The sequence below is a fragment of the Sphingobacterium sp. UBA7625 genome, from assembly GCF_002484085.1.
Classification (GTDB): Bacteria; Bacteroidota; Bacteroidia; order Sphingobacteriales; family Sphingobacteriaceae; genus Sphingobacterium; species Sphingobacterium athyrii.
This window is the reverse complement of sequence record NZ_DLJD01000055.1, coordinates 1-57,671: the sequence shown is the minus strand read 5'-3', so window position 1 is coordinate 57,671 and position 57,671 is coordinate 1. Positions and strand designations below refer to the sequence as shown.

Here is a 57,671-nt window from a genome sequence, read left to right as displayed (position 1 = left end):
AGGATGCCTCCGGGTCGATCCAGTCGTAAAGTCCGCTGAAGGTCAGTATGTTCTGGCCGCTATAATAGATGCGTGCCCGGCTAACACCCAGTTTTTTTGCCAGGTTCGTAAAATTATATCCCACCTGGAGATTCTTTAACCGTATGTAGGATCCATCTTTCACCCAGAAGGAAGACGGGCTGTCTATGCCACTGTTCTGTGTCTGAGAATATAAAATTCGTGGAAGCGAAGCTCTGGGATTATCAGGCGTCCAGGAGTCTAATAACGCTGAAGTAGGTTTTCCTGCACCATCACTTACTCCGCCTAGTTTTCCTTCCAGATAAGTTTTTACGCTGGCAGCTCCCTGGAAGAAAAGGGTCAGGTCGAAATTTTTATACGATCCGCCCAAGGTTAGCCCAAAAGTGGTTTTCGGATAGAAGTTGCCCAGATACTGCTTATCATCGCTGTCGATCACATTGTTGCCATCCAGATCCTTGTATTTCAGGTCTCCGGGGGCGGTACGGTCGCTTTGTACAGCATGGTTTTTGACCTCTTCTTGTGACTGGAAAATCCCCTCGGCTATAAAGCCATAAAGCGAATTGATGGGGTAGCCTACATCCCGGAAGGTCGTATTTGCTAGCTGTCTGCCTGTCCCATGGAGATCGGTAACCTTGTTGTCAATAAAGGAAATATTAAACGATCCGTTGTATGAAAAATCGTCTTTCCGATCTTTATAGGAAAGCACAAATTCCCAGCCCTTGTTTTCTACAGCTCCTGCATTCTGGATGGGGGGGGTAAGCCCGTAGACGGCGCTCACCGGCACGTCAAGTAACATATCATTGGTTTTTCGGTTAAACCAATCGATGGTCAGGTCTAATTTGTTCTGTAGAAACGATGCATCGATCCCGGCTCCGTAGGTAGTGGTACTTTCCCATTGTATATCTTTGTTGGCTCCTTTGGTAGGTGCCACACCCGCTGCGATGGTAGAGGAGGTCCCCCCAAAAGTATAATTCTGCTCAGCACTGATTGTGGTAATATAAGGGTAGTAGCTCAGTACCTCCTGATTGCCCAGTTTACCCCAGGATCCGCGGACCTTGAGCGCTGGTATGATTTCTTTTAAAGGTTTAAAAAATTCTTCTTTACTCAGGTTCCAACCAGCGGAGAATGAAGGGAAGGCACCCCATCGATTGTCGGGAGCAAAGCGGGAAGTCGCATCGTAACGGAGGTTGGCCTCAAAGAGGTATTTTCCATCATAATCATAGTTCAACCGGCCGAAGTATGATCGTAGTCCCATTTCATAACCGTAGCCGGTAGCTACCTGCCCATCTGTTGATCCCAGGTTTATTTCACTCAGCTCATTATTGAGAAATCCCTGCCTATAAGCACTATTTTCAGTATATTGGGTAAGCTCCTGAAAATAACCGCCAAGTAGCTTGAAATTATGGTTGCCAAAGCTCCTGGTGTAGTCCAACAGCCCCTGTATGGTGGTTCGACGGAAGGTCGTATTTTTATCAGTGAGTTTGTTTGGTCCCTGATATCGGAGCTTGTCTCCTGCTGCATCGTAATACTGAATGTCAGCTATAAAGAACTTATTTTGTGCTATAGAAGATACAAAGCCCAGCGTAGGTTTAAAATGGAGTCCTTTTATGATTTCCCAATCGGCGCCGACATTTCCTACAAAATCATAATAATTTTCACGGTTGAAAGAGGGGGATTCGAGCCAGGCAAGCGGATTTCCATCCGCAATGCTTCCATAGTGGCCATTTTCATATTTATATGGAATCATTGGGACAATTCGGTTGATTTGACGTACCACCTGAGTGAATCCCGATACCCCTGGCATGCTTGATTGCGGTTCCTGTAGTGGCGAGTAAGTATAAGCAAAATTACTATGTACTTTCAACTGGTCGTTGACTTTCGATTCTAGATTAAAACGTGAAGTATAGCGCCTTGCATTTGTTTTTTTTATAAGACCATTTTGATCAAAATAGCCCAGCGAAAGCATATATCGAGATTTGTCGTTTCCACCGTTTATGCCCAGGTAATGATTTTGTTGTACCCCATTTCCCTTATACGCAAGATCCAGCCAGTCCGTATTGGGATAATTATAGGGGTCAGATCCATTTTTGAATTTTTCAATTTCTTCTTCCGTATAACGAGGTTGTTTTCCTTCATTGCGGAGCGCTTGATTGTAGAGTCCTGCGGCTTGCCAAGATGGCAGGTAGTCAAAAATGCCAGTTGCACTTTGTTTGCCGACATAGGTGTTATATGTAAGGATAGTTTTTCCCTCTTTACCTTTTTTCGTCGTGATTAAGATTACTCCGTTGGCTGCACGGGAACCATAGATAGCAGCAGAGGCTGCATCTTTCAATACAGATATACTTTCGATATCATCAGGGTTAACATTGTTCATGGTAGAGATCATTCCATCGACTACGACCATTGCGCCAGCATTGTTCAGTGTTCCAATACCACGCACTCGAATTGTGGCTGCATCACGTCCCGGTTGACCAGAATTTGCGGCGGTAACAGTGACTCCAGCCATTGTTCCTTGCAGTGCATTGCCCACGCTTGTAACAGGGCGGTCGGTCAGCTGTGAAGCACGAACAGTCGAGACTGCCCCAGTTAGATTTTCTTTGCGCTGCTGGCCAAATCCGACGATAACCACTTCCTGAAGATTCGCCTCGTCCGATTGCATGGTGACATTGATCGCATGTTTTCCACTGGTTGCTATCTCCTGAGGTTTATAGCCTATATAACGAAAGACAAGAATACCATCGTTGGGTATTTTCAGTTGAAATTTTCCATTTGCATCGGTCGTTGTTCCAATTCCAGTATTCCCTTTTAACACGATACTGACCCCAGCCAATACTTTTGAAGAATCACGGACAGTTCCTGAGATTATAAGTTCCTGTATTTTATAGGCTGGAACAATACTTTCTTTCATTTGGACGATGATGGTTTTATTCTTTATTGTATAAGTAATGGGCTGATCAGCAAAACACAGGTCAAGAGCTTTTATCAGTGTTACATTACTTACAGTTAGGTCTACTGGTTTACTTTTCTCCAATACATCGTTTTTGTAGACAAAATCATAGCCAGTCTGCTGTTTGATAGTGCTGAATATAGTCAGTAGTGTGGCATTTTTCTTATTAAGGGTTACTTGTTGACCATTTACGGCCAATGAAGACTGTAAGAAGGCAATTGTTAACAGGATACTGGTTAGGCATAACTTTATAAAGCCTTTTTTTAAGATAGACCCATATGTCTCGCTTATTAGCTCATAAAAGTCTTCGACATTGGGATGGGGAGAACAGTCTCCCTTGGAATTTTTTAACATCTTTTTATATTTAGGGTTAAATCAATTGAAATTAATTTGGCTACATCCAGTTTGTATAAAGCAATAGGGCAATTCCAATTTACAATGTGGATGATTCATAGGTTGTTTTTTGTCTAGCGTGTAACCATAATCCTCCTTCCTTTTAGGTTGAAGTGAATTCCGGTTAACTTGAGTACTTCCAATACCTCCTTGATATCTTTTGAGCGGGAGATCGACCCTCCAAACTTTATTTTGCCAATATTGTCTTCGTAGCTAACCTCCACATCATACCAGCGTGATATCTGCCGCATAATTTCTTCCAAAGGCGTTTCATCAAATGTGAAATCACCCTGTTTCCAGGCAATAGCTTGCGAGACATCGATCTGTTGAATACTTAAATTTTTACCATTGAGTACGCTCTGTTGTCCCGGCTTTAATATTTTTGGAGAAGCCTGTTCGCTCGAAGATACTTGTACACTACCCTCTATCAGTGTTGTTTTTACGTTTTTTTCATCTGGGTATGCTTTAATATTAAAGGTTGTTCCTAGTACGACCAATTGCTGTCTGTCCGTTTCAACGATAAAGGGAACTCTTTCTGTTTTTGTACCTTTAATTACTTTTTTAGCCACTTCAAAGTATGCTTCTCCCTCAAGTTTGACCCATCTTTCGCTACCAGAAAAGTTTGTCGGAAAGGTTAGCGAAGAAGATGCGTTGAGCGATATCTTAGTTCCGTCAGAAAGCAACAGACGAAATTGTCCGCCCCTGGGAACGGTGATCGTATTGGTTCCCAGCCCTTGCTTTGGCCCTTTCAAGTTGCTATAGTCCAATACTCCCATTTCTGATATTTGAACTGCCCCCGCGGTCGCATGCGCTATATTTTCTGAGGTGGTGCTATCAAGATATATGGTCCGACCATCGGCAAGCCGAAGTTTAGCCTTGTCTGATCCCGGTCTAATAACCAAATTCTGCGGTTCTTTTTCGTTTGTTCTGGTTTGATAGAATACCAATGAGCAGACCCCCAAAATAACAACAGCCACAGCGACCGTAGCCATCAATGGTCTGAGAAGAAACAGAAATGGTTTATGTGTTTTTTGATCTTCGGCAGTTCTTGTATCGATCTTTTTCCATAACATATACGCTCGTATTTTTTTATTACCATGTAGGGATTCATCCCAATCTTCTGTCTGGGGTTCGATATGCTCGTAAAATGAAAAGAGTTGTTCATCTTCTTGCTTGCTCGTTTTGTTTTTAAGGTATTTTTTAATGATGCTCTGTATGGTCTTGCTCTTTTTCATATCTGTATTATATTGTATGTGCAAAAAAAAAGCACCAACCCCTAAGAGCTGATGCTTTTTTTGTTTGTAGTGAATTATCTGAAAAAACCGAGCGTTGCCAACAATAGCATTGGCAATGTCCAGGGAGATAGGTATTTTCTCATTTTTTTGATGGCGATCGTTATTTGGTTTTCAACGGTTTTTATAGAAATGTTGAGCCGCAGTGCTATTTCTTTGTTACTCAGATGTTCCTGTCGGCTTAAGTGAAATATTTCACCACATTTTTCAGGTAGTCTCTCGATGCCACTTTTTAGCGCCTCTTCGATTTCTTTATTATCTCTTTGTGAATTGAAAAAATCGGCCGGTAGGGTACTTAGTTCCATGACAAAACTGTTTCTGCACTTTTTATCGTTAATGCAGCGGAAAACCTGAAAACGTACAGCTGTAAATAAATATGCTTCTAAATTTTGGATCGCTAGGGACGACCGTCGCATCCAAAGTTGGCAGAATATCTCCTGGACGATATCTTCACACACTTGTTTGTCCCGAATTATATTGTACGCAGCGAGATACAATCTATCCCAAAAGCGGTTGTACAGCTTTTCAAAAGCTATCTTTGACCCGCCACAAAGCGCTCCGATAAGTATGGTGTTTTCATGTTGTTGAATATCCTTCTTTTCTAAATCTGATAAATAAACATTATGAATAATTTCCATAGCATTTGAATGATTATTAGTTTTTCTGTACAGTTATTAAGGCGCTGGTTGATAACTGGAAGGCGATCTGAGGTGAGCATTTTGCTGATTGGCCAATTTAACTGGCTGTCGCGCTCATATGTTGTGCCCAGATCAGATAGGTTTTTGTATTAGCAGAGCCAATTAGTGGGATTAGCAGTCTTAATTGATTTTATAATATTGTCAAACACTGGTTTGTATTGATAAGTGAAAATCTTTAGGAAGACGTCACTAAGGGCATTTAAAAGTCAATAGATAATAAAAAGCAACCTATTAAATAGGTCGCTTTTTACCGTTATCTGTAAGGAACGCCTCCCCGCTAGATAACTTTATTAACCATTAAAAAGAACGCGCAAATTAATTTCTTACACAACGGACGTTTTTCAGCTGAGTTTCTACTAAATCCACGCCAATTACTGACACATTGAGTAAGCTAGCTGTAAGGTCGTCATTGTGAATATTGAAAGCACCTCTATCGGCATGATAATACCATGCACCGAAGCCAAATAAGCCGCCAAGGTTTACTCCCGATGTACCTGTCCATAATTCGGCACGGTTACCATAATTGGCCAGGTTGATCTGTAATATACCATTGACAAAAGCGAATGAGTCACTGCCACCGTTAAAGTTAAAATGAAGCTTGTTGCTTGGATAAGGAGCGGCCGTACCACTTGCATCATACTCAAAATAACCACGGTTATTGACTGACCCGTAAGTCGTTTGCTTACCGCCAATTCCTAATAGTCCAGTGAGCTTTCTGAAATCGCTTTCACTCGCCTGGCGCCATACGCCAGTAGGATACACCTGAGCACAAGGATCACTATTTACGCCAAATTGATCCGGAACAAGGCCTTTAAAAGAGAAGTATGTATTTCTGGCATTGGAGTGCGCATACGTATGGTGAAAACGATAAGGGTTGTGTCCGGCTTGGTAATAAATGTTTTGTCTCGCCCATCTGGTCCCTTCCACTGTCAATGGAGATTCTATCAAGTTGACCAGCAAACGGTGACTGTTTCCTAATACTGGAGTGATGTTGAATGAAAAGTTGACAGGAGTCGCTGAAAATTGACGGGTGGAGTTGTCATCAATCTTTAAAGCTAGATTGGAGACATTCACTTTGATCCCGCCTGTTACTGCCGCTGGATCCGCTGTGTACGTATAGGCGATTTTAGCATCTTGATAGAGAGCATTAATGTCCTTAAAGTCGACAAATGGGATTTCGTGGTCGGCGGCGACAAGATCACTTAAGGTGCCGCTGGCGATATCAATCGATGCTGTTTTGATTCCGGCTACTGCGACCTTTGCTCCGGTCATATTTGCAAACATCCCTTGTGTATTTAATTCTATACCAAGTCGTGCAAATTTGTGGTTAAACATGATATTGATTGGCACATTTACACTTGTACCACCAGTTGGAACCGATACCTCACCCGATGTATATAAGATATCTTTTCCGCCGGGAAGGCTGATTTTAGTATTGGTAGGAGTAATCTCAGGGACATCATCGGTTGTATTGTACGAAAGTGCCACCCATTTATACGTTGTTCCTTGCGTCACATCAATAGTTCCCTGAGTTCCGGCAATAAACTGCTCCGAAGAAATCAATTGAGTTCCATCTTGTGAAAACAAGTATAGACGGTATTTTACCCCATTTTCTATAGCAGCAGCTCTTGTTGAGCTACCGCTAGTTGAAGCTGCTTTAGTTAAAGATTGTGCTGCCTTAAATGGTATGTTATTATCTGTCTGTAGGACAGCATCAAATTCTGGAAATTCCAATACTTTGGTATTCCCTGAGTTTGACGCAGCCACTTTTGCTTGCGAACCCTTTGTCGATATAGATTGACTCTCATCAATACCCGACACGTTCAACATTAATTTTGTCCCCTCGACTTTAGCTGTTTCTTCGACTTGTTCCTTGTCTTTCGAACAACTTGAAAAGGTACCACTTCCTACTAGCAAGAATGCAATGGAAGCAATGGTCCAATTTAATTGCTTTTTATATAATACTCTCATAAAAATCTTAATTTTGTAGTTTTTTAATAGCTTAATTTTATAAATCTCCATTACCACTACCATCCGAACCATCGCCCCAATCGCCTACACCAGGGTTAGGGGTACCTGTTCCTCCAGAACCAGCAGCAATCCCTTGCTCCAGTTCGATTGTAAGCACGCTGATAGTAGGTGCTTCATAAGTTCTCTTTTCTGTTTTCATTTTGAATTATTTAAGTTTTAAATCATTGTTAATGATTAGTCGTTGGATTCAAATACATGGCCGAGCTTTTCCGGGAGCAGGGCAAGTCCTTGGAAATCCGATACAAACATGAATATTTTATGAGATAGAAATGAAAAATCAGCCCCCCCAAGGACTACTCTTGTTTTGATAAGTTTCTGTTTTTGAGCGCTTTAATTTTAATTCAAGGTGTTGGGTCGCGCTTGGGGAGCCTGCTGTTTATTATTTATTATCGAAAATATTTTAATATTTTATGATGATAAATAATTCTGAACAGATCTGGAGTTGATTTTTTAGGGGGATTTCTTAACCTTCCGTTGGAGGATTGTCGTCTACACGGTTGCGGAGCCAAAGGATAAGGTCTTCCTCTGGCGCAAGTCCCAGCTTTTTTCGCAGGTTATAACGATTATTTTCAATTGTTTTGGTTGCTTTGAAAGTATAATCTGCAATTTCTTTTGTTGAAAACCCCAGATAGATATAAGCACATAGGATTAATTCAGAGGATTTGAAATTTGCATCGATGCACAGCATTCTTTTTAAGAATTTCGGATGGACCTCTTGAAAGCGTGCCCAAAATGTGGGTGAATTTTTCTTTGCTAATTCAATAATCTCCGAAAATGATTCATTCACCTTAAGTTCCAGGGTCTCTATAAGCTGTTTCTTTTGTGCTATCTCGATTTTCTGTGCGGATAAGAGCTTTTTCTTTTTTTGCTTGTACTCCCTATATTTCCATAGAAAAAGCATTAAAGTGACCAACAGAGCTATACAGAGAACTATCTTTAATTGATTATCTCTATTTTTTATTGTTCTTTCTTCTTTTTCGATATTGTCTAATATAGCCTGCACCCTTTTTCTATTGTTATTCTCGTCAATCAATCTTTCAGAAGCAGATAACCTAAGGTATTTTTCTCCCTCTTCGTACCGATTGATTTTATTGTAACTCTTCGATATTTTTAGGTACAAGTCTGCAGAGGTAGACTTGTTCCATATCCTTTTCTGCTTGTCAGCGATAGCGAGTAAATAAAATTCAATGGCTTTTTCTGTTTTCCCCATCTGCATATAGTAATCTGCATATAATTCAAGAAAGAGGGCGAGCGGCCTATCGTCTACTATTGCCTGTTGATGGGCCAGCTGAATAAAAGGAAGAGCTTCCTTGGGTTTTAACTGTTCAATGTAGGTCATCGCCTTGTAATAGAATAGATTTGCTTTTACTTTGTAGATCTTTTTAAGGCTATGATAAACCGTGTCTGGAATCGTTTTTGCATGTTTCAGTGCTCTATCAAGGTACTGGTGGGCAGGGAGATAGTCGTTGATTATTGTGTACGAAAGCCCTAGAGAAGCAAGACTGAGCGCTGCGATCATTACGGATTCCGGATCTTTTCTTGACATTGTTAGATCTATCACTTCCTGATGCTGTTTCGCCTGCTGTTTATAGAGATGAAGTCGTGAGTAATGATAGCCTTTTAGGGACAGGAAGCGGGCTTTTAATAGATTATTACCCCTTGTAGCATCTTCTTTTAGCCCTTTTTCAATGAATGGAAATGATTTTTCATATTCTTCCAATATGTTTAGGCTATGGGCGATATAATAATAAGTTTCAGCCTTCCTTTTTGAATCATTTGTCTTTTCAGCAATTAAACTGGCAGTTTTGGCATATTCCAAGGATTTGAGACCATCGCTGTCCAGCAAGTTGTCTGCCTGCTGTAACAGGTCATCAATTTTGGAGTTTTCTTCTTGACCGCGACTACAAGAAACGATAAGTAGTGCACAAATAAATAATGATAAAAATTGAAGATCGTTACTTAAAAATCTGTTTAACATAGTTATAGATAGATATTCTTAAATATTAGTATTTATTTCAAAGATATTTTCAGCTATTTGATAGCCTTTTTATCGCCTATATACATTCGAATAAAGAATAAAGTGCAATGCCGTTCAATATCTATAAAGATATAAAAGACAAGAGCCGAATGGTTGACCTTGTACTTTATGGGCAATACTTTAGCTATTTTATTGTATTAAAATATCAATAGTAGTTATGTTTTTTGTAAATTGGTGCCATAATAAGGGGCCTTGAGCCTGGTTTTCCTTTAGATCATTATACAGTCCTTTTTCCAAAAATCAGATGAAAGAAAGTCAACATGAACTAGTCAAAAGGGGTACAGAAATTACAGAGCGGTATTTTGAGTTTTTGAACCAACATATTGATGATGTTGTGTCGGGTAGAGTCATAGAGTTTATGGAAATTAACGAGATCGCATCCGCACTTTTCCTTTCCCATACCCATTTAACCGATACACTACAAAAAGAAACAGGAAACCATCCTTGTCATTTTTATGATCTAAAAATTATAGAAACGGCAAAGGAATTACTTTCATCTTCCACCAGACCCATAGCTGAGATTGCACGCTTGCTGACTTACGACCCCTCCAATTTCTCCAAGTTCTTTAAAAAGTTTGTCGGGAAAACGCCCGGACAATATCGTACAGATCTAAAAAACGAAAAAATTTAAAACCTCAGTATAAAACAAATGACTTCTTGTTATTACAGCTCTCCCCTCCAGCGATAAACTAAATAGCTGAATACTGCTAGTTCACATTTTTGGATTTGTTTCTTACGTGCTTTCGTAACCAGGCTATAATAGTTCGTCTGTCGGGAATGTTATATTTTTCCATGGCTTCTTCGAGGAATAGTTCTCCCTTTACGATAGAAAGAACGATCAGTTCCTTATTCTCTTTAGAATAGCGGTTAGCAGGATTCTTTTTCATAATTTTTATAACAATACTGATTAAAATAGTTAAGCTGCCTTATTAAATAACATGACAGTTGGCTCTGTGAAAATTCTGAGAAGTATCACAAAAGTACTACAAAATTGAAAAGTTTTTTTTGGGGGGTGAAAAAACTCACCCCCCAAGAACTACCCTAGGAAGTTTAATCTTCTAGTATTTAGTTATTTTAGGCTATTAATATGGAAATAGTCGAATTTTTGGCTACATCATATTTAACAGAACTTGAACCCTCTACTCAAAGCGATATATATGAAATTACAACGCACATTGGTGAACAGTGATTCTGAAATAGGCTCATGAACAGCAATTTGCCTTATAAACAGGATTGACAAATAAATTTATTTGTCCGGATATTAAATAAAACGGGTTACGAATGCTACTATAAATTGGAACTGTGCTGTAGGATTGTTTTAGTGCAAACACCCCAGCATTTAGTTGATTATCTAAATGTTGGGATTTAACATTGGTAAACGTATCTTTGTTTAAGTGTTAATCCTATTCCTTTTTTTGATGACTTTGATTGATGTTATTAATTTGTGTGAAAATGAATGAAGATACCATTACAATAATCGGTTGGCTGGGGTTTATTTTCTGCTCCCTGGCATTTTTGCTGCTCAATTTGAAAGCGCTGAAGTTCGATAGTTTACCCTACCAGATATTAAATGTGTTAGGTGGGACCGGATTGGTCATCAGTGCATTTTATTTTGCTGATACTCCCAATCTAGCCGCCAATTTGGTGTGGGTACTGATCGCTCTGTTCGGCGTGATCCGGTATTCCAGACAACTATCCAAAAGAAATTCAAGTCATACTACGAAGACCTAACAGGTGAAATGCTTGCGTTTTGTAGCTCGTGATCTTTTTATTGAATGCTTTGTTGTCTGTCGACATACTCAGATAAAAATAGGCTCCATCGATCAAAGCGAAGATAAGATCTGCCGCCCTTTGCGGATCATCCACCTCAACAAGATTCAAAACTTTGCATCGCTCTATGAGTTCAGCGAGTGATAACCTTAGTTTATCGGTCAGGTTGCTGTACATAACTTTCACTTTTTTGTCACGGAAAGCCAGTGCATAACAGCTATAAAATAGTCCGTCATCAAAAAGATTATTCCATTTTCTTGAAAATAAGTCCTCTAAAACCGCTGTCAGCGCTTTCTGCGGAGGGACGTTAATGTCATTGCCTACCTTGTAAATTAACAGGTATTTGTCAAGGAGATAATCTATAAGTGCATAAGTTAACTCTTCCTTGGTCTGAAAATAGTGGATTATCAAACTTGGATTGATATCCATGACCTTGGCAATCTTTGCAATGGATGTATTTTCCAGGCCTTCTTTCTTTGCCACTTTATAAAAGATCTTTATAATTTCTAACTGACGGGTTTCTTTAAGGCTTTTTCTTCCCATAATAATGTTTAATATGAAACGAAAATATAAAAAATCATATTAGAAATCTTTTTTTTTATTGAATGTATATATATTCAATAAATCAATCCAACTCCGATATACATTTTCGTATAAGAAACTTGGTGAACTTTATTTGATTTTTTCTCTTTAGGATAGGGTTTTACCTAGCTTATTCAAGTTATTGATTTCTTGTTTTGTGATTTGCCTGTCTGCAAATATGGCTCATAATCTGACTTTTCGAATTGTAAATTCTTAACCGTGCACTGCGTTTAATGAATTCATAACACTCCATTTAAATTAAGTTCATGAGGGGATCCTAATATTGTAAATTGAATAAACGTTCAAACAATATATTCTGAAAAATCCAAAATGAAATTATGAAAAGAATACAACAAAGTAAAATTCGATGCTGGCTTATCAGAGTTTGCATGGGTATGGCATTCACCTTGATACAGGTAGTGTGTCTCAACGCCATGGCGCAAAATCGCTTAGTGGGGAAGGTAACAGACCCGTCAGGTCAGGTATTAGCTGGAGCAACAGTCGCTGTGCAAGGGGGATCGTCAGCGGCGGCGACGGACGCTGACGGGCGGTATACACTGGAAGGTCTGAACGCCGGTATGACATTGGTGTTTAGTATGGTAGGCTATAAGGAGAAAGAGGTAGGGTACACCGGTCAACGGCAATTGGATATAGTTTTGGAATTCGACTCAGGGAACCTGGAAGAAGTCGTTGTTGTTGGTTATGGCACTCAAAAGAAAGTGAATCTGTCGGGGGCCGTAGACCAGGTCAGTTCCAAAGTATTGTCGGGGAGGCCGATTTCCAATGTTGCACAAGGCCTGCAGGGATTGGTCCCAAATCTGAATATAAGATTCAATTCGGGTGCACCGGGTGCTGCGGCAGATATTAATATCCGGGGTATTACTTCCATCAACGGCGGAGCTCCATTGATTTTGATCGACGGAGTACAAACCAGCTCAGCAGAGCTGAACCTGATCGCACCCCAGGATATAGAGAATATTTCCGTTATCAAAGATGCTTCTGCAGCAGCTATATATGGTGCCAGGGCAGCATTTGGTGTTATTCTGATAACTACTAAGAACGGTTCGGTTTCGGGGGCCTCAGTTAGTTATTCAAATAATTTTACCTGGAATACGCCGACCGTAATGGCCGATAAGATAACAGATCCGTATATTTTTTCAAGGTTGTTGCAGACCTCCACTGACAACACACCATGGAAAAACGTGAAATACAGTGACCAGTTCTACCAGTATGCAAGGGAACGTTCCGATGATCCCTCAATTGCTGGTGTAAGGATCAATCCTACAGCTCCCGGAGAATGGGAATATATGGGTAACAGGGACTGGACCCGTTATTTTCTTGACGACTTCAATTTTACGACAAACCATGATCTTGCGATCAGTGGGGTTAGTGAAAACAATAAGGCTCGCTATTACCTATCTGGCGGTTACAACCGTCAGAACAGCCCGCTGACATTAGCCGAGGATTTCTATGACAGGTACAGCCTACGGTCAAAGATAGATTACGACCTGACCAATTGGTTGAAGGTTGGGAACAATACATCGATGTCAAATGCACAGCGCAAATATCCAACACGACTGAACGTTTTTGATATCTATAACTATTTTCCTACGGACTACAATATCAACCCGGATGGCACCTGGGCAAATACAAGCGTGGGCAAAGCAGCAGCCGGCATCGTGGATGGTGGTAAAACGACCAACAAACAGGAGATTTTCCAGACCCAGTTCACTGCGGAGCTTTCTTTCTGGCAAAAGCTTCTCCGGATTAACGCGGACTATACATATCGACGTACGAGTGAGAATTACAATTCATACCGGACAAAGTACCTTATCGGATATGGTCCGAATGACATTCGCGAAGAGGGCGACAACGCTGCAACACGTGGCAGTGTATTCGACCATTACAAGGTTTTCAATATCTACGGTACATTAAATAAAGATATTGGGAAACATTCTTTATCCGCCATCGTCGGTTTTAACCAGGAAAGCTTCCGTAAGGAAGACTTTGAAGTCAGCAGGACCGGACTCATATCCAGTTCGTTCCCAACCATAAAATTAGCTACCGGTAATGCCACAGGCGATGAGAACATCGAGACATATGCCCTCCGCGGAGCATTCTATCGTCTCAATTATATTTACGATAACCGATACATCATGGAATTCAATGGCCGATACGACGGTTCCTCCCGGTTCCCAAAAGATAAACGCTTCGGCTTTTTTCCTTCCGGGTCGGTAGCGTGGCGGATGGATCAGGAACGTTTCATGGAGCCGATCAGAAGTACTGTGAGCAACTTGAAGTTACGAGCTTCTTACGGCTCATTGGGAAATCAGAATGTATCCAATTACGGCTACATTCCGTTTATGACGACGTCCTTGTCAGATTATCTAATCGGTGGAGCACGACCTTCCCATATCTCACCACCGTCATTGGTCTCTACAAACTATTCATGGGAAGTGGTGAACACGCTGAATTTTGGCGTAGACATCGGATTCCTTCAGGATAAATTTACGGCCGTGTTTGATATCTACACAAGAAATACAAAAGATATGTTGACCCTTGGTAAACAACTCCCGGCAATAATCGGAGCTAAGGAACCCAATGAGAATGCTGCGGATCTGAAAACAAAAGGATGGGAACTTTCCCTCGGCTACCGTGACAAATATATTGTGGGAGGTAGTCCGTTCAACTTGGAAACACGCTTTATCCTTTCTGATTCGCGCAGCGAGATCACAAGGTTTGACAACCCAAATAACAGCATCCTTCAATATTACAAGGGAATGCAGTTAGGCGAGATATGGGGCTTGCAGAGTGATGGGCTGTTTAAATCCACAGAGGAGATCGCTCAATTGGATCAGAAATCCATTATTCCCTGGGGTGCTTTGGAAATAGTTCCAGGCTGGCCAAAATACAGAGATCTGGACGGTAACCACACTATTGAGAAAGGCTATACCTTGGGTGACACAAAAGATCTTTCCATCATCGGAAACTCATCCCCCCGCTACCAGTTCGGGCTGGATGTCAACATGGGGTGGAAAAATATTGATTTCAGAATGTTTTGGCAGGGTATTGCTAAGCGCGATTATTATCCCGTTGATTACCTGTATTGGGGGAATTTCCAACAGCCCTATGGTAATATGTATGCACATTTGCTCGATTTCTACAGAGGAAGAGATGAAACCCCAGAAGAGCGGGCACGCCATTCGCAAGCCTATCTGGATGCGGGGCTGGCAGACAAAAATCTGGACGCACGTTTTCCCCACCTGCAGGGATGGCTCGCAGATGCCAACTTAGGTACCAGGATAGATAACGCCATGGGAACTGCAATTCCGCAGACAGCACATCTGCTAAATGCATCCTACCTGCGTCTTAAAAACTTGACTGTGGGCTATACCTTTCCCAGCGATTGGACAAAAAAAGCCGGAATAGCAAAACTGAGAGTATTTGCAACAGGGGAGAACGTACTTGAGTTCTCTGAATTGAAAAAGTTTTTCGATCCCGAAACAACAAATGCCAATATCAATGCTGATCCAACCAAGGCGGTAGGACGTACGGGTAATGGGATGACATATCCGTTCCAACGGAGCTATTCTTTCGGTATAAACCTAATATTTTAATTTCATCAATTGCAAGATCATGAAAAGAAAAAGATTTGCCAACTATTTTATCATAATGGCCATAATAGTACTTTCCTCGGCATGTAACGATGCTTTTTTGGAAAAGTTTCCTGAGACCGACATTGGCGCTGGAAGTTTTTTTAACAATGAAGGTGATTTGAACATGGCCATCTATAAGTTGTATGACTTCCCTTCAACAGGCATTTATACCGCAGATGCAGCAACTGACAATGCTTGGACTACAGGAAATACCGAATTAAAAACGATGATGATTTCCAGTCCGACTTCCGCAACGCTGACAAGTGGCTGGACCTGGGAACAGGTCCGGAACTGCAACTTCTTTCTGCAGCACTTCCGTCAGGCCAAGCTTTCAGAAGACCGACTGAAACATTTCGAAGGCCTGGGACGGTTTTTTAGGGCAAGGGCTTATGTGGTCAAAGTGAAACGCTACTCAGATGTACCATGGGTAGACCGGGTGGTGACACCAGAGGATAAAGATATTCTTTTTGCGCGTCGTGATACACGTGATATGGTGGTGGGCAAGATACTCGAAGATTATGAATTTGCCATCAACAATATCGACGAATCAGCTGCTGAAGGATCGGTGACCCGTTGGCTCGCAAAGGCTGATTTCGCCCGTTTCCTACTCTACGAAGGAACGTTCCGCAAATACCATCCTGAACTTAACCTCGCTGGTAGTGCGAAGGACCTACTCGCAAGAGCGGCTAAGCTAGCCCTGGATATCATAGAAAAGGGACCTTTCACCATACATAATACCGGCAAGCCCATGGAAGACTATGGTAGTCTTTTCGCTAATCCGAACCTCGGGGTGAACAAAGAGGTTATCTTTGCAAGATATTACCAAGCAAACCTTTTGAACGGCGATTCGGGAGAAGGTGTCTTTGGTAATTATGAGTATAATCCGGTAAAGGATATGTTGCAGAGTTATCTCATGAAAGATGGGACGTATTATAGTAATCAACAGAATTACCAGACATTCGAATTTTTAAAAGAGTTTGAGAATAGGGATCCAAGACTTTATCAGACTTATGCCTATCCGGGGTGGGTGTTGGTACGTAGCGGTACGTATTCCCGGGGAGCAGGTATCTATGTACAGCAGTTGGCCAATAACTTTTCTGGTTACCACCAGATCAAAGGATTTTATAACAGTACCAACCAGGATGAAAGAAATAACATGGATGTCCCACTCTACCGTCTGGCAGAGATTTTGCTGATTTATGCCGAAGCACGGGCAGAATTTGGACAATTGACACAATCTGACCTTGATATTTCGATCAATAAACTACGCAAGCGAGCCGGTTTACCCGATCTAACCCTGAACCCGCCAGTTGACCGGATACAGGCAGCCAAGTTTCCGAACATTACATCACCGCAACGTGCGGAAATCCTTGAAATACGTCGTGAGCGAAGAGTGGAACTAGCATTCGAGGGATTCCGGCATGATGACCTCATGCGCTGGGAGGTTGGTAAATTGGTAGAAAAAGAGCCGCAGGGAATCTATTTTTCGAGATTGGGCAAACATGATCTCAATGGTGACGGTGTTCCGGACATCATACTGCTGCCGGCATCTGAATCCATTCCCTCAAAACAAGAAAAAAACAGCCTTGGGATCCCGTTCATCTATTACCGTGTGGGAACCTTTGGCCAAGATGTGTCGTTATTTCTCAGTAGCGCAACCTCAGGGAATATTCAGGTTGTGCAGGATGCCGGGACATTTACAGTGCCGAAATACTACTACCGGCCAATCCCTCGGACACAGACGGGCGATGACCTGAATCCGAATCTTAAACAGATATTTGGCTGGGAATAATATAGAGGAAACAAATATTTTAACGCTATGAAATACATAAAATTTTTAATTATTTTGATTGCCTGTCTCAGCGCTGGATTCCAACTGACAGCGCAGGAAAAATTCTCTTTTGCATTCCTTACGGATATGCATGTAAACGGTAATCCGAAGAGCCGAAGCCTGGAAGGACTGAAACAGGCGATAAGGTCTGCGGAAGCCTCAGGTGCAGAATTCATTATTTCCGGAGGGGATAACGTGGACGTCGATGGAATGAAGGCTGAACGTAGGACTGATGCAATCAAACTATACAAGGATTATAAGAGCACCCTAGATGCTTCTTCCTTGAAATGGTATCTTACGATCGGCAATCACGACAGGTTCTGGTATGAAGGGAAGCCCTCAACCAACTACGGGACGGGGTTGTTCAGTTCGTATTTCGGTGAAACTTATTACTCATTTCAGCACAAGGGCTGGTTGTTCATCGTTCTCAATTCTGTACAGGTATGCGACGGGAAATACTGCATAGATGAGAAACAGAAACAGTGGCTGGCTGGCTTGCTTGCAAACACAGCTGCAGATCAGCCTATCGTGATCTCTACGCACGTTCCTTTCCTATCCCTGTATTATCCCGTGCTGGAAGGACGTTATACGGACGCAGATACCTTCAGCAATCAGAAGGAAATTTTTGATATGTTTTCCAAACACAACCTCAAACTTGTGCTGCAAGGCCATCAGCACCTCTATGAAGAAATCAAAGTAAAAGGTGTGCAGTTTATTACTGCGGGGGCAGTCAGCGCAAATTGGTGGGGCGGTGAATTCCACGGAACACAGGAAGGGTATCTAAAAGTCGACATAGACGGCAAAGATTTCAAATGGACCTACAAAGACTATGGCTGGGAAGTAAAAAAATAATGATGATTCATTCAATGATAAAAAGTCTTTTCATGATCTTGCTGCTCCTGTCATTCTATGGGGCAGCAGGTCAACAATTGAAGGTAATGACCTTCAATATCTGGCACGGCGGAAGGGAAACGGGTGAAGAGGCCGGCCCCCTGCGGGTTGTGGATGTCATCCGGGATTCGGGCGCTGATATTGTGGCCATGCAGGAAACCTATGGGTCTGGCGAGCGGATTGCCAAAGAACTGGGCTATCATCTATACCTCCGTAGCACGAATCTATCTATCTTGAGCCGGTATCCCATCGTGGATACTTTAGACGCATATGAACCGTTTAACAGTGGTGCCGTGACCATCAATGTTCAAGGCCAGCCTGTTGTTGTCGCCTGCAACTGGCTCAACTTTCCCTTCGATTATTGGGAAATGCTGGAAAAAAAGCAGGTAATTGATTCTGCCAAATGGATCCACGCGTTCGAAGGTGAGAAAAATACGGATATCCTGCGCGGAATACTTCATAAACTAAGCTCGTCCATCTCAAATTCGGAGGATGTGCCCGTTATTGTATGTGGTGATTTCAATAGTGGTTCACATTTGGACTGGATACAGGAGACCCGGCATTTAAATAGCGGTTACGTAATACCTTTTCCGGCAACTTTGTTGATGGAAAAAAATGGTTTTGTTGATGCCTTCCGCCAGATTCATCCAGACCCAGTAACACATAGGGGGATAACTTGGACACCTGTTAATCCCGCAGCACATCAGGATCGCATTGACTATATTTTTTATAAAGGATGCTCTTTACGTCCTATTGACGCTGAGGTCATCAATACTCACTCAGAGGTGTATCCTTCGGATCACGGTGCAGTTACCGTAACTTTCAGGATGCAGACTAGTTCGGATGATACGAGACGACCGTAGCCTCAAGAGACCTTCCTGTGACACCTCCTTTTATCAAGAAATTGTGAGGTGCCACAGGATCGTAATCGATGTTGCATTTGGGCGTTAAAATTGAGAACGGGCAATATGACGTAGCTTTGGATTTACTGTCTAAGCTTTGCAATCATTTTAATGTGACTTTGGAACAGTCGAATCTTCTCAAGTGTTACTTCGTGTTAATGAATTTACTTAGAATTATCTCGAGGTTTCTTTAATTAGCTTCTCTTCTAATTCTTTTATATACTTAATTTGATATTCTATAATTAGATCGTTTTTTTCGATAAGTATTGCCGCATTATCAAGTTTTTGCTGTAACTCAAAAATTTCCTCTTTTCTGTATGACGCTAAAGGTTCTTTATCATAATAATATTGCATGAGATTATTATCTGTAAATTCAGAAAGTTTAAATAATTTGTTTATCAAAATGTCATCTTTTATAAGAAATTTTTCAAAAGCGGATTCGGATAGCCCGATAGATTCCCCGGCATTTTTATTTGAAATGCCCTTAAATCTTAATACTTTTTGAATACACTTTCCAATTGTCTCTTCCATAGCTACAAAAGAGCTGAGTAAATTGAAAAAAATCCCCCCCCCCAAGAACTACCCTAGGAAGGCTGATCTTCGAATATTTGGTTATTTTAGATTATTAATTAAGAAATAGCCGAATTTATAGCTACATCATATTTGACAGAATTTGAACCCTCTATGCAAAAGCGATGAATAAAGATAACGGCATTGAGCAACCTCTAAAAGATCAACAGTTATTATCTACCATCGCAATGATGAGATATATGAAAGAAGGCGAAAATAAAATTTATTAAGCCGCGGATCGTTTTGTGGATCCAGATGAAAATATTTTATTGAAAAGTCATTAAATATTGGTTAACATCTGTTGTTTAAGTGATTTAAATCTTTGTAATAGAGTTGATTATATTGTTATTGTTTTAACCTGGTTTATTTAGCTTTATGAAGCCCACATGATTTTTTAGTACACAGATGCATGTATGGCAGATGGCGGGTTATTTATGGTGTGCCAGACCCCTTGCATGAGACAGGTATTGAAGCGCGCAGGCTTGCGCATAGATCCCGAAGATGAAATTTTGCAGCCCCTAGCTGTATGTAATTAACAGAATTCAAAAATGTTGACGTTTAAAAAACCGGCACAAATTATATATAGATGAAATCCAGTTTCTTATTGAACCTTTTGCTACTAGTTTTGACAAGCACCTGCCTGGCGCAGACAGAGGAAAAATATGCCAACTATGTCCCGCCCTCACCCAATGTTGCCACCATACAACAGTATGGCGATTATCCGGTGAGCGGAGCTACGGGCTTACCTACGATCAATGTCCCTTTATTCACAGTCGATTTAAACAGGTATTCACTGCCCATTACGCTCAATTATCATGCGTCGGGCAGGAAAACTGCCCTTAATTTTTCAAGCCTCGGCCTTGGATGGAGCCTGGATGTGACCCCTGTGATATCACGGACTGTCCGGGGCCGCGTTGATATGCTCCCGTTCCAGAAAGCGCCATATGCCATCGCCGATATTTCGAGTCTGTCCAGCGACTATGATAAGGTACTGTCAATGACCAGTGAATACTTCTATGCAACCCCACAGACTCCGGATAGCCAATATGATATCTTTACCTACACATTAAATGGCAAGTCGGGCAAGTTTATTATCAAAGAGGGAGTGCCCGTGATGCTCACAGGTGAACCGATCAGGGTACGGCCCATTTCTGAGAGCTATTTTGAAATGACGGATGATGACGGGGTCGTCTATTTATTTGGCAGTCAGCAGGGCGATACCTATGGCGGGGTAGAATTTTACGACCACAAAGGGGGAAGTTACAATGATTCCTGGTTTATCAATACCATTACCACCCCATATAATGAACAGATAAAATTCAGATATGGCGGAGTATACAGTAGTTCTGTCTCTAATTCCAGGGTGTGGGGAAACATTAACGTTTTTGACCAGTATGAAGCGCATGATGCAATTTACAATATCCATGATATGACACTTACGGAACGGATCAGTTCATTTCAGGAATATGCTATGAGTTATGTCACGGAAATCGAATTTCCGTCCGGAAAGATCGCGTTTGCATATGACACGAACTACAGAACGACCAGCGCTAGCCTAACGGATCACAGCGGGAATACGGTCAAGAAATATGTATTCGGATACACCCAGATACCGGGTGAAAATTTACCGAATAATAATTCCATGCTTCTTTCAGCATTAAGCCTGACCGGTCCGCAGGGGACAATAAGGCAAAAATATTCATTTGATTATGACCTGTCTGCAGGCTTTCAGATCACCTGGGATTTTCCCAAGCAACGTGACTGGTGGGGATATTATAATGGAAATAGCGGTGCCAACGGAAGCAATATCCCGGAATTTCTGGTGCCAATGATTGCATCGGGCGGTGGAATGGAGACCATTGGGGATCCGGGGGCCCTTGCTGCATCCTTTGCCCATAAATCGTACGGTATGCTCCGCAAGATCACGTTTCCCACCGGAGGAACCACCCAATTTGTCTATGAGCCCAACAGATACCTGGACCTGCGCGGTATTTTACGAGAGGGGCCCGGTATACGGGTACAGCAGGTGCTTTCAGCAGATGGCAGCGGAAACCTCAAAAGAAAACTGTATAAGTATGGGGGAAATGAAAGCGGGGCCGGAGAGCTTCTGTACCAGCCGCGCAAATATGATTTTGCTACTGAGCTGACCACTGCTCCGGTGCCGGAACTTGGGGTAGATCGTCCGATCGGTAATGGCGGGGTCAGTGGTGCGATGCGGATACGGCGCTATCGATCTGTTCCGAACCCCGAGGTAGCCGAAGCCTACAGCTACCCGGTCTATTATTCACATGTAACCGAATATGATGCCACCGGTAGCGGCAATAGTATTCATGGTAAGACAGAATTTATATATAGTATCCCGAGGCTGGACCTGAATCAGCTGACAATGCCACCATGGGGTCAGCATGAGAGTTTATTTATCTACCAGCCGGTGTACCTGCCCCCTTACACCGGATCCAGGCTGATTACAAAAAGGACCTATAAATCCCAGGGCACGGCAATGGTACTTCAATCGGTGGATTCTACAGCTTATTCAACCTTTAAAGCGGTTTCAATACCTGAGATATTTCTGGCACAATCTGTTTTTGTACACCCGGATGAACCAAGTAAAAGGTACGAGCGCATACTTGCCCAATCACCCAATTACGTGCCTGTTTACGTTTATCGGGATGTATTGCTTAAGGGAGGGGCGAGCCTGAAGACTGCTGAGCGCCACACAGTTTACGAGAACGGACAGGTGCTCTCAACGACAACAGACTACACTTATAACAACCTGGATCATCTGTATCCTTCGGTGATCCGTACGGCGGGCAGCGATGGAAAAATAAAAGAAACACGGGCCAGCTATCCGCTGGATTTTCATGGGATATCGGCGACCGACCCGGTATCTTCCGGTGTTAAGAACCTGCAGCAGAAGCATGTTTATACGCCGGTTATCGAAACCAGCAGCTTCAGCAGCAACAGTGACGGCGGTAACAGGCAGATGGTCAGATCTGAGTTTAATGCGTATAAAGCTGATGTGCCCTTGCCGTATAAAATTTATAGGGTTGAAAACGCTACCCCCCTGAGCAATTTCACTACGTCCCTTGTCACCAACGGGGCCGTGAAAATTGACCCAGGCTACAAAGTGGCGATGCAGTTTAACAAATATAATAGCCAGGGGCGCATACTTGAACAGGAAGCCCCTGGAAGCGTGAAAGAATCTTATCTGTGGGGATATAAAAACACCTATCCCGTGGCAAAGATTATCGGGGCGGACCATGCAGGCGCCAGCCAGCTGGTGAACCAGGCCACATTGGACAATCCACCTACAGATAATGCGGTGCGGACAGAGATCGCAAAGGTCAGATCCGGGCTGTCAGGTACGCTGGTAAATGGCTTCACATACGCTCCTCTGGTGGGAATGACAAGTCAGACGGATGAACGGGGGCAGCCGACCTATTATGGCTATGATGATATCGGACGTTTGTCTGTCATTAAAGATCAGGACAGCCAGATCCTCAGGAGTTTTGCTTATAACATGAAGAATGCTGCTTTTGCCGGTACAGACCTTGTTGTCTATAAGAGTGCTGCCTTGTCGCTGCCGTATACCAAAAGTGACTGTCCTTCCGGTAAAGAGGGCACCACTGTCCGGTATGAGATCCCTGCGGGCATGTTTGTGTCAACAGTGAGTGCGGCCGATGCGCAGCAGCAGGCTGAGGCAGCAGCGGCATTGTATGGTCCGCTATATGCAAACCTGATGGGCGAATGTAAAGATCCCGGATGCAGGGTTAACCTGAACTTCAGCATCATGAGTCCGTCTCCAGCGCCAGCGATAACCGTAAAATTCATGCAGGGGTCTACCACCGTCGCAACTGCCAGTTTCCCGACATCGCCAAGCGGGCCGCGGATTGTAAATCTCCCGGTAGGAACCTACTACCTGACTGTAACAATACCCCCGGCTTATCAGGATAAAAACCTTAGCCTGACTGTAGCAGAAACCGGACAATCCTGGTATAGCGGCGGGACGCTGGGGATCAATTCGGATATGATAAACCTCAGTACGCAGGGAGGAATTTATAATATTACCATAGCGAATTAGGGAACCTTTTTTTAATATAAAAACCAAAAAAGAAAAGTATGCGCCAATTATATTCATTGCTTCTCAGCCTTTGCACTGTTGCAGTAAGCCGGTCATATGGACAGGATATGGTGCTGGATGTCTATAACGGTCAGGATGAAATTTCAGCGACCGGCAGTATCACGCTGAAACCGGGGTTTCAGGTCGCATCGGGCCAAAATTTACGGATCTTCATCAGTAGTATTGTCCATCAGCCGCTAAATTCTGCGCCGAGTGCAAATCAGAATTATATCATTACGAATAGCTATAGAAAGCCCTATACGACGGTTCCTACCGCTCCGACTACTGCGGATCTCATTCAGCAGATCGAATATTTTGACGGCTTGGGAAGAAAAGTACAGTCCGTCTCCACCAAGGGAAGTCCGACGATGAAGGATATTGTACAGTACATCGAGTATGACGGGTTTGGAAGAGAAAATACGAAATTTTTACCGCACGTTAAAAATTTAGCGGGCGACGGGTCATTCAAAACGACAGCCAAGGCCGACCAGCTGGCCTATTATGCCACAGCGAATACCTGGGATGCCGCAGTGGTGAAAACTCCCAATCCCTATTCCGTGACTGTCTTTGAGAACAGTCCACTGAATAGGGTGAAAGAGCAGGGAGCACCGGGAGCAGCCTGGCAACCACTACCAACTGTAGGTACGGGGCATACGGTAAAGACCGATTACGGCACCAACACCGCTACAGGACTCGATGTTGTCAAGCTGTGGACCGTGACGGCTAATGGAGCCAGCGGTACAGCGAATTATGCGGCAGGCAAACTTTACCGCACGACGCTGCGGGATGAGAACACTGTCAATACAACAGCGCGTATCGGGTCTGTGGACGAATATAAAGATTTTGAAGGCCGGGTGGTACTCAAAAGAGTTTGGGAAAGCGAAACCAAGGCACTCAATACGTATTATGTATACGATGACTTTGGCGACCTTCGGTATGTGATCCCACCGGCAGTCACCGCGACAAGCTTTACGGAACTCGCTGCTGATCCCAATTTTGACAATTATATCTATAGCTATAAATACGATGGGTGGCGCCGGCTTGTGGAGAAAAAGATTCCGGGCAAAGGCTGGGAATATCTTGTTTACAACAAGAATGACCAGGTCGTTCTAAGTCAGGATGCAAATCAACGTGTCCGCAAGGAATGGACATATAGCCGTTACGATGCTTTTGGGCGCAGTACCTCCAGTGGGCTTTATACCAATACGGTGAAGCTGACACGAGCAGACGTGAGTGCACTTGTCGATGCAGCGACCGGCCCACTGTGGGAGACACGCACGGGAGCCGACTACCCTGCACCGGCTACGACATTTCCACTGGCAGGAACGGGCATCACGATAAAGCCTTTAATTGTCAACTACTACGATGACTATACATTTACCGGAGCGACGACACTACCTGCCAGTGGGATCACAAAAAGTACAAAGATCAAGTCACTGCAGACCGGTACTAAAGTATTTAGAACAGACGGGACAGCACCACTATTAACGGTGATGTATTACGATGATTACGGTCGGGTGATCCAGACGGCTTCCCAGAACCATCTTGAAGGCAAGGACTATGTGACCAATACCTATAATTTTCCGGGAGAACTACTGACCAGCACACGTGTTCATACGCCTAAAACGGGAACAGCAACGACTATCGTTACCACGAACGACTATGACCATGTAGGACGACTGATATCAACCAAGGAAAAAATAGGTGCACAGGCTGAGGTCACATTGGCCTCCAATAGCTACAATGAAATCGGCCAGCTCAAGACAAAATACATGGGTAAGCTTGCAATCGAATCCGGCTATGTGGATACAACAAGTTATACTTATAATGAACGTGGCTGGACCAAGCGGATTGCTTCAAAAAACTACACACAGTCACTGATGTACCAGGATGGCGGTACTGTACGGCAGTATAATGGTAATATCGCGCAGTCGGTATGGCGGTTTACCAATGGTGGTACTACCAGTACCTTCGAATATGGCTATGATAAGTTGAACCGGCTTACCAGTGGTACCAGCACACCAGCGGGAGCAGCAAGTATGTCGGAAGTGATTACCTACGATGACCTTGGCATGGGCAATATCAAAACGCTCAAACGGGACGCCCTAACTGCGACCACTTATACCTATATAGGCAATAAACTTACCGGTCTGAGCGGCGGATTGACAGGTAGTTACACCTACGATGCCAATGGTAATGCAAAGACCGACCGGATGGGTATGGCTTTCACGTACAATTATCTGAACCTTCCACAGACAGCAGTGAAAACCGGTACGAATGTAGCATTCTTATATGATGCCACAGGCCAGAAGTTACAAAAGGTATCCAAGATAGGTACAACAACTATAGTGACTACTACTAGGGATTATATTGATGGCATTGAGTACAACAATGGCGTTATTGATATTATCCATAATCCAGTGGGCTATGCACTAAAGAGTGGTACAAACTATGTTTATCATTATAACCTGACGGATCACTTAGGTAATGTTCGGACAACGTTAAAACGCGGAGCCAGTGCAACGGCTGTTGATGTGGTACAGCGGGATAATTATTATCCGTTTGGCAAGCGCAAGGTTGTGGCTGGTGGAAATAATAGGTATCTTTATAATGGCAAGGAGATCCAGGGCGAGCTTGGAGACCAATACGATTACGGTGCGCGTTTTTACGATGCTGAAATAGGCAGATGGAATGTGGTGGATCCATTGGCGGACATGTTCGAAGATGTTTCACCATATAACTATGGGATGAACAATCCTATCCTGATGATTGATCCTACTGGAATGGCGGCAGATACCACAGGTGGAGGTGTTATGGGACCTATTGTTGATGTTTGGAGAAGTGCGAGCAATTTCAATTTCCGGTGGCCAACATGGACTTATCATTTTCCCGTACTTGGCTCTGCTGCCCAAAGTGGTAATAATCTTGCTGACGGTCGTTATGGTCTTGCCGCAATAAATTTTGGTACTTCTTTAGCGGAGTTGTTTACAGCAGGATATCTAAGTGAATATAGACTTGGAACAAAAATGATGTCATCTGCCGCTGATGAGATTGTTGTAAGCGGCTTAAAACTAAGGGCTGGCGTAAAAGAAGCATTTAAAAAGCATGCGCTTGCAAACGGGCGACATAATGATCTTGGTGTTTCTGGGGAAACTTTGGTAGAAAATGCTTTTAAACTAATTGAAAATAACAAATCCATGCTAAAGGCTGGTGATAATACTTTAATAGGTACTATAAACGGTATTCAAAAATCATTCAAGGCCTTTGTTAAAGATGGCGAAATTATGTCCGTAAATATGTATCCAGGAGTGTCAAATAGAGTTAGCGATGGAGTAATTGTAAAATTTGGAGATATATTATGGAAATAGAGAATCAGAGTATAGAATTGATTGATCAAGCTTATTTAGCTCAAAGTAGCATCTTAAAAGTAAATAATTGTACAATAAAATGTATTGACCTTATTGCCTGTTTTGAATTAAATACAGAGATTATAATAGAAAATTGTGTTATAGAGGAATTTAATATACATTCCTGTTGGTTTGTCAAAGGGCTAACGTTAAGATGTTGTATTGTTAAAGGATATATTGATTATCAAATGGGAGGACATAACGACGTTCCATTGATTTTTGATCAGAATATTTTTGCTGATTTTTTCAATTTTTTTGATTGTGAATTTAATGCTCCTATAGTGTTTACAAATAATATTGTCATGAAGGGTACTAATTTGTTAGGAAATATAGGTGAGGGATTCGAGAATAGGTTTAATAAAGGCTGGGAAGCTAAAAATAATCTAGGAGCCCTTAATTTGCGCTGAAAAGTGTAATGGTACCGAGTTTAATATCGCCCAATCTTTATCGGATTGGGCTTTGTTGTTTTAGTTTATCTTTTAGAATCTGCACTTTATCTTTTTCTAGCTGGAGAAGCCGTTCATAGAGTTCGATGACCTTGTCCAGGGTATTGTAGTTGCACTCTAAATTGTGGGCGCAGGCAGTTGAACTGTCGTACATATTCTGTATGTGAAACACCAGCCTATCCTGACTGAAATTCTCAATGGCATCGGTAGGTGCGTTCAGGGCATAGACTACTTTAGCAAGCTTTTCCTGCCCGATCTTTCTAGCCCGTTCCATCTTTGAGACCGCCTGTTTGCTGATGTCGAGCCTCCTGCCGAGCTCAGCCTGGCTTATGCCCATCAGTTTTCTGATCTGCTCGATCTTCTGACCTTTGGAAAGAGTTCGTACGTTGCCGCTAGCTTCCATTGCTTTAATCTTTGTTCATCAATCTGGCCTTTTCCCTTTCGCTTTCCAATAGCTGCTCATAGAGTTCGATGACCTTGTCCAGCGGATCGTAACTGCACTTGAAATTATAGGCGTAGGCAATGGTATTGTCGTGTATGGTCAGTTTATCCGAAATCTACACTATATAGTGCTCCGCCCGTTGTTAACTCGGAATAAATATCTTTCGGGTCTGTATTCATAAATACTATAGGTAAAAAATAGTCAATTATTTTTGGAGACAGTTTATTTCAATCTTATCGACGAATAATTATGATCCTTCCCTTTCCTTTTTTATAAGCTCTTTAACAATCTCGTATATTTTAGCGATATTCTCAACGGAATTCTGATTAATACAATAGTTATAATTTATAACCGTGTTATTTTCTGATAATATGGTTGTATTGAAACTCATATCATCTTTAAAGTTGGTTATAACGTGAGCGGGAACTTGAAGGTAATCGGAAAATAGCTTAATAGTTTGTGAATCCAAGACTTGTTGACTAAAAATCGAGATCAGATCCTTTAATTCCATGCTAAGGTCTCGAGCTACAACGTCAAAAGGGATCTTGAAAATTTCCAATACATTTTTCAATTGAATTCCTTGGTGTCTTGATTTATTGATAGATGTGTTTTCCATTATTTAACTATTTTTTAGCTCCAGTAATTGTTTAAGAATAGCATTTTTTTCTTTTTCGCTCTCAAGTAACCGTTCATATAACGCTGTTATTTTTTCAGTAGAATCAAAATTATTCACAATGTCGCATCGTTGATTGATTACTTCATTTTTTTCGATAATATTTGTGAACGCAGCGTCCTCATCAAAATTAGCAATTGTTTCGATAGAAACTCCTAAAACATCTGAAATTTTTTGCAATGTTTCCTCATTAATTGTGTCGCTATTTTCAAGTTTTGAAACTGCTTGTTGTGAAACGCTCAATTCTGACGCAAACATCTTTTGACTCAGCCCTTTAATCTGGCGCAGTTTTCTAATTTTCGGGCCAATGCTTTCTTTTTTGGTTGGATTTATCTTCATTTTTCATTGTTTATAATATACAAATATAGTGTATTTTACTATTAAAAAACAATAAAATACAACCAAAAAACAAATTAATACAACTATAATTGCTTGGTATAATCGCTTTTTTACAATATTTTTGATTAGATATTATTGCATTTAATTTAAGAGTCTTGCAGTTCCATTCTCAGGTCGTTTCCGCAAGAGGCAGATTAAATGCCCCGTATATTTGTAAAATATTATATTTGCATAATATGGGGCACTGCTATTTACCCGTGGAAACGTAAAGACCTGAGAAATCTTTGGAACTACGGGATGTAGTCCCCATATCTTTTAGGACGCATCTTGAAAGACTCGTTTAACCAATAAAAACGAGTATGAAAAAACAACTGTACAAAAATTTAGTCCGTTCTCCGGAGTAGCTCCCGAGCCGAAAAGTCCATAGGACTTTTCTAATCGTAAAGAGCGTGACGATCCTACTATATACCTTGGAAAATAACCATTCAAACGCCCTTCGATTTTTTATTAACCTTATTATTTATTTGTGACCTAAGCTAGGCTTAGGAGCAAAGGCGATGCGTTTGTAAGTATCACACGAAATTCTAATCCAGCAGGTCACAGCCCTATTAATACCTTTAAAAATGACTCATTTTTACAAGGGTGGGAGTGAACTGCCTATTGGTACACAATGCTCCTGCCCAAAACAAACTAAATCGAACTGCTTAAAATTGTCAGTCCTCTTCTTGAGTATTGTAATGTTTCATATGTTTAGTTTATCAGCTCAGACGCCCCGCAGGGATAGCGGGGCTGATGGGCTTAAGGGTTTCGAATTGCAGGGGACTGTAGTTTCAGCTACAGAGGGAAAGCCTTTGCAGGGCGTATCCGTGCGTGTAGAAACCGAAAACCTGCGGACATCTACCAAAAAAGACGGCTCTTTTAGCATGCACGTAAAGAACCGAAGTGGTAAAGTAAAATTTACCTATGTAGGATACAAAGCCTTGGAAACTGTATATGCCACCGGCGAACCATTGAATGTCAGTCTCATCCCTCTGGAAAATCAGCTCGAAGAGGTAGAAGTTGTCTCTACGGGCTACCAGAAGATCCTCAAGGAACGGGCAACGGGAAGCTTTGAACTGATCAATAAAGAACAGTTCAATATCAATAAATCGACAAACATCCTATCCCGTCTGGAGGGGCTTTCCCCGTCATTTATCTTTGATAAACGCTCCACCGCAAGTACCCTGATGCAGCAGATGCGCCTGCGTGGACGTACAACATTCTATGGTAAAGCAAGTCCTCTGATCGTATTGGACAATTTTCCATACGAAGGCGATATCATGAACATCAACCCTAATGATATCGAAAATGTTACGATCCTAAAAGATGCCGCAGCAGCTTCCATATGGGGGTCAATGGCCGGTAACGGTGTTATTGTACTGACGACAAAAAAGGGAGCGACAACAGGAACGACAAGGGTCGATGCGAATATTAACCTACAGCTGACCGAAAAGCCGGACCTGTTCTATAGGCCTGATGCGAGCAGCCGGTCTTTTATTGAAATGGAAGAGTTTCTTTTTGATAAGGGGTTTTATGACTGGCAGCTGGCTGCGCCCGAGCGGACCATGTCCCCAATTGTGCAGCTCCTGGATGAGCTGAAAAAGAACAGAATTGATCAGGATACCTACGACAGGCAGAAAGCTATTTTTTCGGCACAGGATGTCCGAAAGGATTACCTGAAATACATCTACCGCAAGGGATTCAATCAACAGTACAATGTTAATTTTTCAGGTGGAAACCGCCTCCTGGATTTTGTAGCTTCCGGAGGATACAACAAGAGCCTCAATTCGTTGCAGTCCTCTTCGGGTGACCGCTATAACTTTCGCACCGCCATTAATGCACGGCCGACCCAGCGCCTACAGCTAAATCTGAGTACCGTACTGAGCCGCAGCAGCGCAAAGAACCTGGGCAGCGAATCTTCAATAGCGTATGGTGCGCTGTATTCCGGTGACGGGAGGTCCAATTACCCTTATATCAGATTAGTGGATGACAACGGAAATTTTAGAGACCTGGAAACAGTGACGTTTAAAGGTTCTTTTATCGATACACTTTTTAATGGGCAGCTGCTCCCTGCAAGATATAATCCGGAGAACGAACTGCAGGCCAGTGAAAATGTAAATACCACAACCGATATCATGCTCAATCTGGGCGGGCAATTTAAGATCAACGCATACCTGCAGCTGATGCTGAACTACCAATATCAGGAGTCAACAAATAAAGTTACAAACTGGCAGGGCCTGCAGTCCTATTTTACACAGCACTATATTAACCTATTCTCCCAATATTCCCACACTGCGGGACTAAAACACATCATTCCAATGGGGGATATCTATACCACGCAGGATGGAAAAGTTCATGCCAATAACCTGCGCGTGAATGCGCAGCTCGACAGATCGTTTGGAAAAGGGGAACTTTTTCGGGTCAGCGGCATCCTTGGCGCTGAGCTGAAGGATTTTCGGAACAGGATCGATGGCAATAGATTGTATGGATACGATAGGGAAACACTGAACTATCAGCCTGTCGACTTTCTTGGTACATTTCCCCTGCTGGGTGGACTCGCCGGATCGGGTGTTATCCCAAATGGCACTATGCTCGAGGAATATAGGCAGCGGTTTTTATCTGTTTTTTCCAATGCTTCGCTGACCTACAAAAATAGATATGTGCTGAGTGCCAGTGCCCGGCAGGATGCTTCTAATCTCTTTGGTGTATCGACAAATGACAAATGGCAGCCGCTATGGTCATCCGGACTGAGCTGGGATATTTCGCAGGAGCCTTTTTATAAAATTTCTTTTCTACCGTACCTAAAGCTCAGGATGACCTATGGCTATAACGGTAAGGCGGTAAATGATTACTCGGCTTATCCGACGATGGAATATGGCGGTACAAACAGTATCACAGGCTTGCCCTATGGGTATATGGTCAATCCGCCCAATCCCAGATACCGGGCGGAACGTGTGGGAATACTAAATTTTGGGATCGACTTTGCTTCCCGCAACCAGCGTATTTCCGGTGCTATAGATCTGTACCGCAAAGAGGGTAAAGATATCGTCGCACGGGCAAATGTGGATCCTACCGTTGGATTTGATAATCAGGTGCTGAATGTCGCCAGCTTTGTCAGCAGGGGATTGGAGGCCTCCATCAGATCAGTAAACATAAAAACCGGCAGCTTCCAATGGTCGACCGACTGGATCATCAATTTCAATAGGAACTTTACAAAAAAATATAACTATAGGTCTACTTCCGTGTCAAGCTATATGGACGTCGGTATTGTGCCCAATCCTATTGTCGGCAATGACCTGTATGCCATCTATGCTTATCGCTCTGCTGGTCTTGATCCCGAAACTGGCGCTCCGCAGGGATACCTAGCTGGTGAAGTAAGTAAGGATTATTCAAAGCTCACCTCGGTGTCGATAGATGATGTGCGGTTTATGGGATCAGCAGTTCCATTATATAATGGTTTTTTGAGAAATACAGTGCAGCTGTCCGATTTTAAACTATCCTTCACCTTACAGTATAAATTTAAGTTTTTCTTCAGACGTACGGGGGTGAGTGCACTGGCATTTGCAAACTATTGGATGTCGCATGAGGATTATGACAGACGCTGGCAAAAACCGGGTGATGAACGCATCACTGATGTGCCCGCTTTTATGTATCCGCTCAACCTGGCGATGGAGAATTTTTATAAGGCCTCGGATGTCCTTGTGGAACGGGGTGACGCTATCAAGCTGAAAGATATCAATCTTGAGTACAACCTAAAGGGGAAAATACCGGGGGTGAGGCAGGCATCCCTATTTTTAAATGCCGACAATATAGGTCTGATGCTGTGGAAGAAAGCAAAATATCGGATAGATTCCGACTATGGTACGGCAATTCCTTTACCGGCTATCTATACCCTGGGACTAAATATTTCACTTTAACGAATCTATCATGAAAAAAATAAATCTATTTAGGGCGGCAGTGTCTATCTTGTTTTTTACAGCATTCTTGGGCTGTACAAAATACCTCGATATGAAACCCGACCTGCGCAAAGCAGTGCCCACGACCTTAGAAGACTGCAGTGCCCTGTTGAATAATTACAGTATACTCAATCAGGGCTATCCATATATAGGCGAACTGGCATCGGACAATTTTATGATGACCAGCTCCAATTGGCAGTCTGTTTCCATCGTTGAGGATAAGGAATTATTTGTCTGGAACACGGACATTACCCCGCCAGCTACCCAGTGGTCCGCACAGTATAAAAAAGTATATGTGGCCAACCAGGTGCTGGATGTGTTGAAAACGTTGGATGAAACCCAGCAGTCTAGAACATTAAAAGGTGAAGCACTTTTCTTTCGGGCCTACGCGCATTTTTCACTGGGCGAATTATTTGTGCCGATACCGTTAACCAACGGTACCAATAAAGACAGCGAAGCTATTCCGTACCGGAAAACGCCAAATATCGAGGATAGGGTAGAACGGTCGACCATAGGTGAATTTTATCAGCAGCTATTGCAGGACGCGAATGACGCAGCAATATTGTTGCCACCTACTGGAAATGTGCCTTCTACCCCGACCAAGGTTGCCGCCAATGCTTTGTTGGCGCGAATCTATCTTTATCTGCAGGATTATCCAAGAGCTGTACAATATGCCAATGCCTGTCTCCGGGAAAAATCTGACCTGCTGGATTTTGAAACGCTCAACGCTGCAAGCAACAGCCCCATAGCAAGATTCAATAAGGAGGTGATTTTTCAGGCTATCGCTGTAGGGAGTGCCACGTATACCCGGACACGATGGAAGGTGGACAGTACACTGATGGAAAAATATGACGATGCCGATCTGCGGAAAGCGGTTTTCTTTATTAAAAATGGCGACGGAACCTATTCCTACAAAGGAAACTATGACGGTCAGCTCAATCAGGCCCCTTTCAGTGGCCCGGCGGTAGATGAAATACTGATCTCGCGTGCCGAAGGTTACCTAAGGACGGGAAAGGTCGATTCCGCTTTAATGGATCTCAATATGCTCCGCAGGTCTCGCTGGGTCAAGTCGCAGTTTACACCCATTACCGAGAAAGATCCTCAAAAATTGCTGGATATTATCTTAATGGAGCGTAGGAAAGAGCTGATCATGAGGCAGCGCCGCTGGCCGGATCTGAAGCGCCTCAATCTGGATCCTTCGACGGCACAGGCTCTCTATCGAAATATAGAAAATAAGGAATATGTATTGCCTCCAAATGATGCGAGGTACACGATGCTGATTCCGCTTGCTGTTTTAGAAAACTCAACCCTACAACAAACAAAAAGATAGTTATGAAAGGTATATATAAATTGATGTGTATGGTGATGGTCGTCTATTGTTCTGTAAGGACAGCAGTGGCCCAGCATAAAGCCGTTGAGGAAATGGATCTGCCAAAAATAGGTCAGGCTGTGGAGGATCTGCATATAGGGACACTGCTGAATGGCAGACAGGGGCAGAAATTGTCCGCGTATAAAAAAGACCTTGTTGTCCTGGATTTTATGACAAGTACCTGTACGAATTGTCTGGCATCCATCCCTAAAATTAAAAAACTTCAGGAGTCTTATTCCGGGCAATTGAAAATTATTCCCGTGGCCTATGAAAGCAGGCATGTTATGACCGAAGCGTTAAAACGTTCTGGAAACCCTGACAATTTATCATTGGATTTTGTTGTGGACGATACGGTTTTCAACCGGATGTTCCCGCATCGTACGGTGCCCCATCTGGTCTGGTTGTATAAGGGGAAAGTAGCTGCGGTCACCTATGGCGAGTATCTCAATGAAAAGGTTATTGAGGAACTGCTGAACAATAAAACTATTGATCTTCCCATAAAAAACGATTATCTGGAATTTGATTATACGATACCGCTCCTGCCCAGATATACAGACAGTACCAGATCATATTCAGGTATCATAGGCTACCTGGAGGATGCCGATACAAAATTTGGCGTGCAGGTGGATTCTTCGGATGGGACTATCCGTGATTACGCGGTCAATGTCACGGCACTGCCGTTTTATTTCTATTGCTATGGAAAAATGCAGAAATTACCCTTTATGAAGCCTTCGCGGATAAAGCTGATGGTCCGCGATAAGGATCGTTTTATCCACAATCCGGATGTTGAACTTTTCGAAGAGGACTGGAAAATTAAAAATAGTATTTCCTATGAGCGAACGGCCCGTTTAACTGACAGACCTGCTGATCGCATGATGGCCATTGTACAGGATCTGGACAGCTGGTACAATGTCCGGACCAGTTTTGTAAAACAAAAGATGCCGGTCTGGGTGATCAGGGAAGGGGAGCCAGCCACCGTAGATACTGCACAGATGCGTTCCTTTGTGTCTGATTTTGCTTTTATGGCAGACTTAAACGTAGATTTTCCACCGCTTATAAATGAGGTGGATAAAAATAGGAAGATGCATAGCGGAAAATGGGATTCATTCAAGTCTTTAAATAATATGCTCAGGCAGAGTGGTCTTCAGCTGGTTGCAGAGGATAGGGAAACAACTGTTTTTTTAATGGAGGAAAGACCATAGACACAGAAGGGGCCACGCGTGGCCCCTTTAATTACTTAATGGATGATCCCATTAAGCTTTCAACTGAACGTTTGTAGAAGAAGTTCTGGTGTTGAGCGCTGTAAGCATCTCATTTCTCAGATCTTCCGTGATTTCAGGATGGTTGCTACCGTCATTATCTGCCTGAACTGCACAGATCTGATTATTTCCAGAACAACTTGGCGATCCCACCGGTTGGTAACTCGAAGGTTGCCCAGGATTGGAGGGATCAATTAATGAAAACCATGCCATAACTGTATGATTTAAATTTTCTAACTTTAGATTTATAAACTGATCACAATGCTGCTGCCCCATATCGGTCAAAACGTTGGACAGCACATTGGCCCCGCGTCCGCCCATAGCGGACGCTCTGGTCTGGCGATGGGACTCCTTATTCTGCCAGACCATTTTCTCTATACCGCCCAGGCGGGAAAGTGGTAAACCTACGGCCATGTCGGTCTCTGACTGGCCCGGCGCAGCAACAGCTTCCCGGCAGGATCCATTGATCCTCCGCAAGGTGACGCGCACCCTCCCGCAGCATAGCTGCATGGCCCCATAGCTCGTTGCCCACTGGTGAGCAGCTGGAGCATCCCGTCGATTGATGCCCGTCACCCTGTCCTTTGCCGTTTGTCTGTGCCTGCTTCATTGTCATCATTTTTGTTTCATTTCTCCGGCCTTATATCAGGTATATGTAGGGTGCGCAATTTCTTTTTTTCTGTGCCTGGCCCCGTCATTACCTGATCTTGTTTGCCTATATGTTGATCAATCATCCAATCACCAATGGGAGAGGAGACATCCGTAATTGTCCGCCCGATCAACTACAGTAAAGTTAGTAAGCAAATCAGCCTGTCAGATCTCATATTTATGAGAAAATGACTTCATATTTCTGAGGTTTTCATTTTATATTCCTCCTTTGGAGCTATAAACTCGAATAGGTATTGGGGTTGATCCCCAAAAAAGAGCAGATATCTTTGATGCGGCAATAGCGTGCCGCAACAGGATAATGCCGCTTGAATGCTTCTTTTTTTTCTTTGGAGCTCATGTTGATCAGCCCGCCCCGAAAGGTGCGCTCCGACAGCAGGTGGGCGAGAAAGGCGTTGAGCTGCTCGGAAAACCGGGGGTGCTGCTGGACAATGCTGACAATATCGGGCTGACGGATCAGAATGGCCATACTGTCCAGTTCGGCCTGAAAATAAATGTCACCCGTGCTGAGCGTATGATAGATCGCCTCATCTGAGCCGATAAAATCAAGTACCTCCGAGCGGATATGTCCCGCGACGCTGTAATCATGGCGTTTGATCACCATGCCTTCCAGTAGGATATGCAGATCAAAAGGCTGTGACGTAAGGATTTTTCCTTTCTTAATGGACTGGATCTCTATAATGTTTTGGAGTTCATGGCGAAGGGACGGTCCTACAGGACCGGTCTTCTCCAAAATAGCATAAAATTGGTTTTCATAAGTTAGGTTTTCCATTTGCTAACTGTAGTTAAACTTGATTATTAATAGCCTGCTATACACTTGGGGAGTACTATTTACTGGTGTAAAACGCTGTGTGACACTGCCGGTCTTGCTATTGCCGCCGCCTTCTTCGGCAGGTTCGCGTTCCAGCACAATAGGAATGCGTAATGCGACCGCTTCGGCTATCTGCGATGCAAAATAGTCCTGTGCAGCGCTGCCTAAATCGGCTGCATACTGCAGCTGGGAAGCCGTCAGCTTAAAACGCTCGGGGAGCCAGCCCAGTAGGTTGGTCTCAATAAAGATTTTTTCATCTTCGATAACGATAGTATCTTGCGTGTAAAGATAATTTTGCCAGCCCTTGACACCTGGTCCATCGAAACTAAATTGTTGATTTTTCATACCTATATTAAATTAAAACTGCCAATATACAGTCGAATTCGTCGTTTAACGAATATTTTAGATGATAAAAAATCAAAATATGATTTTTTATCATCCAATCCGTTTGATGTTTTATCCAATCGGGTTTGGATAAGGTGTTATTTATAGTTATATTGTGTGCTTATAAGTGATGATGGGTTAACGTGTTTACTTTCTAACTAAACCATTTTGTGTTTTTCATGGGGCCTTCTATTAAATCCTATCTGCGGGTTTTTCCGATTTTGTGGTGGTGCAGTTTATTGCTGATCGCATCTGGGGCAGTGGCCCTGTTTCCTTTTGACAATATGTCCTTTGGTTATCTGATTAAACCTAATGTGCTGGCTGTAATCGCCAAAACAATGGGCATTGGTTTTATCATCCTGAGCCTCGAGTTTTGGGTGGGCTATCAGATTTTTCTGTCGGGTTTTTGGCAGCATTCGCCCGGCAGGGCCATATTGATTCATGCTCTGGGGGGAGTGGCCCTACCCGCTACCATTGCATTTGGACTGATTTTGCTCATTTATCCGGCGTCCATCGTTGAGGATGAGCGCTTTCAATGGGATATCCTATTTATGCTCCTGTTGCTGATTATATTGAACTACTGGCTGTCCAACCGAATACTCCAGTACAAACTTAAAATGATGGATGATAGCAGGCATCAGCTGGCCAGCGATAAAGAAAAATTGGAGCAGCAGGTGGAATTTTTACAATCTGACATAGCGCATTATAAAAGTGATGCGCAGCAGTATGAACTGCTGGTAGCCACTACCGATAAAACGGTCAATGGTCTACTGAAAGGTAAAAATATGCTCGCTGGGCAGATAAACGAACTACGGAGCGAAAACAAACGTCAGGCAGATCGTGCACAGCAACTCGAGAACGAAAGAAACCTTGAGGTCCAGGCCCGTATGCAGGCCGAGGGACGTAATCAGGAATTACTGCTGGAGATAGCGGAGCTCAAAGCATTGACTCATCAGGGTAGCGAGGCGGGCATCAATCACAGGGACCGGTCAGATGCCGTATTTCACTTTAAGGTTAATGGTATCGAAATTGCTATTTTCGAACAGGATATTGCCTATTGCTACGGTCATCACCGTAAAGGCGAGGATTCTTTTCAGGAAATCGTACTGATGGATGGGACCAGATATCATCCCGGCTTAAAATCGTTGAGTGATCTGCTTAAGGTATTCCCCGCACTCAAGCACGTTTCGCGCAATTACCTGATATCAGGACAGGCAATAGCAAAATATCAGATGCTCCCGGGGAACACGCCCCTACTGACGATTTTACATCATAACGAACAGATCGAATACGGTGAATCGTACCGCAGGAAGCAGCCCGGCTGGAAAAACTGGCTTGCGGTGCAGATCGCCATTAACCAGAAGAAAACTACTGTACTGCCCGCGAGGAATGTTACCGCTGGCATAGACAGTCCCACGACGGATTAGCTGCCATGGATTCTCGGTCTGAGTGCTGCTATTGAATATGATCAGTGCCGCGATTGCCGATGCTAGATTGCCAATGGACATCGTCACATGAAGGAAGGGGAATCAGCCCTCTCCTGCTGATCCTGTTTGTGTGTTAAATCAGGCTGTCTTGTACCTGCTGCTCATCCAGATAAAAATAGTCGGCAAATAGTTTTATGGGGATCGCCGTCTTTGGCGGTAGGTTGTAAGCCATTCGGATATCCTCAAAAAGTCGGTAGCACTGCCGCTCGGATTTGCCCAGCAGGGGAGCGGCCTCCCGTGGGTAGATCAACATTCGATTGTTTCTTTTCATTGTTCTGATTTTTGGAGGCTCCAAAAGTCATATCAGACCGGGATAGAAAGGAGGATCAGGTATGGATAGAGCATCGATCAAGTGTTGCCTAAGCGTAGATACAGCGTCAATAGTGCGTCAAAGGTGCACTTATAACACACTTACCATACACTTAGTTCATTCCGAAACGGTACATGGCACAACAACGCTTATCGAATCTGTGTTACCGGTTTATCTACGCTTGGTCTATACTTAACGGCTAGTTTGAACAGGGGCTGCAGCTATTGGTCTGATTCCTCTCCATGGCTTCAAGAGGCCATGTTAACAGCTTTAAGGTACCTGTTTTTTTGTAATTTACGACCTTTTTTAACCATTTTTTCCATCCATTGCCATCTCTTCCCGATCGTTTGGGCACCTTATGCATCTTCGTATTGTCAACATCAGATAATGTCATGGCAAAACAAGTAAGTTTAATCAAATTAGAAGGAAACGTCGGGGACCTTTCCTTCTTTAAATCAAAAACAACCGGTTTTCAGGCTCGCATGAAGACCGGAGTCTCGGGCGACCGGATCGCCTCCGACCCTGCATTTGCCCGCACCCGGGAAAATGGCAGCGAATTTGGACGCGCGCAGCAATATGGTAGACGACTGCGGGATCTGCTGCGCGATGCTTTGTTCCAGAATTCGGACAACAAATTCAGTAGCCGCCTGGCCAGTAGATTTTTAAAAGTGATCCAGAGCGATACGGAAAGCGCCCGTGGCGAACGCGTCCTGAAGGCCGAAAACCTAGTGATGCTGCAGGACATGGAATGCAATGACCGCACGAAGCTGGGGGCTATATCACTGGTGCCGATCACACTGGTTTACGACCGCCTGAGCGGTGACGGCACGCTGGAATGCATGGGGCTGATCCCGCACCTCAACATCGCCAAACTGCAGGGGGCCACGCACGTGCGCTATACGATCGTGCTACAGGAATTTGGCGGCGATGACAGTGACCAGCGGCCTGCGATAAATAGGTCGCCCTATGTACTGCTGCGCGAGACTACACCGATGAATCTGCAGCTGACTGCCACCCTGGAGGCTGATACAGCCAGATCTGTCTTGCTGCTGGCGGGGATGGAATACTTTCAGCTGGTCAACGGAGCCTATTATCCGCTTGCCAATGGACAGTATAATGCCCTCACTATTAAACGGGTCTATGTGCCTTAGGAACGGGGCAAGCCGGCAGAAAGCGAGTCAATAATACTGCGCGGCGTTAAAGTGGCGCCGTTGTGTAAAGACCGTAGATGGCGGGGATATTACCCAAAGTCTACGGTGCTTTGCTTCCCTGATCGCCGCAATCTATCGGATGAATATTTATTTCAAACAAAGATTACTTTAAAACATTAAGAAAATGTCAATTAAACACACCTTGAGGCTCCACCGGACTTATGGAACCCTGGGCACCAACGGAACCCTATATTACAATAACCAAAAGGTCTGTCATACCATCGAGCTGCCGGACCGGAACAATCTGCGGCGCCTGAGCTGTATTCCGGCAGGTACATACAGACTCAAAAAACAACAGTTCAGCAAAAATGGTGAGCAGATCGCTATTACCAATGTGCTGGGCCGCGAGGCTATCATGTTCCATGCAGCAAATGATGCCCAGCGGGATCTGCAGGGGTGTATCGCACCAGTGACAACGATAAAAGGTGAGGGGAGAGGCGAGGAAAGCCAAAAAGCATTGATTAAGCTCAAAGCGCTTGTATATAGCCTTTGGGATATGGGCGATGAAGTGTTTCTCCAGATCCGCTAATCTGTTGGATATCAAACTTGAGATCCAATTGGCGTCTTATGAACTTATTTCGAAGAGACAGGACACTTTAATGATGCCTCCATCAAAACTGAAACCGCGAAGGTAACATGAACCGAGTGCAACGAGGTCATGAATACCATTGAAAATAAATACGTATGAATAATACCTTGGTTAAAGAATAAATGATTAACAAATGAAAAAAATAATCAATAAAATTAGGCGAGTGCTACAAGTGATCTTGCTGGCACCTGTGAAATTGCCGGGGAAGGCACTGGATATTTTAAAATACCTTTCTATTGGTGTGGGGATTATTGAATCCGTGATTGATGAAAAGAAAGAACCCGAAAAGGAGGAGACTGACAAGGAAGGAGAAGGGAAGGATGAAAATCAATGATATCCGCATAGGTGCAATTGGCGGTACGCTATGTTCGCTGTGGGCGAGTGTTTCTTTTGGCGATATCCTCCAGACACTCTTGACCGCAGCCTTAGGGACACTGGTCAGTTTCGCAACAAGCCAGTTGCTAGGGAGATGGATTAAGCGAAAAAAGTAAGGGAGAAGAAAACCTATGTGACGTATTTGTGATGGTTTTACGTGAAGTTCAACAAAAAACTTTGCAAAACATACCGTTTCGAAGGATTGAAAACGGGAAGGGAGAAAGTTCCAAAATCGTCATAAGGAAAATGAAAAAGCCGTTTTACGTGAGTAAAAACGGCTTTTTTAGCAAGTGCCCCCACTGAGGCTCGAACTCAGGATCCACAGATTTTGAGTCTATAGGACTGCGTGCTTCAACAAGGTTAAAAATCTTTGTTTCCTGCTTGCCAGAGCAATGATAAACAATTTCTCAATATTCAAAATTTAGGGCCGTGACGTATCTGTGATGTTTTTTAAGGTACGTCATTTGCTGTCCAGCTAGCGTAATACGCTTATTAGCTGATCACTTAAATAAAAAATTGAACCTTATTGTTTCAACGTTGCAGCAGGATTAACTAATATCGCCTTCACGATCTGGTAGCTTACTGTGAACAAGGCTATCACCAAAATACTAATTCCGGCCAATCCGAATGCCGAGAGCGGGATGGGCGAACGGTAGGGATAATGCTGTAGCCAGCTATCCATATAGAAATAGGCAACGGGAGATGAAACGATAATTGCCATCACGTAACATCATCGCTGAACTTCTCGGCGTACTGATCATCGACGAATTGGTATTCGAAAGGTTCGGAGGGATTATACGCTGTAAATACCTTCCCCACAGCGGCGAGTCCCGCATTGATACTTCTAGCTGGATTCAGGTGTACGGTAACGGCCAGGATATGATAGATGGAGGGTGTAACTGCCCTATACGGTGATTCGGACACAATATCCTCAATTACGCCGATAATATGGTACACCATTCCGTTCCATTCGATCATCTCCCCGATAGAGTGTTCGAAACCGATAAGTTTTCGGGCTGCTTCGTTGATAATGACACCAGACGAGTCGGTTGGGTAATCTTTTGAGAAATCCCTTCCTTCCTTGATACGCCACCCGATAGTTTCCGTACCCGTGTGTTACGTTACTGACTGCAAAACCTGCCCATTTTTCCGACAGTTGCGATTGGATTTTTCCAATTGATATTTAACAAAAGTCCCAGTTCAGGACACATTACCAATCCGGATCTTGTAAACCGTATTAAGATGTAAGCCAGTTTAACTAGATCGATAAATTAGAATCTGTTTTGATGGTTCATGCAAGATTTATTTTGTTAATTTTGAAGTTATAATTATTTTAATTTGAAAAGAATACAAATATTAAAGGCGGGCCTGAAACTTTTTGTGACCCAGGGCGTTCATGCGGTTACCATCGCTCAGATCGCAGCCGAAGCGAAAGTGGGAATAGGTACGGTTTATCGAAACTTCAATAGCAAAGAGGATATCGTCCAACAGATATGGATACTGCAGAAGTCCGAGGAATCTGCCTATGTTTTCCAAAATTATATTCCGCAGGGTAGTATCCGCGAGCAGTTCAATTTTCTCTGGGAAAGGGTAATCCGGTATTTTTTGGAACATCCCCTGGAGTTTCATTTTTCCTACCAGTTTGCAGCATCACCTATTCTCATAAGAGAGATTCACGAGGTAGCAATGAAAGATTTTCTACAGTTTGATGAGTTGTACGAGAGGGGTCTAAAGCAAAACCTTTTTAAGCCATTAACCGCAAGACGTTTAAGGCTTTTCACCTTTAGTACAATAAACGGATGGATTTTGTGGGCCCGGGATGAGAACATGACCCTTGATGATGCAACACTTGCTATGTTTCTGCAGATGTCTTGGGATTCGATCAGTGTAGCATAATTTTTCCTATAAAAACTGACGGAATATTCCGTCAGTTTTTGTAAATTCGTTTTAACTTAAAAAAGGATATTATGTCAAAAAATGATTTGAAAGGAAAAGTAGTACTAATTGCTGGGGGAGGTAAAAACCTTGGCGGATTACTAAGCAAAGATTTTGCGGCTAAGGGGGCAAAATTGGCAATACATTACAACAGTGAAAGCTCAAAAGCTGAGAGTGAAAAAACATTAGCTGAGGTTGAGGGATTAGGAGCCGAAGCATTTTTATTTCAGGGTGATTTAACTAAAGTAGAAAATATTACCAAGTTTTTTGATGAAACGATTGCTAAATTCGGAGGTATTGATATTGCTATCAATACGGTCGGTATGGTATTGAAAAAACCGTTTACCGAAACTACTGAAGAGGAGTACGACAAGATGTTTGGGATCAACTCCAAATCAGCCTATTTCTTTTTACAGGAAGCAGGAAAGAAGGTTAATGATCACGGTAAAATCTGTACGATAGTGACTTCGTTATTGGCCGCTTATACAGGTCTGTATTCAACATATGCCGGAGCAAAAGCTCCAGTAGAGCATTTTACGAGAGCAGCTTCCAAGGAATTTGGATCAAGAGGAATTTCTGTAACGGCTGTAGCCCCAGGTCCTATGGATACTCCTTTCTTTTATGGCCAGGAAACGGAGGATGCCGTAGCTTATCATAAATCAGCATCGGCGTTAGGCGGGTTAACAGACATCAAAGATATTGCGCCATTAGTTGAATTTTTAGTGACTGACGGCTGGTGGATCACCGGGCAGACTATTTTTGCTAACGGTGGATATACAACAAGATAAAAACATTTAAAGGCAGTTGAAGTTTCACTGCCTTTTTACAATTTAAATTCACAATACTTATGAGCGCACGGAATATCATCAGAAAACAGCCTGCGCATAATTTCCCCAAAAAAAAGATTTTGTGTCTGGTATCCAATCCGGCACAGCTTCACGGCATGGAAGTGGGATTTTTCGCCGAAGAAATGACACGGCCATTTTTTGACTTCATTAATGCCGGTTATGACGTAGATGTTGCTTCTCCGGATGGAGGTCGCGTTATTTTTGATGGTCATAGTAACCCAGAAAACCCAAAAGGAGCTTATCCGAATGACCTGATCAGTATCGGTTTTGTACATCACGCGACATTTGGCAAATGGATGGAGGACACCATTCCGATTGCAGCGATAAATGTTGCTGATTACGATGCTATTTGCGTAGCTGGCGGAGGTGCACCACTGATTACATTTAAGGACAATGTAAAATTACACCAGCTCATCGCTGACTTTTATGAATCCGGAAAAATTACCTGCTTAATTTGCCATGGCACATCTTTACTTCTATGGACAAAATTAAGCGATGGGACACTTTTGGCTGATGGCAAAACCTGGACCGGATTTGCCGACAGTGAAGAAGAAATGATCAATCAGATGTTCGGAATGACGGTAAACGATTATACGATCGAAACAGAAGCCCGGAAAAATCCAGATACCAACTTTGAGGTGGCTGGCCCGCTAGAGCCATTTGCGATCAGAGATGGCAGACTGATTACCGCACAGCAACAGCACAGTAGCTTTTTGGCATCCCAATTAGTTATTGAAGCTTTATCTGACTAATCTGCTTTCTAATCGAAAGAAAAGGAAACGTTGAGATCTGTTAGGAAATCATGACACAATACCAAAAAAAACAATAAATTATGAACAGGTACCAATCAATATTCGATAAACAAAAGGAGTTTTTTTATACCGATATCTCCAAAACTTACGCATGGCGGATGGAGCAGCTCGACCGATTGGAAAGAATGCTTACTGAAAATCAGGAGGTATTTTGTCAAGCCTTGAAAACCGATTTCAATAAGCCCCCATTCGAGCAACTGTTTGAGATAACTGTGCCGTTGGGCAATATTAAATATTACAAAGAAAACCTTAAACAGTTAATGGATCCCGAATCCGTTGCCATTCCAAAGGGATTGGAAGAAACCGGGAATAAAGGGGTTATTTACAAAGAACCTTTCGGGGTGACGCTGGTTATCGGACCGTTCAACGCACCCATTTTATTGTTGCTCGACCCTGCCATTGCAGCGCTGGCAGCAGGGAATCCGGTTATACTAAAACCTGCCAATGTAACACCTACAGTCGCAACCCTTTTTCAGGAGCTTATTCCTAAATATTTTGCACCCGAAGCGGTAAGTATCGTTACAGGAGGAAGAGAAGAAATTACGGCGTTATTGGAACTTCCTTTTGATTTTATTTTCTTTACCGGAAGCTCTGCTGTAGGTAAAGTGATCATGCGTGCTGCTGCAGAAAACCTGACCCCTATTATTTTAGAGCTGGGGGGGCAAAATCCAACAGTAGTTGATGAAACTGCGAATCTTGACATTGCTGTTGACCGCATTACTTGGGGGCATATGGCGATTTCAGGTCAATGGTGTATTGCACCGGGCTATGTGTATGTTCACGAAAGCATAGCCAGTGAATTTATTGATAAACTGAAAGCTTCCGTAAAAAAAATGTATGGTGAGGATCCGAGCCAAAGTCCTGATTTCGCAAGGATGATCAGCGAGCACGACACCGAGCGAGTGGCTTCTTATATCATTCCCGAAAAAGTGGTCCTAGGGGGACGATATGATGTGAAGGAGAGATATGTAGAGCCAACTATTTTATATCCGAGCAGCTGGGAAGATCCAGCGATGCAACAGGAAATTTTTGGGCCTGTATTTCCGGTTCTGATATACAATGATTTAAAAGAAATTGTAGAAATTATTAAACGTAAGCCGAAGTCTCTGGCTGCCTATTTCTTTAGTAAAAATCAGCAAAATATAGATTATTTCTTAAATTCAGTTTCTTTTGGAGGCGGCTGTATCAATCAGACCAACTTGCATTGCTGGATAGACAGCCTGCCATTTGGCGGGGTTGGTTATGCCGGTATGGGAAAATATTATGGAAAAGCAGGCTTTGATGCCTTGAGCAATACCAAAGCCATGCTGATTGGCAATCCGGATCTGGAACTGGATGTGTTTCCACCTTATGAAGGAAAAGACATTTCGAAAAATTTAAGTGTTTTTGGATAAATATGGAGCAACAAGAAGCTATTGATTTGATTGGAAAAGCGATACCGCAGCGTGAAAGTCCTCAATTATGGGCAGATCTGGGTTGCGGAAGGGGAACTTTCACTGGCGCATTGGCACACTTACTGCCAAAAGGAAGTCATATATATGCAATAGATGCTCAATCGCAAAACTTGTCAAAGGATATAGGGGACAATGTTTTCATTGATTTTATAAAAGCGGATTTTGAGATATTTGATTTTGATTTCTCGAACCTTGATGGAATTTTAATGGCGAATGCTTTACATTATATAAAAAATAAACAGTTGTTGATCCATAGGCTGGAAAAGTATCTGTCGGCAGATAAGAAGTTTATCATTGTAGAATACGATACTCAAATTGCGAATCAGTGGGTGCCGTATCCGATAGATTTTACAAACCTAAAAGAGTTGTTTACAGCCCTCGGTTATTCAAAAATTAGTAAAGTAGGAGAACAACGATCAATATATGGAAAAGGCAATCTGTATGCCGCTGCGATTGAAAAAACTAATTAGAAAATAAAAATATGATCTTAAGAATTATTAGTTCGATATTGATGCTTGTTGCAGTATTTATGGGTTTAAAGCAAGGTTGGGCGATGTTCTCCGGAAAACCTGAAATGTTAGCCATGTTCGGTAAATGGAATATCAATAAAACAGGCTTAATGGCTATTGGAGCAGTCACAATGTTAAGTGCATTATTGATCATTTTCCCAAAAACATTTGTGTGGGGGAACTTTTTGATGGCAGCGGGTATCCTATTGATTATCTGTTTTCATCTTTTTGACAGAGATCTTAAAGGAGTAGCCATCGAATTACCATTTCTCTTGCTGAATCTGATCATTATCTATTTACAGCATCCACTTAAAAACGGGTCATTATGAACAGTAAATTTCCAACGATTAAAACACTTCCGATCAGTCTTGTTCTTGCTGTTGGTCTGTCATTTACGGCCTGTGGACAATCAAAAACTCAAAAATCAGAAACAACAACTAAAGAAAAGCAAAAAATGGACACGAACCAACTGACAAACGAAACTGTAAAAGCAGCTTTTGGTGCATGGCAAAAGGGCGATAGCAAAACCTTTTTATCCTACTTTGCCACAGATGCAAAACTTTACGATGACGGCAATCCCCGCAACTTTCAAAATTTTGTAAAGGAAGCCTGTGGGCGTGAACGATTTACCAGCATAGAAAAGGTAGAAAATGAAGGAAAAGATATTACCGGAAACTTTCATACGGAAAGCTGGGGCGATTTCAAGACCTATTTTAAGTTTAGCATCAATTCGGATGGTAAATTTGACAGATTAGATATTGGGCAGGCTAAGTAATTGAATTCTAAAGTCTATTTCTGCTTCGATGAATAACACGATAGCTTTTCTTCAAAATAGAAAATACGAATTATTGCTTTTGGCATTACTTCAGCATCTTTTTATAGGCATTTTTCTGACCGATCTTCATTTTTACACAAGGGTCGTGTGGCCGATAAATATGTTGATATTGGGATTGGGAAGCATTTTTATATTTACAGGCAAGCACAGCTGGAGACATTGGTTCAGGAACATTCATTTTATAATCGTACTGCTCCTGCCTATTGGCATTCCTTTTTTTAAAGATGTACCTTGGTATTTCACATTCCTGAATATCAATTATGTCATATTTTTTGTATTCCTGTTTCTAGAATTATTGCGTTTCTTAATGAGGCCGGGATATATCAATAGTGATATCATTTCTGCTTCTGCATGCGGATATTTTTTATTGATAGAAATTTCAGTATTCCTCTTGCAGACTTTTGAGTATTCCGATCGCAGTTCCTTTAAAGGACTTGATACAACGTCTCCGGCAGGCATTTTTATAGACTTGGTCTATTTTTGTTCCATCACTTTCACCAGTATAGGCTTTGGAGATATTACGCCATCTACTCATATTACCAAATTGATTACAGCTTTTATCGGTATAGCCGGTCAATTTTATACCGTGGTGCTGGTCGGAATTTTAATAAGCAAATTTTCATCAAAAAATTAGTCATATGAATATAGGTTCCCATTATAAACTTTATCATTTTATTCCCTGGACAAGGGTAAAGATTTATAAAATGCTCGTTTTGAGTATTATTCCCACATTGCTGTTTTGTTTTGTAGGCTGGAACTGGCTTGCTATCCCCTGGGTTCCTGTTGCCTTACTGGGAACAGCGGCAGCATTTATTTCGGGGTTCAAAAATACCCAAACATATAACCGTAGCTGGGAAGCCCGTCAGATCTATGGGGCTATCATCAATAACAGCCGTAGTTTCGGTATTTTGGTAAAAGATTTTATAAGAACGGATGATAAGGTAGAGGAGTCCGCTTTACATCAGCAGGTTATTTACCGTCATTTTGCCTGGCTTACAGCATTACGATTTCAACTCAGGGAAACAAAAAGCTGGGAACATGTAAAGACAAAAAGCTACAATAGAGAATATCTACAATATTATAAAGTCCCTGAATGGGAGGGGAAAATTGAAGATGAACTCAAAGCTTATTTAAGTGATACTGAACTACAGTATGTGTTTTCTACCAAGAATAGAGCGACGCAGATCATTGCCCTACAGTCTGCCCAGTTGAGAAAACTGAACGAAGATGGTAAAATTTCAGATTACAATTATACGGCACTGGAAAATCAGTTCAAAGAATTGTATGATCAGCAGGGAAAATGTGAAAGGATCAAAAATTTTCCTTATCCAAGGCAGTTTTCAAGTATCAACCTCTATTTCACGAATGCTTTGTGTTTTCTGCTTCCTCTAGGGTTTTTAGGGGAGTTTTCAAAAATGATCGAAAAATTTGGAGACAATATAGTATGGCTTACCATTCCGTTTAGTGTGCTTTTAGGCTGGGTATTTTTGGTTTTAGAACAGATAGGGGAGAGTACGGAAAATCCATTTGAAGGCAATGCCAATGATATTCCTATTACCCAGATCAGCAGGAATATCGAAATTGATCTACGTGAGATGTTGGGTGAGAAAGAGCTTCCACCTGCCATACAGCCCGTTAATAATATTGTCATGTAAAAAAATAAAAAAATATGAGTATAGCATCTGTAAGAAAATGGTATCCGAAGGCGTTAACGTCTATTGATACCGTCAATCGGTTGTTGGACACGATTGAAACACATCTGGAATTAAAACCTAATCAGTTAATGCACGCGGACAGTATGTGCTGTGATGATGTCAATGCGATACAATATCCACCCAGAGCTTATGAAATGCTTGGCCCATTTCACATGGGTGGGCTTGACGGCTTTCCCTTTGCAGGTATTACAGGAATGAATGCCTTTGCACATCACGTTCCGGAAGACGGAGCGGTTGTCATATTTTATGCACCGCACATTGGGATTACCAAAGATGGAAATATAGGCGAGATAAGCAGGATAGGGCAGCGTAGTAATTCCGCCTGCTGTGGTGCAGCTAAAGGTGCTTTGGGAAAACTTTCTGCGGGTCAGATTATTGAAGGAAATGTAACATCACTGGATTTTCAGATGAATACTATTGAACAGATTTTCCTGCACAGCAAAGAAAGGATACTGAATGCAGAGAATCAGCTATTTGAGGCAACTGAAGTAATGTATGAAGCTATAGATGAACGCATTGAAGTATTGGTAAAAGAAACCAGATATCCTTGCAAATACGTAATCCTTGTAGGCGGCATTTTTATTAATGGCGATAAAGATATGGGATCATTCTGTCAATACAAAAAGTTTGAATACATCAACCTTGAATCGGGTGAAAGAAAAAGTCTGATGACCGAATATTATGAATAATTAAAAACTATCATCCAAAAATATCAACTGCGTGTGTTGCTTTTTTGATGTAAATAAGTAGGCAGAATAAAAAGAGCATTATTATTGATTAAGTATCCTTAAAAATGTTCTCTATTTTTATGATAAATTATGCCATTGAAATTGTTTAATAGTGAATTAGAATTTGTAAAGCCTGATTGGAAAGGCAATACGTTAAATAGTGACGGCTTGTATACTAACTTGTATGGCGATGATATTAAGGGGTTTGGTGATCTGTGGCGTTGGATGTCCAGCACCAGGCCACTTACAAAATTTAAAAAAGGACAAGCATCGCCCTTAAGTTGGAAACCTATAAGCAATATTATAGATAAAAGTAGAAATGGAATTATTCCTATAGGCCACGCCTGCTTTATTATTGATTTAAATAATATCCGGATATTAATTGACCCTGTTATTGCTCCTAATCGTTTTATGAAACGATATACAGAAGTGCCGTTTCAGATAAATGAGTTAGTTAATGTTGATTACCTTTTACTGTCACATAATCATCGCGATCATATTGATAAAAATAGTGTTATTCAGTTGTGCAAGTATAATCCTGGAGCCATTATTTTAACAGGGTTAGAAATCGGAAAAATTTTAAAAGGTTGGGGCTTAAAAAATGAAATTCAGGAAGCAGGATGGTATCAACGATATAAAACGAAAGAAAATCTTGCTATTGACTATTTACCAAGCCAGCATTGGTCAAGACGATGGATTACCGACACAAACCTAAACCTGTGGGGTTCGTTTATGATACAGGATAAGGTAGCCCAAAAGAATATTTACTTTGCAGGAGACAGCGGCTATGGGGATCATTTCAGTGATATTGGGTATGACTACAATATAGACTTGGCATTGATAGGAATTGGAGCTTATGAGCCTCAATGGTTTATGCACTCAGCACATACAGGGCCATCAGATGCGTTTAAAGCATTCAAAGACTTAAAAGCAAAGTACTGGATGCCTATGCATTATGGAACATTTGACCTTAGTGATGAACCCATTTATTATCCTGAAAAAATACTAAGGGAAAAACACCCTGAAGCACTTACCAATATAATCTGGATGCAAATTGGAGAGAAGATAACTATATCTTAAGTAGTTCATCTACAGCTAGCCAATATCTGAAGCTAAAAAACTCCATAACAGCGAGATGATATGCAATATGTTTATCATTTCTGATTTAAAAGCAAATGCATTACATAGCGTTACCATTCATTGCATTATAAAATTGCTATTTTAGTATAGCAAAGATAAAAAGCACCAAATTGGATAGAATTGAAGAGTTTAAACCGGACAATTTTAAAAAAATAATCAATGTCGACCGACTGGCTACCAAAGGTATTTTCAGCGATTTTGTGATTGAATCCCTTACTTCTTTAAATGAAAAGGCAATTCTACCTTCCGTTCCTCATCGTAAGACAGTGAACGATTTTGTTTTCATAACAAAGGGTGAGTTGTCAAAAATGGTCTGCTCGGATGTATTCATATTAAAGTCTGGAATGTTGATGCTTTTGCCTGCTTATAAGATCCGGACGATCTTAAAAAAAACAGGAAATATTGAAGGCTTTTACGGTCATTTTTCAGATGATTTCATCAGTGATCTTTCGTCTCAAAAAAAGTTAAAAGAAATTTATAATTATATTGAACTGATCTATAACCCTATTTTCAGTTTTGATAAGGAGGCTGAAAATCGAATTCAATATTTGCTACAGCAGCTCTTTTTACTTTATGAAAAAGATATGGGAGGTAGTCTATTAAAATCCTATTTAAATACCGTCCTGCATGAAATTGCCAATTTCATCCAAACGCTACCGTCGCCTGTATTTTCTCCGAAGGAAGCATTAATACAACGCTTTAGGAGATTAATTACTGATAATATTCAAGAGACCCACAAAATACAGGTGTATGCAGAAATGCTCAATATCACACCCAATCATTTAAATAAATGTGCAAGATCTGTAACAGGGAAAACGGCATCAGCTATTATAAACGAAGCACTAACCATGGAGGCAAAGGCACTTTTGTCATTACCCAACCATACGGTTTCTGAGACTGCATTCGTCCTGGGATTTGAAGATGTTTCCTATTTTTCCCGGTTTTTCAAAAAACATACCAGCCTTCAGCCTAGCGAGTATCGAAAAAAGATTGATTTATCCTAGTCTTTGATTTTTTTGTTCTACAATTATGATTAGGATCTGAAGAAATTTGTACTGTCATAAAAGTTAAGAACAAAAAATCAATGGACAGGATATTTTTAATTAATGTATTATTTCTTTTTTCCTTCAAAATTTTCGCGCAGGAAAATGCTGTTCGGGAAGTGAAAAACCCGCCTGTTGTGTTCGAAATTTTACCGGGAACAAGTGGATATGCGGCACAAATGACAGTTAATAAAACATTTCGTGACTTTCCTAAATTCGGATTTTTCAGTGTTACCAATTTTTCCTCGAAATGGAGGGAGACCTATTCCAGAGATATGATGAATCAGATTCATCTCACTTATCAGTTTGCCAAGGGGCTTAAGATTTTAGTAGGAACACATTATACACCCAATTCCGGTTTGCGTCCGAATACGGCGGTTTCATATACTTATTCCTCCCGAACACTTATGTTTTCCCTGATGCCAAGGATTGATTTGTCTAAAAATAGTAATTGGGAAGGATTTGCTATGCTGGAATATAAGCCGCAATTGAATCAGCACTGGAATATTTACACCCGGGTGCAAGGCCTGTATTGTGCAACGGTGAAAAATAGAGATCATGCAAGAAGCTATCTGATGCTCAGGGCAGGATTGAGTTATAAAGATTTTCGTTTTGGTTTAGGAGTCAATTGGGATGCATACGGACCAGAGAAAACAAGCAAAGAGAATTACGGAATTTTTATAGCTTCCAACGTCTTCAATTAAAAATGATCGGTAAGCAAAAAACATCTGCATTATTATTCCCAGCGAAATATGGTCATCAGTTGAAGCATAGGGGGGCGGATTATCAATTGTTTCAGATGCTGCTATAAACCGGGATACAATTTCAATAGGGTCACAATTAAATATTCAAAATAATGAAACACATAATTTTTAAAACTTACAGCACATTCACCGGATTAATATTACGGTGTACATTGGGCCTCATTTTTCTGCCACACGGCCTGCAAAAAACAGTAGGATTGTATGGTGGTGCAGGATTTACCGGGGCGATAAAAGTCTTTACCGAGCAGCTGCATCTTCCGGCAATTATAGCATTCGCGGTCATTATGATAGAATTTTGTGGGGCTGTTTGCCTCTTGTTGGGACTGGTTACACGATTCTGGGCAATTGCTTACGTAGGTTTATTGTTAGGTATCATGTTTACAACACATTTTGAAAATGGTTTTTTTATGAACTGGTTTGGAAACCAAAAAGGGGAAGGCTGCCAGTTTGATTTATTAGCCATAGGAATAGCAGTCGCTTTAATTGTGGAAGGCGGGGGCAAATATTCAATGGACACATATATTTTTCGAAAAATATCTTTAATATCAAAATAAAGTAATATAGACTTGAACATACAATCATATTTTGAAAAGATTCAATTTCAAAATATTGCCAAGCCAGATTATGAAACACTGACACAATTAATAAAATTGCAAACGCGGTTTATTCGATTTGAAGATGTTGATGCGTTTACTGGCACATCACCATCCCTGCAAATAGAACCTATTTTTGAAAAATTGGTTTATCAACAGCGTGGAAGTCCGAATTCTCTACTTTTAAAATAATCCAGTTTTTTTGGGAGAGGTCAATTAAAGTTCCGAAAAGTTCACCATAAAAAGTAAACATGGGATGAACATATTTGTGCTATCAATTTTAAAACATTAAAATAAAGAGAAAAATGACAAGAAACGATTTAAATGGAAAAGTAGTTTTAATTGCGGGAGGCGCAAAAAACTTAGGTGGATTACTAAGCCGTGATTTTGCAACAAAAGGTGCAAAAGTGGTAGTTCATTACAATAGCGAAAGTACAAAAGTAGAAGCCGAAAAGACTTTGGCTGAGATTAATAGCATAGGGGGGGGAGCATTTTTATTTCAAGCAGATCTCACCGATGTAAAGAATATCGTTAAGCTTTTTGATGCAGCAATCGAGAGATTTGGAGGTGTCGATATCGCTATCAATACAGTTGGAAAGGTTTTGAAAAAACCTTTTGCCGAAACGACTGAGGAAGAATATGATAGCATGAGCGAAATTAATTCCAAAGTGGCATATTTTTTCATACAGGAAGCAGGTAAGAGAATAAATGACAATGGAAAGATCAATACAATTGTAACATCCTTGCTTGCAGCATTTACTGGGTATTATTCTACTTATGCAGGAGCTAAAGCCCCAGTAGAGCACTTTACTCGAGCGGCTTCCAAAGAATTTGGAGGTCGGGGTATTTCAGTAACAGCTGTTGCTCCGGGACCGATGGACACTCCTTTTTTCTATGGTCAGGAAACAGATGATGCTGTTGCTTATCATAAATCAGCTTCGGCACTGGGTGGACTGACAGATATTAAAGATATTGCTCCTTTAGTGGAATTTCTCGTAACCGATGGTTGGTGGATTACCGGACAGACCATTTTTGCAAATGGTGGATATACTACTCGATAACTAAATAAAGAAGACGATGTGATACAGAAGTGTGCGCATTGTCTTCTTACTAAAAATTAAAAATTATGGCTAATCAGAATAACGTAATCAAAAAGCATGGGCGACATGTTTATAAAAAAAAGAAGGTATTATGTCTTGTTTCCAATGCAACTAGCCTTCATGGGATAGAGGTTGGATTCTTTGCAGAGGAAATGACCAGGCCTTTCTATGATTTTATTATTGCGGGTTATGATGTTGATGTTGCATCACCTAAAGGCGGGGAAGTGAAGTTTGATTCCCATAGCAATCCTGAAAATCCCGAAGGAGCTTATCCGAATGATCTGATTAGTATTGGTTTTGTACATCACAAGGAATTTAGTAAATGGCTGCAAAATACTAAGGCCATAACTGAAATTGATGTAAATGATTATGATGCAATTTGTGTGGCGGGTGGAGGGGCCCCGTTGATCACCTTTAAAGATGATATAGCGTTGCATCAACTTATTGCGGATTTTCATGAAGCAGGAAAAGTGATCTGTTTGATTTGCCATGGTACTTCTTTGCTTTTATGGACTAAATTAAAAGACGGAAAATTTCTAGCAGACGGTAAGACATGGACCGGATTTGCAGATAGTGAGGAAGATATTATTAACCAAATGTTTGGAATGACCGTCAATGACTATACTATTGAAACCGAAGCACGTAAAAATCCAAATACCAACTTTGAGGTGGCGGGACCATTGGAACCTTTTGCCATAAGGGATGGGAGATTAATTACCGCTCAACAGCAACATAGCAGTTATCTTGCGTCACAGCTCGTAATTGAAGCACTTTCTGAATAATTCAGCATACTTCTTCTATGTGCTAAGACCCTATCTATTGTAAAATGGTAATGTGACATATTGCCATAACTGGAGAAAAGGTATATTTTACATCTAATACATACTATATGTTTCCAAAAATTATCAATTCGATTTTAATCCTTGTAGCGGTATTTATGGGCTTTAAACAAGGCTATGCCATGTTTTCGGGCAAGCCCGAAATGATGGAAATGTTTGGGAAATGGGGCTTTACCAAAACCGGCTTAACTGTAAATGGTCTTATTACAATAGTTGCCTCGCTACTGATTCTATTTCCAAAAACCTTTATATGGGGCAATTTTTTGATGGCAGCGGGGATTTTATTGATTATTTGCTTCCATTTATTGGACAAAGATTTGAAAGGAATGGCGATTGAAATTCCATTTCTATTATTGAATCTTATTATTATCTATTTGCAGCATCCTTTAAAATCAGCCGTTTAATTTCGCTTTAGATCATTATGTTGCGGTAACCACCGAAGGAGAGTCAGCAGGAGTAGAGCAGATATTTGCTAGCGATTTCAGCCAAAAGGTTCAAGTTTCCAATGCACAGTCTATCAGCCGAAGTACTGTAATCAAATCCCTGAAAAAACAAAAGGGAGAGAAACTGAACTGTGAAGTCAACACGCAGATCATTGAAGAGTCAGCAGATTATATGATTGCTAAAGTGACCCTAACATTTGAGAATTTCAGCAAAACTGATCTTGTGACTTTGATGCGTGAAGATAACAGCTGGAAAGTATCCAAATCGATCAAATCGTATAAATAGATTTTAAAGACTAGATGTCTGTCATAGCATGCTCAGGAGAGCCATCAGTGAATCCTATGTTTATGTAAAGCCACATCGTGAGATGTGGCTTTTTACGTCAAAAAGGGCCTGATGTTGATTACATACTCTCTCTTTGCATCTTCTTGTACAGCAATTATTGGACAGATCCTATGGTTTTCAAAAGCCAATGTTGTTATCGTGAGACTTTACCTTGTTCATCTAAAGCCTTGACGATGGCCATGCCTACAGCCTTGGCCGATTGCGGATTTTGGCCGGTGACCAATCTGCCGTCAACGGTAACATGGGACTGCCAAGGTTCGGATTTTTCATAAATTCCACCTATTTCCTTTAGTCTATCTTCAAGTAAAAAGGGGACGATATTGCTTAGTTTTACAAGCTCTTCTTCTTCATTGCTAAAGCCATTGACATTTTTTCCTTTTATCAAATATTCACCGGTGCTCAGTTTGATGTTGGTTAAGCCAGCAGGTCCATGACATACAGCTGCAACAACGCCGTTTGCCTCATAAATTTCGCCAGCAATCTTGGCGATTGCCGAGTCGAAAGGCAGATCCCACATCGCACCATGTCCTCCGGCGTAGAAGATGGCTTTGTATTCTTCAGGTTTTACCTGAGAAGGTTTGAGTGAATGAGTGATTTTATTGTGGTAGTATTTATCCTGCCAGAATTTTTTGTTAACGGGATCATTCAGGTCAAAACCATCCACAGGTGGATTTCCACCCTGTGGGCTAACGAAATCAATCTCATATCCAGCAGCTGTTAAAACTTCCCATGGATGTGAGACTTCACCGAGATAATAACCTGTTTTTTCGCCTGTATTACCTTTTGTATCGTGGCTAGTCACTACAAATAAAATTTTTGGTTTTCGATTTGTTGCATAGCAATGCGTCAGCACCAGGATTAATAAAGCCGAAAATATACCTATTTGTCTAATGAGTTGTGTTGCTTTCATATTGTTGTGATTTTCGTTTTGTTGGAACAAATTTCTTGATTTCGTATAGCAATTTACCGTGACCTAAATCACAAAATTAAAATCTACCTCCCCATTCCCGCCATTCACCGAGTTTTCCTGTCTGTTGGTCTAAAGCCCATAGGCTAGGGGCGTATTCT

The 57,671-nt window shown here is 41.9% G+C and carries 55 protein-coding genes and 1 pseudogene (1 of these 56 running past the window's edge); 36 read left to right on the top strand and 20 right to left on the bottom strand.

Annotation, left to right across the window (positions count from 1 at the left end; all coding sequences use genetic code 11):
• The 6 genes from B4G94_RS23120 to B4G94_RS23095 form a co-directional block, all read right to left on the bottom strand.
• Nucleotides 1-3,319: the 5' portion of a TonB-dependent receptor gene (locus B4G94_RS23120; protein ID WP_286862287.1), read on the bottom strand. The gene continues 68 nt to the left of window position 1, outside the view; 3,319 of the gene's 3,387 nt are visible here — the first part of the coding sequence; it begins with the start codon at nucleotides 3,317-3,319; the stop codon falls past the left edge of the window.
• A gap of 113 nt (nucleotides 3,320-3,432) precedes the next feature.
• The gene (locus B4G94_RS23115) at nucleotides 3,433-4,593 is read right to left on the bottom strand and encodes a FecR family protein (RefSeq protein ID WP_286862286.1); all 1,161 of its coding nucleotides are present in this window, start codon (nucleotides 4,591-4,593) and stop codon (nucleotides 3,433-3,435) included.
• Nucleotides 4,594-4,667: 74 nt separating this feature from the next.
• Nucleotides 4,668-5,288 carry an RNA polymerase sigma-70 factor gene (locus B4G94_RS23110; RefSeq protein WP_286862285.1) on the bottom strand — a complete coding sequence of 207 codons (621 nt, stop codon included), beginning with the start codon at nucleotides 5,286-5,288 and terminating at the stop codon, nucleotides 4,668-4,670.
• A 375-nt stretch (nucleotides 5,289-5,663) separates the two neighbouring features.
• On the bottom strand, nucleotides 5,664-7,319 hold the full coding sequence (locus tag B4G94_RS23105; protein WP_286862284.1) for a hypothetical protein: 1,656 nt from the start codon (nucleotides 7,317-7,319) through the stop codon (nucleotides 5,664-5,666).
• 37 nt (nucleotides 7,320-7,356) lie between these two features.
• Entirely contained in the window at nucleotides 7,357-7,518 is a 162-nt protein-coding gene (locus B4G94_RS23100) for a hypothetical protein (protein WP_286862282.1), read from the bottom strand.
• A 324-nt stretch (nucleotides 7,519-7,842) separates the two neighbouring features.
• A complete protein-coding gene (locus B4G94_RS23095) occupies nucleotides 7,843-9,357 on the bottom strand; it encodes a hypothetical protein (protein ID WP_286862281.1) in 1,515 nt (504 codons plus the stop codon).
• 304 nt (nucleotides 9,358-9,661) lie between these two features.
• Between B4G94_RS23095 and B4G94_RS23090 the strand changes: the two genes are divergently transcribed.
• Nucleotides 9,662-10,048, top strand: a complete 387-nt coding sequence (locus tag B4G94_RS23090) for a helix-turn-helix domain-containing protein (protein WP_165308703.1) — start codon at nucleotides 9,662-9,664, stop codon at nucleotides 10,046-10,048.
• A gap of 76 nt (nucleotides 10,049-10,124) precedes the next feature.
• On the opposite strand, the gene B4G94_RS23085 is transcribed toward B4G94_RS23090, so the two are convergent.
• On the bottom strand, nucleotides 10,125-10,304 hold the full coding sequence (locus B4G94_RS23085; protein WP_165308702.1) for a hypothetical protein: 180 nt from the start codon (nucleotides 10,302-10,304) through the stop codon (nucleotides 10,125-10,127).
• Between the two features lie 565 nt (nucleotides 10,305-10,869).
• On the opposite strand from B4G94_RS23085, the gene B4G94_RS23080 reads away from it, so the two are divergent.
• Entirely contained in the window at nucleotides 10,870-11,148 is a 279-nt protein-coding gene (locus B4G94_RS23080) for a CBU_0592 family membrane protein (RefSeq protein WP_165308701.1), read from the top strand.
• Here B4G94_RS23080 and B4G94_RS23075 read toward each other — a convergent pair.
• Nucleotides 11,125-11,730, bottom strand: coding sequence for a TetR family transcriptional regulator (locus B4G94_RS23075; protein WP_286862278.1), 606 nt, complete (start codon nucleotides 11,728-11,730; stop codon nucleotides 11,125-11,127). The two genes, B4G94_RS23080 and B4G94_RS23075, sit on opposite strands and share 24 nt — an antisense overlap.
• A 377-nt stretch (nucleotides 11,731-12,107) precedes the next feature.
• Here B4G94_RS23075 and B4G94_RS23070 point away from each other — a divergent pair, with 377 nt between their 5' ends.
• The 4 genes from B4G94_RS23070 to B4G94_RS23055 are packed head-to-tail and all read left to right on the top strand — an operon-like array spanning nucleotide 12,108 to nucleotide 19,010.
• Complete coding sequence (locus B4G94_RS23070) at nucleotides 12,108-15,386, top strand: SusC/RagA family TonB-linked outer membrane protein (RefSeq protein ID WP_286862277.1); 3,279 nt, start codon at nucleotides 12,108-12,110, stop codon at nucleotides 15,384-15,386.
• A 19-nt stretch (nucleotides 15,387-15,405) separates the two neighbouring features.
• A complete protein-coding gene (locus B4G94_RS23065) occupies nucleotides 15,406-17,217 on the top strand; it encodes a RagB/SusD family nutrient uptake outer membrane protein (protein WP_286862275.1) in 1,812 nt (603 codons plus the stop codon).
• Nucleotides 17,218-17,244: 27 nt separating this feature from the next.
• A complete protein-coding gene (locus tag B4G94_RS23060) occupies nucleotides 17,245-18,108 on the top strand; it encodes a metallophosphoesterase family protein (protein WP_165308698.1) in 864 nt (287 codons plus the stop codon).
• 32 nt (nucleotides 18,109-18,140) lie between these two features.
• Nucleotides 18,141-19,010 carry an endonuclease/exonuclease/phosphatase family protein gene (locus tag B4G94_RS23055; protein WP_286862274.1) on the top strand — a complete coding sequence of 290 codons (870 nt, stop codon included), beginning with the start codon at nucleotides 18,141-18,143 and terminating at the stop codon, nucleotides 19,008-19,010.
• Nucleotides 19,011-19,223: 213 nt separating this feature from the next.
• Here B4G94_RS23055 and B4G94_RS23050 read toward each other — a convergent pair whose 3' ends face one another.
• Complete coding sequence (locus tag B4G94_RS23050; protein WP_286862272.1) at nucleotides 19,224-19,580, bottom strand: hypothetical protein; 357 nt, start codon at nucleotides 19,578-19,580, stop codon at nucleotides 19,224-19,226.
• A gap of 625 nt (nucleotides 19,581-20,205) precedes the next feature.
• On the opposite strand from B4G94_RS23050, the gene B4G94_RS23045 reads away from it, so the two are divergent.
• Genes B4G94_RS23045 through B4G94_RS23035 form a run of 3 tightly spaced genes read left to right on the top strand, consistent with a single transcriptional unit; the run spans nucleotide 20,206 to nucleotide 27,553 of the window.
• Nucleotides 20,206-23,700: a DUF5977 domain-containing protein gene (locus B4G94_RS23045; RefSeq protein ID WP_286862270.1), complete on the top strand. Its 3,495-nt coding sequence runs from the start codon at nucleotides 20,206-20,208 to the stop codon at nucleotides 23,698-23,700.
• Nucleotides 23,701-23,738: 38 nt separating this feature from the next.
• The gene (locus B4G94_RS23040) at nucleotides 23,739-27,107 is read left to right on the top strand and encodes a DUF6443 domain-containing protein (RefSeq protein ID WP_286862269.1); all 3,369 of its coding nucleotides are present in this window, start codon (nucleotides 23,739-23,741) and stop codon (nucleotides 27,105-27,107) included.
• Nucleotides 27,098-27,553, top strand: coding sequence for a hypothetical protein (locus B4G94_RS23035; RefSeq protein WP_286862267.1), 456 nt, complete (start codon nucleotides 27,098-27,100; stop codon nucleotides 27,551-27,553). Before B4G94_RS23040 ends, B4G94_RS23035 begins: the two co-directional genes overlap by 10 nt.
• 37 nt (nucleotides 27,554-27,590) lie before the next feature.
• Here the strand turns inward: B4G94_RS23035 and B4G94_RS23030 are convergent, their stop codons facing one another.
• From B4G94_RS23030 to B4G94_RS23020, 3 genes are all read right to left on the bottom strand, one after another.
• Entirely contained in the window at nucleotides 27,591-27,995 is a 405-nt protein-coding gene (locus tag B4G94_RS23030; RefSeq protein ID WP_286862265.1) for a helix-turn-helix domain-containing protein, read from the bottom strand.
• A gap of 286 nt (nucleotides 27,996-28,281) precedes the next feature.
• Nucleotides 28,282-28,650, bottom strand: coding sequence for a hypothetical protein (locus tag B4G94_RS23025; RefSeq protein ID WP_286862264.1), 369 nt, complete (start codon nucleotides 28,648-28,650; stop codon nucleotides 28,282-28,284).
• A 3-nt stretch (nucleotides 28,651-28,653) separates the two neighbouring features.
• Nucleotides 28,654-29,046 carry a helix-turn-helix domain-containing protein gene (locus tag B4G94_RS23020; RefSeq protein WP_286862263.1) on the bottom strand — a complete coding sequence of 131 codons (393 nt, stop codon included), beginning with the start codon at nucleotides 29,044-29,046 and terminating at the stop codon, nucleotides 28,654-28,656.
• Nucleotides 29,047-29,792: 746 nt separating this feature from the next.
• On the opposite strand from B4G94_RS23020, the gene B4G94_RS23015 reads away from it, so the two are divergent.
• The 3 genes from B4G94_RS23015 to B4G94_RS23005 are packed head-to-tail and all read left to right on the top strand — an operon-like array spanning nucleotide 29,793 to nucleotide 35,612.
• A complete protein-coding gene (locus B4G94_RS23015; protein WP_286862262.1) occupies nucleotides 29,793-33,002 on the top strand; it encodes a SusC/RagA family TonB-linked outer membrane protein in 3,210 nt (1,069 codons plus the stop codon).
• 10 nt (nucleotides 33,003-33,012) lie between these two features.
• Complete coding sequence (locus B4G94_RS23010) at nucleotides 33,013-34,371, top strand: RagB/SusD family nutrient uptake outer membrane protein (RefSeq protein ID WP_286862260.1); 1,359 nt, start codon at nucleotides 33,013-33,015, stop codon at nucleotides 34,369-34,371.
• 2 nt (nucleotides 34,372-34,373) lie between these two features.
• Nucleotides 34,374-35,612 (top strand): TlpA family protein disulfide reductase, encoded by a 1,239-nt coding sequence (locus B4G94_RS23005; protein WP_286862258.1) that lies wholly within the window; start codon nucleotides 34,374-34,376, stop codon nucleotides 35,610-35,612.
• Between the two features lie 51 nt (nucleotides 35,613-35,663).
• On the opposite strand, the gene B4G94_RS23000 is transcribed toward B4G94_RS23005, so the two are convergent.
• From B4G94_RS23000 to B4G94_RS22990, 3 genes are all read right to left on the bottom strand, one after another.
• Nucleotides 35,664-36,242, bottom strand: a complete 579-nt coding sequence (locus tag B4G94_RS23000) for a hypothetical protein (protein ID WP_286862257.1) — start codon at nucleotides 36,240-36,242, stop codon at nucleotides 35,664-35,666.
• A 307-nt stretch (nucleotides 36,243-36,549) separates the two neighbouring features.
• Nucleotides 36,550-37,104: a hypothetical protein gene (locus tag B4G94_RS22995; protein ID WP_286862256.1), complete on the bottom strand. Its 555-nt coding sequence runs from the start codon at nucleotides 37,102-37,104 to the stop codon at nucleotides 36,550-36,552.
• A 3-nt stretch (nucleotides 37,105-37,107) separates the two neighbouring features.
• Nucleotides 37,108-37,488 carry a hypothetical protein gene (locus tag B4G94_RS22990; protein WP_286862255.1) on the bottom strand — a complete coding sequence of 127 codons (381 nt, stop codon included), beginning with the start codon at nucleotides 37,486-37,488 and terminating at the stop codon, nucleotides 37,108-37,110.
• 218 nt (nucleotides 37,489-37,706) lie between these two features.
• On the opposite strand from B4G94_RS22990, the gene B4G94_RS22985 reads away from it, so the two are divergent.
• Nucleotides 37,707-38,954: a hypothetical protein gene (locus B4G94_RS22985; RefSeq protein WP_286862254.1), complete on the top strand. Its 1,248-nt coding sequence runs from the start codon at nucleotides 37,707-37,709 to the stop codon at nucleotides 38,952-38,954.
• Nucleotides 38,955-39,087: 133 nt separating this feature from the next.
• Here B4G94_RS22985 and B4G94_RS22980 read toward each other — a convergent pair whose 3' ends face one another.
• The gene (locus tag B4G94_RS22980) at nucleotides 39,088-39,285 is read right to left on the bottom strand and encodes a hypothetical protein (RefSeq protein WP_286862252.1); all 198 of its coding nucleotides are present in this window, start codon (nucleotides 39,283-39,285) and stop codon (nucleotides 39,088-39,090) included.
• Nucleotides 39,286-39,523: 238 nt separating this feature from the next.
• Nucleotides 39,524-39,718: a hypothetical protein gene (locus tag B4G94_RS22975; protein WP_286862251.1), complete on the bottom strand. Its 195-nt coding sequence runs from the start codon at nucleotides 39,716-39,718 to the stop codon at nucleotides 39,524-39,526.
• Between B4G94_RS22975 and B4G94_RS22970 the strand changes: the two genes are divergently transcribed.
• The 4 genes from B4G94_RS22970 to B4G94_RS22955 all read left to right on the top strand — a co-directional run bounded on the left by B4G94_RS22970 (nucleotide 39,717) and on the right by B4G94_RS22955 (nucleotide 41,615).
• The gene (locus B4G94_RS22970; RefSeq protein WP_286862249.1) at nucleotides 39,717-40,475 is read left to right on the top strand and encodes a hypothetical protein; all 759 of its coding nucleotides are present in this window, start codon (nucleotides 39,717-39,719) and stop codon (nucleotides 40,473-40,475) included. The two genes, B4G94_RS22975 and B4G94_RS22970, sit on opposite strands and share 2 nt — an antisense overlap.
• 184 nt (nucleotides 40,476-40,659) lie before the next feature.
• Nucleotides 40,660-41,064, top strand: coding sequence for a DUF5675 family protein (locus tag B4G94_RS22965; protein ID WP_286862247.1), 405 nt, complete (start codon nucleotides 40,660-40,662; stop codon nucleotides 41,062-41,064).
• A 193-nt stretch (nucleotides 41,065-41,257) separates the two neighbouring features.
• On the top strand, nucleotides 41,258-41,458 hold the full coding sequence (locus B4G94_RS22960; protein ID WP_286862245.1) for a hypothetical protein: 201 nt from the start codon (nucleotides 41,258-41,260) through the stop codon (nucleotides 41,456-41,458).
• Nucleotides 41,445-41,615 (top strand): hypothetical protein, encoded by a 171-nt coding sequence (locus B4G94_RS22955; RefSeq protein ID WP_165308682.1) that lies wholly within the window; start codon nucleotides 41,445-41,447, stop codon nucleotides 41,613-41,615. The genes B4G94_RS22960 and B4G94_RS22955 overlap by 14 nt, the downstream gene beginning before the upstream one ends.
• A 407-nt stretch (nucleotides 41,616-42,022) precedes the next feature.
• Here the strand turns inward: B4G94_RS22955 and B4G94_RS22950 are convergent, their stop codons facing one another.
• Both B4G94_RS22950 and B4G94_RS22945 read right to left on the bottom strand, forming a co-directional pair.
• Nucleotides 42,023-42,220: a hypothetical protein gene (locus tag B4G94_RS22950; RefSeq protein WP_165308681.1), complete on the bottom strand. Its 198-nt coding sequence runs from the start codon at nucleotides 42,218-42,220 to the stop codon at nucleotides 42,023-42,025.
• Nucleotides 42,220-42,477: a hypothetical protein gene (locus B4G94_RS22945; RefSeq protein WP_286862243.1), complete on the bottom strand. Its 258-nt coding sequence runs from the start codon at nucleotides 42,475-42,477 to the stop codon at nucleotides 42,220-42,222. The genes B4G94_RS22950 and B4G94_RS22945 overlap by 1 nt, the downstream gene beginning before the upstream one ends.
• 360 nt (nucleotides 42,478-42,837) lie before the next feature.
• Here B4G94_RS22945 and B4G94_RS22940 point away from each other — a divergent pair, with 360 nt between their 5' ends.
• The 19 genes and pseudogenes from B4G94_RS22940 to B4G94_RS28140 form a co-directional block, all read left to right on the top strand.
• Nucleotides 42,838-43,395: a TetR/AcrR family transcriptional regulator gene (locus B4G94_RS22940; protein ID WP_286862242.1), complete on the top strand. Its 558-nt coding sequence runs from the start codon at nucleotides 42,838-42,840 to the stop codon at nucleotides 43,393-43,395.
• Between the two features lie 71 nt (nucleotides 43,396-43,466).
• Nucleotides 43,467-44,222, top strand: a complete 756-nt coding sequence (locus tag B4G94_RS22935) for an SDR family oxidoreductase (RefSeq protein ID WP_165308678.1) — start codon at nucleotides 43,467-43,469, stop codon at nucleotides 44,220-44,222.
• Nucleotides 44,223-44,281: 59 nt separating this feature from the next.
• Nucleotides 44,282-45,034 (top strand): type 1 glutamine amidotransferase domain-containing protein, encoded by a 753-nt coding sequence (locus B4G94_RS22930; RefSeq protein WP_286862239.1) that lies wholly within the window; start codon nucleotides 44,282-44,284, stop codon nucleotides 45,032-45,034.
• 80 nt (nucleotides 45,035-45,114) lie between these two features.
• Entirely contained in the window at nucleotides 45,115-46,488 is a 1,374-nt protein-coding gene (locus B4G94_RS22925) for an aldehyde dehydrogenase family protein (protein ID WP_286862237.1), read from the top strand.
• A gap of 2 nt (nucleotides 46,489-46,490) precedes the next feature.
• Nucleotides 46,491-47,018, top strand: a complete 528-nt coding sequence (locus B4G94_RS22920; RefSeq protein WP_286862236.1) for a class I SAM-dependent methyltransferase — start codon at nucleotides 46,491-46,493, stop codon at nucleotides 47,016-47,018.
• A gap of 11 nt (nucleotides 47,019-47,029) precedes the next feature.
• Nucleotides 47,030-47,386, top strand: a complete 357-nt coding sequence (locus B4G94_RS22915) for a DoxX family protein (protein WP_165308674.1) — start codon at nucleotides 47,030-47,032, stop codon at nucleotides 47,384-47,386.
• Complete coding sequence (locus tag B4G94_RS22910; RefSeq protein WP_286862234.1) at nucleotides 47,383-47,832, top strand: hypothetical protein; 450 nt, start codon at nucleotides 47,383-47,385, stop codon at nucleotides 47,830-47,832. Before B4G94_RS22915 ends, B4G94_RS22910 begins: the two co-directional genes overlap by 4 nt.
• Before the next feature lie 28 nt (nucleotides 47,833-47,860).
• On the top strand, nucleotides 47,861-48,526 hold the full coding sequence (locus B4G94_RS22905) for a potassium channel family protein (protein WP_165308673.1): 666 nt from the start codon (nucleotides 47,861-47,863) through the stop codon (nucleotides 48,524-48,526).
• A gap of 4 nt (nucleotides 48,527-48,530) precedes the next feature.
• A complete protein-coding gene (locus B4G94_RS22900; protein ID WP_286862232.1) occupies nucleotides 48,531-49,547 on the top strand; it encodes a bestrophin family protein in 1,017 nt (338 codons plus the stop codon).
• A 14-nt stretch (nucleotides 49,548-49,561) separates the two neighbouring features.
• The gene (locus tag B4G94_RS22895) at nucleotides 49,562-50,296 is read left to right on the top strand and encodes a hypothetical protein (protein ID WP_286862230.1); all 735 of its coding nucleotides are present in this window, start codon (nucleotides 49,562-49,564) and stop codon (nucleotides 50,294-50,296) included.
• A 129-nt stretch (nucleotides 50,297-50,425) separates the two neighbouring features.
• Complete coding sequence (locus B4G94_RS22890; protein WP_286862229.1) at nucleotides 50,426-51,415, top strand: MBL fold metallo-hydrolase; 990 nt, start codon at nucleotides 50,426-50,428, stop codon at nucleotides 51,413-51,415.
• A gap of 170 nt (nucleotides 51,416-51,585) precedes the next feature.
• The gene (locus tag B4G94_RS22885; RefSeq protein WP_286862227.1) at nucleotides 51,586-52,479 is read left to right on the top strand and encodes a helix-turn-helix domain-containing protein; all 894 of its coding nucleotides are present in this window, start codon (nucleotides 51,586-51,588) and stop codon (nucleotides 52,477-52,479) included.
• An 80-nt stretch (nucleotides 52,480-52,559) separates the two neighbouring features.
• Entirely contained in the window at nucleotides 52,560-53,222 is a 663-nt protein-coding gene (locus tag B4G94_RS22880) for a hypothetical protein (RefSeq protein ID WP_286862226.1), read from the top strand.
• Nucleotides 53,223-53,374: 152 nt separating this feature from the next.
• Nucleotides 53,375-53,836, top strand: coding sequence for a DoxX family protein (locus tag B4G94_RS22875; protein WP_286862225.1), 462 nt, complete (start codon nucleotides 53,375-53,377; stop codon nucleotides 53,834-53,836).
• 12 nt (nucleotides 53,837-53,848) lie between these two features.
• A complete protein-coding gene (locus B4G94_RS28145; protein WP_376786632.1) occupies nucleotides 53,849-54,067 on the top strand; it encodes an arylamine N-acetyltransferase in 219 nt (72 codons plus the stop codon).
• A 113-nt stretch (nucleotides 54,068-54,180) separates the two neighbouring features.
• Nucleotides 54,181-54,936, top strand: coding sequence for an SDR family oxidoreductase (locus B4G94_RS22870; protein ID WP_286862223.1), 756 nt, complete (start codon nucleotides 54,181-54,183; stop codon nucleotides 54,934-54,936).
• A 65-nt stretch (nucleotides 54,937-55,001) separates the two neighbouring features.
• Nucleotides 55,002-55,757, top strand: coding sequence for a type 1 glutamine amidotransferase domain-containing protein (locus B4G94_RS22865; protein ID WP_286862221.1), 756 nt, complete (start codon nucleotides 55,002-55,004; stop codon nucleotides 55,755-55,757).
• A gap of 107 nt (nucleotides 55,758-55,864) precedes the next feature.
• Nucleotides 55,865-56,218, top strand: coding sequence for a DoxX family protein (locus B4G94_RS22860; RefSeq protein ID WP_286862219.1), 354 nt, complete (start codon nucleotides 55,865-55,867; stop codon nucleotides 56,216-56,218).
• A gap of 19 nt (nucleotides 56,219-56,237) precedes the next feature.
• Nucleotides 56,238-56,543: pseudogene (locus tag B4G94_RS28140) on the top strand (nuclear transport factor 2 family protein); the annotation flags it as partial.
• Nucleotides 56,544-56,736: 193 nt separating this feature from the next.
• Here B4G94_RS28140 and B4G94_RS22855 read toward each other — a convergent pair.
• Nucleotides 56,737-57,513 carry a type 1 glutamine amidotransferase domain-containing protein gene (locus B4G94_RS22855; RefSeq protein WP_286862218.1) on the bottom strand — a complete coding sequence of 259 codons (777 nt, stop codon included), beginning with the start codon at nucleotides 57,511-57,513 and terminating at the stop codon, nucleotides 56,737-56,739.
• Between the last annotated feature and the right edge of the window lie 158 nt (nucleotides 57,514-57,671).

What these genes read in the sequence shown, in the direction of transcription:
- B4G94_RS23115 (WP_286862286.1), bottom strand. Translation starts at nt 4,593, where the DNA reads ATGAAAAAGAGCAAGACCATACAGAGCATCATTAAAAAATACCTTAAA.
- B4G94_RS23110 (WP_286862285.1), bottom strand. Translation starts at nt 5,288, where the DNA reads ATGGAAATTATTCATAATGTTTATTTATCAGATTTAGAAAAGAAGGAT.
- B4G94_RS23105 (WP_286862284.1), bottom strand. Translation starts at nt 7,319, where the DNA reads ATGAGAGTATTATATAAAAAGCAATTAAATTGGACCATTGCTTCCATT.
- B4G94_RS23100 (WP_286862282.1), bottom strand. Translation starts at nt 7,518, where the DNA reads ATGAAAACAGAAAAGAGAACTTATGAAGCACCTACTATCAGCGTGCTT.
- B4G94_RS23095 (WP_286862281.1), bottom strand. Translation starts at nt 9,357, where the DNA reads ATGTTAAACAGATTTTTAAGTAACGATCTTCAATTTTTATCATTATTT.
- B4G94_RS23090 (WP_165308703.1), top strand. Translation starts at nt 9,662, where the DNA reads ATGAAAGAAAGTCAACATGAACTAGTCAAAAGGGGTACAGAAATTACA.
- B4G94_RS23085 (WP_165308702.1), bottom strand. Translation starts at nt 10,304, where the DNA reads ATGAAAAAGAATCCTGCTAACCGCTATTCTAAAGAGAATAAGGAACTG.
- B4G94_RS23080 (WP_165308701.1), top strand. Translation starts at nt 10,870, where the DNA reads ATGAATGAAGATACCATTACAATAATCGGTTGGCTGGGGTTTATTTTC.
- B4G94_RS23075 (WP_286862278.1), bottom strand. Translation starts at nt 11,730, where the DNA reads ATGGGAAGAAAAAGCCTTAAAGAAACCCGTCAGTTAGAAATTATAAAG.
- B4G94_RS23070 (WP_286862277.1), top strand. Translation starts at nt 12,108, where the DNA reads ATGAAAAGAATACAACAAAGTAAAATTCGATGCTGGCTTATCAGAGTT.
- B4G94_RS23065 (WP_286862275.1), top strand. Translation starts at nt 15,406, where the DNA reads ATGAAAAGAAAAAGATTTGCCAACTATTTTATCATAATGGCCATAATA.
- B4G94_RS23060 (WP_165308698.1), top strand. Translation starts at nt 17,245, where the DNA reads ATGAAATACATAAAATTTTTAATTATTTTGATTGCCTGTCTCAGCGCT.
- B4G94_RS23055 (WP_286862274.1), top strand. Translation starts at nt 18,141, where the DNA reads ATGATCTTGCTGCTCCTGTCATTCTATGGGGCAGCAGGTCAACAATTG.
- B4G94_RS23050 (WP_286862272.1), bottom strand. Translation starts at nt 19,580, where the DNA reads ATGGAAGAGACAATTGGAAAGTGTATTCAAAAAGTATTAAGATTTAAG.
- B4G94_RS23045 (WP_286862270.1), top strand. Translation starts at nt 20,206, where the DNA reads ATGAAATCCAGTTTCTTATTGAACCTTTTGCTACTAGTTTTGACAAGC.
- B4G94_RS23040 (WP_286862269.1), top strand. Translation starts at nt 23,739, where the DNA reads ATGCGCCAATTATATTCATTGCTTCTCAGCCTTTGCACTGTTGCAGTA.
- B4G94_RS23035 (WP_286862267.1), top strand. Translation starts at nt 27,098, where the DNA reads ATGGAAATAGAGAATCAGAGTATAGAATTGATTGATCAAGCTTATTTA.
- B4G94_RS23030 (WP_286862265.1), bottom strand. Translation starts at nt 27,995, where the DNA reads ATGGAAGCTAGCGGCAACGTACGAACTCTTTCCAAAGGTCAGAAGATC.
- B4G94_RS23025 (WP_286862264.1), bottom strand. Translation starts at nt 28,650, where the DNA reads ATGGAAAACACATCTATCAATAAATCAAGACACCAAGGAATTCAATTG.
- B4G94_RS23020 (WP_286862263.1), bottom strand. Translation starts at nt 29,046, where the DNA reads ATGAAGATAAATCCAACCAAAAAAGAAAGCATTGGCCCGAAAATTAGA.
- B4G94_RS23015 (WP_286862262.1), top strand. Translation starts at nt 29,793, where the DNA reads ATGTTTAGTTTATCAGCTCAGACGCCCCGCAGGGATAGCGGGGCTGAT.
- B4G94_RS23010 (WP_286862260.1), top strand. Translation starts at nt 33,013, where the DNA reads ATGAAAAAAATAAATCTATTTAGGGCGGCAGTGTCTATCTTGTTTTTT.
- B4G94_RS23005 (WP_286862258.1), top strand. Translation starts at nt 34,374, where the DNA reads ATGAAAGGTATATATAAATTGATGTGTATGGTGATGGTCGTCTATTGT.
- B4G94_RS22995 (WP_286862256.1), bottom strand. Translation starts at nt 37,104, where the DNA reads ATGGAAAACCTAACTTATGAAAACCAATTTTATGCTATTTTGGAGAAG.
- B4G94_RS22990 (WP_286862255.1), bottom strand. Translation starts at nt 37,488, where the DNA reads ATGAAAAATCAACAATTTAGTTTCGATGGACCAGGTGTCAAGGGCTGG.
- B4G94_RS22985 (WP_286862254.1), top strand. Translation starts at nt 37,707, where the DNA reads ATGGGGCCTTCTATTAAATCCTATCTGCGGGTTTTTCCGATTTTGTGG.
- B4G94_RS22980 (WP_286862252.1), bottom strand. Translation starts at nt 39,285, where the DNA reads ATGAAAAGAAACAATCGAATGTTGATCTACCCACGGGAGGCCGCTCCC.
- B4G94_RS22970 (WP_286862249.1), top strand. Translation starts at nt 39,717, where the DNA reads ATGGCAAAACAAGTAAGTTTAATCAAATTAGAAGGAAACGTCGGGGAC.
- B4G94_RS22975 (WP_286862251.1), bottom strand. Translation starts at nt 39,718, where the DNA reads ATGACATTATCTGATGTTGACAATACGAAGATGCATAAGGTGCCCAAA.
- B4G94_RS22965 (WP_286862247.1), top strand. Translation starts at nt 40,660, where the DNA reads ATGTCAATTAAACACACCTTGAGGCTCCACCGGACTTATGGAACCCTG.
- B4G94_RS22960 (WP_286862245.1), top strand. Translation starts at nt 41,258, where the DNA reads ATGAAAAAAATAATCAATAAAATTAGGCGAGTGCTACAAGTGATCTTG.
- B4G94_RS22955 (WP_165308682.1), top strand. Translation starts at nt 41,445, where the DNA reads ATGAAAATCAATGATATCCGCATAGGTGCAATTGGCGGTACGCTATGT.
- B4G94_RS22950 (WP_165308681.1), bottom strand. Translation starts at nt 42,220, where the DNA reads ATGGCAATTATCGTTTCATCTCCCGTTGCCTATTTCTATATGGATAGC.
- B4G94_RS22945 (WP_286862243.1), bottom strand. Translation starts at nt 42,477, where the DNA reads ATGATCGAATGGAACGGAATGGTGTACCATATTATCGGCGTAATTGAG.
- B4G94_RS22935 (WP_165308678.1), top strand. Translation starts at nt 43,467, where the DNA reads ATGTCAAAAAATGATTTGAAAGGAAAAGTAGTACTAATTGCTGGGGGA.
- B4G94_RS22930 (WP_286862239.1), top strand. Translation starts at nt 44,282, where the DNA reads ATGAGCGCACGGAATATCATCAGAAAACAGCCTGCGCATAATTTCCCC.
- B4G94_RS22925 (WP_286862237.1), top strand. Translation starts at nt 45,115, where the DNA reads ATGAACAGGTACCAATCAATATTCGATAAACAAAAGGAGTTTTTTTAT.
- B4G94_RS22920 (WP_286862236.1), top strand. Translation starts at nt 46,491, where the DNA reads ATGGAGCAACAAGAAGCTATTGATTTGATTGGAAAAGCGATACCGCAG.
- B4G94_RS22915 (WP_165308674.1), top strand. Translation starts at nt 47,030, where the DNA reads ATGATCTTAAGAATTATTAGTTCGATATTGATGCTTGTTGCAGTATTT.
- B4G94_RS22910 (WP_286862234.1), top strand. Translation starts at nt 47,383, where the DNA reads ATGAACAGTAAATTTCCAACGATTAAAACACTTCCGATCAGTCTTGTT.
- B4G94_RS22905 (WP_165308673.1), top strand. Translation starts at nt 47,861, where the DNA reads ATGAATAACACGATAGCTTTTCTTCAAAATAGAAAATACGAATTATTG.
- B4G94_RS22900 (WP_286862232.1), top strand. Translation starts at nt 48,531, where the DNA reads ATGAATATAGGTTCCCATTATAAACTTTATCATTTTATTCCCTGGACA.
- B4G94_RS22895 (WP_286862230.1), top strand. Translation starts at nt 49,562, where the DNA reads ATGAGTATAGCATCTGTAAGAAAATGGTATCCGAAGGCGTTAACGTCT.
- B4G94_RS22890 (WP_286862229.1), top strand. Translation starts at nt 50,426, where the DNA reads ATGCCATTGAAATTGTTTAATAGTGAATTAGAATTTGTAAAGCCTGAT.
- B4G94_RS22880 (WP_286862226.1), top strand. Translation starts at nt 52,560, where the DNA reads ATGGACAGGATATTTTTAATTAATGTATTATTTCTTTTTTCCTTCAAA.
- B4G94_RS22875 (WP_286862225.1), top strand. Translation starts at nt 53,375, where the DNA reads ATGAAACACATAATTTTTAAAACTTACAGCACATTCACCGGATTAATA.
- B4G94_RS22870 (WP_286862223.1), top strand. Translation starts at nt 54,181, where the DNA reads ATGACAAGAAACGATTTAAATGGAAAAGTAGTTTTAATTGCGGGAGGC.
- B4G94_RS22865 (WP_286862221.1), top strand. Translation starts at nt 55,002, where the DNA reads ATGGCTAATCAGAATAACGTAATCAAAAAGCATGGGCGACATGTTTAT.
- B4G94_RS22860 (WP_286862219.1), top strand. Translation starts at nt 55,865, where the DNA reads ATGTTTCCAAAAATTATCAATTCGATTTTAATCCTTGTAGCGGTATTT.
- B4G94_RS22855 (WP_286862218.1), bottom strand. Translation starts at nt 57,513, where the DNA reads ATGAAAGCAACACAACTCATTAGACAAATAGGTATATTTTCGGCTTTA.